At 68.8% G+C, this 57,671-nt stretch carries 43 protein-coding genes and 2 pseudogenes (1 of these 45 running past the window's edge); 27 read left to right on the top strand and 18 right to left on the bottom strand.

Annotation, left to right across the window (positions count from 1 at the left end):
- The 3 genes in view from ACFWZH_RS09440 to ACFWZH_RS09430 are tightly spaced (at most 14 nt apart) and all read right to left on the bottom strand, a layout consistent with a single transcriptional unit that may run on beyond the window.
- On the bottom strand, positions 1-858 hold the 5' portion of the coding sequence (locus ACFWZH_RS09440) for an ABC transporter permease (RefSeq protein WP_384427421.1). Its footprint begins 129 nt before the window's first position; only the first 858 of its 987 coding nucleotides appear in the window; it begins with the start codon at positions 856-858; the stop codon falls past the left edge of the window.
- Complete coding sequence (locus ACFWZH_RS09435; protein ID WP_384427419.1) at positions 855-1,796, bottom strand: ABC transporter permease; 942 nt, start codon at positions 1,794-1,796, stop codon at positions 855-857. The genes ACFWZH_RS09440 and ACFWZH_RS09435 overlap by 4 nt, the downstream gene beginning before the upstream one ends.
- A gap of 14 nt (positions 1,797-1,810) precedes the next feature.
- Positions 1,811-3,556 carry an ABC transporter substrate-binding protein gene (locus tag ACFWZH_RS09430; protein ID WP_384427417.1) on the bottom strand — a complete coding sequence of 582 codons (1,746 nt, stop codon included), beginning with the start codon at positions 3,554-3,556 and terminating at the stop codon, positions 1,811-1,813.
- A gap of 254 nt (positions 3,557-3,810) precedes the next feature.
- Here ACFWZH_RS09430 and ACFWZH_RS09425 point away from each other — a divergent pair, with 254 nt between their 5' ends.
- The 9 genes from ACFWZH_RS09425 (at position 3,811) to ACFWZH_RS09385 (ending at position 13,734) form a co-directional block, all read left to right on the top strand.
- On the top strand, positions 3,811-4,965 hold the full coding sequence (locus ACFWZH_RS09425; RefSeq protein WP_384427416.1) for an NAD(P)/FAD-dependent oxidoreductase: 1,155 nt from the start codon (positions 3,811-3,813) through the stop codon (positions 4,963-4,965).
- A 53-nt stretch (positions 4,966-5,018) separates the two neighbouring features.
- Complete coding sequence (locus ACFWZH_RS09420; RefSeq protein ID WP_384427414.1) at positions 5,019-5,333, top strand: (2Fe-2S)-binding protein; 315 nt, start codon at positions 5,019-5,021, stop codon at positions 5,331-5,333.
- Positions 5,314-6,816 (top strand): FAD-dependent oxidoreductase, encoded by a 1,503-nt coding sequence (locus ACFWZH_RS09415; RefSeq protein ID WP_384427412.1) that lies wholly within the window; start codon positions 5,314-5,316, stop codon positions 6,814-6,816. Before ACFWZH_RS09420 ends, ACFWZH_RS09415 begins: the two co-directional genes overlap by 20 nt.
- A gap of 72 nt (positions 6,817-6,888) precedes the next feature.
- Positions 6,889-7,797 (top strand): dihydrodipicolinate synthase family protein, encoded by a 909-nt coding sequence (locus ACFWZH_RS09410; protein ID WP_384427410.1) that lies wholly within the window; start codon positions 6,889-6,891, stop codon positions 7,795-7,797.
- 30 nt (positions 7,798-7,827) lie between these two features.
- On the top strand, positions 7,828-8,832 hold the full coding sequence (locus ACFWZH_RS09405) for a proline racemase family protein (protein WP_384427408.1): 1,005 nt from the start codon (positions 7,828-7,830) through the stop codon (positions 8,830-8,832).
- Complete coding sequence (locus ACFWZH_RS09400) at positions 8,829-10,211, top strand: aldehyde dehydrogenase family protein (RefSeq protein WP_384427407.1); 1,383 nt, start codon at positions 8,829-8,831, stop codon at positions 10,209-10,211. The genes ACFWZH_RS09405 and ACFWZH_RS09400 overlap by 4 nt, the downstream gene beginning before the upstream one ends.
- A gap of 47 nt (positions 10,212-10,258) precedes the next feature.
- Positions 10,259-10,984 carry a GntR family transcriptional regulator gene (locus tag ACFWZH_RS09395; protein ID WP_384427405.1) on the top strand — a complete coding sequence of 242 codons (726 nt, stop codon included), beginning with the start codon at positions 10,259-10,261 and terminating at the stop codon, positions 10,982-10,984.
- A gap of 169 nt (positions 10,985-11,153) precedes the next feature.
- On the top strand, positions 11,154-12,419 hold the full coding sequence (locus ACFWZH_RS09390) for an alpha/beta fold hydrolase (RefSeq protein ID WP_384427403.1): 1,266 nt from the start codon (positions 11,154-11,156) through the stop codon (positions 12,417-12,419).
- 52 nt (positions 12,420-12,471) lie between these two features.
- Complete coding sequence (locus ACFWZH_RS09385; RefSeq protein ID WP_384427401.1) at positions 12,472-13,734, top strand: M6 family metalloprotease domain-containing protein; 1,263 nt, start codon at positions 12,472-12,474, stop codon at positions 13,732-13,734.
- Positions 13,735-13,796: 62 nt separating this feature from the next.
- Here ACFWZH_RS09385 and ACFWZH_RS09380 read toward each other — a convergent pair whose 3' ends face one another.
- Positions 13,797-14,720, bottom strand: coding sequence for a LysR family transcriptional regulator (locus ACFWZH_RS09380; RefSeq protein WP_384427399.1), 924 nt, complete (start codon positions 14,718-14,720; stop codon positions 13,797-13,799).
- Between the two features lie 175 nt (positions 14,721-14,895).
- On the opposite strand from ACFWZH_RS09380, the gene ACFWZH_RS09375 reads away from it, so the two are divergent.
- The 6 genes from ACFWZH_RS09375 to ACFWZH_RS09350 all read left to right on the top strand — a co-directional run bounded on the left by ACFWZH_RS09375 (position 14,896) and on the right by ACFWZH_RS09350 (position 22,813).
- Entirely contained in the window at positions 14,896-16,299 is a 1,404-nt protein-coding gene (locus ACFWZH_RS09375; protein ID WP_384427398.1) for a M20 family metallopeptidase, read from the top strand.
- A gap of 96 nt (positions 16,300-16,395) precedes the next feature.
- A complete protein-coding gene (locus tag ACFWZH_RS09370; RefSeq protein WP_384427396.1) occupies positions 16,396-17,715 on the top strand; it encodes an MFS transporter in 1,320 nt (439 codons plus the stop codon).
- Between the two features lie 344 nt (positions 17,716-18,059).
- Positions 18,060-19,082: a hypothetical protein gene (locus tag ACFWZH_RS09365; RefSeq protein ID WP_384427394.1), complete on the top strand. Its 1,023-nt coding sequence runs from the start codon at positions 18,060-18,062 to the stop codon at positions 19,080-19,082.
- A gap of 280 nt (positions 19,083-19,362) precedes the next feature.
- Positions 19,363-21,093 carry a mycolysin gene (locus ACFWZH_RS09360; RefSeq protein ID WP_384427392.1) on the top strand — a complete coding sequence of 577 codons (1,731 nt, stop codon included), beginning with the start codon at positions 19,363-19,365 and terminating at the stop codon, positions 21,091-21,093.
- A 411-nt stretch (positions 21,094-21,504) separates the two neighbouring features.
- Entirely contained in the window at positions 21,505-22,152 is a 648-nt protein-coding gene (locus ACFWZH_RS09355; protein WP_384427390.1) for a hypothetical protein, read from the top strand.
- Between the two features lie 130 nt (positions 22,153-22,282).
- On the top strand, positions 22,283-22,813 hold the full coding sequence (locus ACFWZH_RS09350; protein ID WP_384427388.1) for a DinB family protein: 531 nt from the start codon (positions 22,283-22,285) through the stop codon (positions 22,811-22,813).
- Positions 22,814-22,923: 110 nt separating this feature from the next.
- On the opposite strand, the gene ACFWZH_RS09345 is transcribed toward ACFWZH_RS09350, so the two are convergent.
- Complete coding sequence (locus ACFWZH_RS09345; protein ID WP_384427386.1) at positions 22,924-23,583, bottom strand: TetR/AcrR family transcriptional regulator; 660 nt, start codon at positions 23,581-23,583, stop codon at positions 22,924-22,926.
- 187 nt (positions 23,584-23,770) lie between these two features.
- Between ACFWZH_RS09345 and ACFWZH_RS09340 the strand changes: the two genes are divergently transcribed.
- Positions 23,771-24,883: a serine hydrolase domain-containing protein gene (locus ACFWZH_RS09340; protein WP_384427384.1), complete on the top strand. Its 1,113-nt coding sequence runs from the start codon at positions 23,771-23,773 to the stop codon at positions 24,881-24,883.
- Between the two features lie 4 nt (positions 24,884-24,887).
- Here ACFWZH_RS09340 and ACFWZH_RS09335 read toward each other — a convergent pair whose 3' ends face one another.
- Positions 24,888-25,364 (bottom strand): PaaI family thioesterase, encoded by a 477-nt coding sequence (locus tag ACFWZH_RS09335; RefSeq protein WP_384427382.1) that lies wholly within the window; start codon positions 25,362-25,364, stop codon positions 24,888-24,890.
- Between the two features lie 66 nt (positions 25,365-25,430).
- Between ACFWZH_RS09335 and ACFWZH_RS09330 the strand changes: the two genes are divergently transcribed.
- Positions 25,431-26,102, top strand: coding sequence for a winged helix-turn-helix transcriptional regulator (locus tag ACFWZH_RS09330; RefSeq protein ID WP_384427380.1), 672 nt, complete (start codon positions 25,431-25,433; stop codon positions 26,100-26,102).
- A gap of 145 nt (positions 26,103-26,247) precedes the next feature.
- Here the strand turns inward: ACFWZH_RS09330 and ACFWZH_RS09325 are convergent, their stop codons facing one another.
- The 5 genes from ACFWZH_RS09325 to ACFWZH_RS09305 all read right to left on the bottom strand — a co-directional run bounded on the left by ACFWZH_RS09325 (position 26,248) and on the right by ACFWZH_RS09305 (position 35,423).
- Positions 26,248-26,868 (bottom strand): DUF6928 family protein, encoded by a 621-nt coding sequence (locus ACFWZH_RS09325; protein ID WP_384427378.1) that lies wholly within the window; start codon positions 26,866-26,868, stop codon positions 26,248-26,250.
- Between the two features lie 63 nt (positions 26,869-26,931).
- Complete coding sequence (locus ACFWZH_RS09320) at positions 26,932-31,017, bottom strand: polymorphic toxin-type HINT domain-containing protein (protein WP_384427376.1); 4,086 nt, start codon at positions 31,015-31,017, stop codon at positions 26,932-26,934.
- Between the two features lie 196 nt (positions 31,018-31,213).
- Entirely contained in the window at positions 31,214-33,094 is a 1,881-nt protein-coding gene (locus ACFWZH_RS09315; protein WP_384427375.1) for a trypsin-like serine peptidase, read from the bottom strand.
- A 125-nt stretch (positions 33,095-33,219) separates the two neighbouring features.
- Complete coding sequence (locus ACFWZH_RS09310) at positions 33,220-34,746, bottom strand: S1 family peptidase (RefSeq protein ID WP_384427373.1); 1,527 nt, start codon at positions 34,744-34,746, stop codon at positions 33,220-33,222.
- A 170-nt stretch (positions 34,747-34,916) separates the two neighbouring features.
- Positions 34,917-35,423, bottom strand: coding sequence for a hypothetical protein (locus ACFWZH_RS09305; protein ID WP_384427371.1), 507 nt, complete (start codon positions 35,421-35,423; stop codon positions 34,917-34,919).
- A 317-nt stretch (positions 35,424-35,740) separates the two neighbouring features.
- Between ACFWZH_RS09305 and ACFWZH_RS09300 the strand changes: the two genes are divergently transcribed.
- Entirely contained in the window at positions 35,741-36,796 is a 1,056-nt protein-coding gene (locus ACFWZH_RS09300) for a beta family protein (RefSeq protein WP_384427370.1), read from the top strand.
- A gap of 77 nt (positions 36,797-36,873) precedes the next feature.
- Here the strand turns inward: ACFWZH_RS09300 and ACFWZH_RS09295 are convergent, their stop codons facing one another.
- The gene (locus ACFWZH_RS09295; RefSeq protein WP_384427368.1) at positions 36,874-37,890 is read right to left on the bottom strand and encodes an aromatic ring-hydroxylating dioxygenase subunit alpha; all 1,017 of its coding nucleotides are present in this window, start codon (positions 37,888-37,890) and stop codon (positions 36,874-36,876) included.
- 304 nt (positions 37,891-38,194) lie between these two features.
- Positions 38,195-38,398, bottom strand: a complete 204-nt coding sequence (locus ACFWZH_RS09290) for a hypothetical protein (RefSeq protein ID WP_384427366.1) — start codon at positions 38,396-38,398, stop codon at positions 38,195-38,197.
- 976 nt (positions 38,399-39,374) lie between these two features.
- Here ACFWZH_RS09290 and ACFWZH_RS09285 point away from each other — a divergent pair.
- From ACFWZH_RS09285 to ACFWZH_RS09250, 8 genes are all read left to right on the top strand, one after another.
- Positions 39,375-40,793 (top strand): cytochrome P450, encoded by a 1,419-nt coding sequence (locus tag ACFWZH_RS09285; protein ID WP_384427364.1) that lies wholly within the window; start codon positions 39,375-39,377, stop codon positions 40,791-40,793.
- Positions 40,794-41,207: 414 nt separating this feature from the next.
- Positions 41,208-48,791, top strand: a complete 7,584-nt coding sequence (locus ACFWZH_RS09280) for an SDR family NAD(P)-dependent oxidoreductase (protein WP_384427362.1) — start codon at positions 41,208-41,210, stop codon at positions 48,789-48,791.
- A 195-nt stretch (positions 48,792-48,986) separates the two neighbouring features.
- Positions 48,987-49,949: a hypothetical protein gene (locus tag ACFWZH_RS09275; RefSeq protein WP_384427360.1), complete on the top strand. Its 963-nt coding sequence runs from the start codon at positions 48,987-48,989 to the stop codon at positions 49,947-49,949.
- A gap of 54 nt (positions 49,950-50,003) precedes the next feature.
- Positions 50,004-50,138, top strand: a complete 135-nt coding sequence (locus ACFWZH_RS09270) for a hypothetical protein (RefSeq protein WP_384427358.1) — start codon at positions 50,004-50,006, stop codon at positions 50,136-50,138.
- Between the two features lie 214 nt (positions 50,139-50,352).
- On the top strand, positions 50,353-50,565 hold the full coding sequence (locus tag ACFWZH_RS09265; RefSeq protein ID WP_384427356.1) for a hypothetical protein: 213 nt from the start codon (positions 50,353-50,355) through the stop codon (positions 50,563-50,565).
- Positions 50,562-52,007, top strand: coding sequence for an MFS transporter (locus ACFWZH_RS09260; RefSeq protein WP_384427354.1), 1,446 nt, complete (start codon positions 50,562-50,564; stop codon positions 52,005-52,007). Before ACFWZH_RS09265 ends, ACFWZH_RS09260 begins: the two co-directional genes overlap by 4 nt.
- 678 nt (positions 52,008-52,685) lie before the next feature.
- Positions 52,686-52,964, top strand: a complete 279-nt coding sequence (locus ACFWZH_RS09255; RefSeq protein ID WP_384427353.1) for a hypothetical protein — start codon at positions 52,686-52,688, stop codon at positions 52,962-52,964.
- A 148-nt stretch (positions 52,965-53,112) separates the two neighbouring features.
- Positions 53,113-53,682: a hypothetical protein gene (locus ACFWZH_RS09250; protein WP_384427351.1), complete on the top strand. Its 570-nt coding sequence runs from the start codon at positions 53,113-53,115 to the stop codon at positions 53,680-53,682.
- A 279-nt stretch (positions 53,683-53,961) separates the two neighbouring features.
- Here the strand turns inward: ACFWZH_RS09250 and ACFWZH_RS09245 are convergent.
- Positions 53,962-54,150, bottom strand: a pseudogene (locus ACFWZH_RS09245) (hypothetical protein); the annotation flags it as partial.
- Between the two features lie 107 nt (positions 54,151-54,257).
- Here ACFWZH_RS09245 and ACFWZH_RS09240 point away from each other — a divergent pair.
- Positions 54,258-54,698, top strand: a complete 441-nt coding sequence (locus tag ACFWZH_RS09240; protein WP_384427349.1) for a GNAT family N-acetyltransferase — start codon at positions 54,258-54,260, stop codon at positions 54,696-54,698.
- Positions 54,699-55,356: 658 nt separating this feature from the next.
- Here the strand turns inward: ACFWZH_RS09240 and ACFWZH_RS09235 are convergent.
- From ACFWZH_RS09235 to ACFWZH_RS09220, 4 genes and pseudogenes are all read right to left on the bottom strand, one after another.
- Complete coding sequence (locus tag ACFWZH_RS09235) at positions 55,357-55,602, bottom strand: hypothetical protein (protein WP_384427347.1); 246 nt, start codon at positions 55,600-55,602, stop codon at positions 55,357-55,359.
- Between the two features lie 40 nt (positions 55,603-55,642).
- Positions 55,643-56,293, bottom strand: a complete 651-nt coding sequence (locus tag ACFWZH_RS09230; RefSeq protein WP_384427345.1) for a polymorphic toxin-type HINT domain-containing protein — start codon at positions 56,291-56,293, stop codon at positions 55,643-55,645.
- A 470-nt stretch (positions 56,294-56,763) separates the two neighbouring features.
- Positions 56,764-57,015, bottom strand: a pseudogene (locus tag ACFWZH_RS09225) (transposase); the annotation flags it as partial.
- Positions 57,016-57,039: 24 nt separating this feature from the next.
- Entirely contained in the window at positions 57,040-57,507 is a 468-nt protein-coding gene (locus ACFWZH_RS09220) for a GNAT family N-acetyltransferase (RefSeq protein WP_384427343.1), read from the bottom strand.
- Positions 57,508-57,671 lie beyond the last annotated feature (164 nt).

Raw genomic sequence — 57,671 nt, 5'->3', positions numbered from 1 at the left:
GTAGAAGAGCCGCCCGATGCCGGGGATCCCGAAGATCGACTCGGTGATCACCGCACCCGCGAGCAGGCCGCCCAGGTCCATCCCGAAGATGGTGAGGATGGGCGTCATACCGGCCCGCAGCCCGTGCTTGACGACCACCGTGCGGCGCGGCAGACCCTTGGCGCGAGCGGTGCGGATGAACGGCTCCGCCATCGTCTCGATCATCGAACTGCGGCTCTGGCGCGCGTACATGGCCGCATACAGGACGGCCAGGGCCAGCCACGGCAGCAGCAGGTTGGAGGCCCAGTGGAGTGGGTCGGAGGCGAACTCCACGTACTTCGGATAGGGGAGGAGTCCCGCTGTCCGGATCAGTCCGTAGATGAGCATCACCGAGGTGAAGTAGACGGGCAGGGAGGCGGCGGCGACCGCGCCGACCATCAGGGCGCGGTCGGTGAGGGTGTCCTTGCGCAGGGCGGCGGTGACTCCCGCGGTCAGGCCGAGGACCAGCCAGATCACCGCGGCGCCCAGGGCGAGCGAGGCGGAGACCGGCAGCCGGTCCATGAGCAGGTCCCAGACGCCCTCGCTGTTCTCGTACGAGTAGCCCAGGCACGGGAAGTCGCAGTGCAGCGCGTACCGGCCGCCGCCCATGGTGCGGCCGGTGAAGATGCCGGTGGTGAAGTCCGCGAACTGGCGCCACAGCGGCCGGTCCAGGCCCATGTGGGCGCGGATCGCCGCCAGGCGCTCGGTGCTGCACGACTTGCCGCAGGCCGCGGCGGCGGGGTCGGAGGGCAGTACGTAGAAGATGAGGAAGGTGACGGCGGCGACGGCGACCAGGACACCGACGACGCCGAGCAGCCGGCGGCCGAGGTAGAGGATCACGTGCGACTGCCTCTCGGGTCGAGCACGTCGCGTAGCGCGTCGCCCAGCAGGGTGAAGGCGAGCACGGTGAGGAAGAGACAGGTGCTGGGAACGACGAAGTACATGGGGTCCGTGTCGTAGAAGGCGACGCTCTCGGCGATCATCTGCCCCCAGGAGGGGGTGGGCGGGCGGACGCCGACGCCCAGATAGCTCAGGGCCGCCTCGGTGGCGATCGTCCCGGGGATGATCAGGGTGGTGTAGGCGATGACGGGTCCGGCGGTGCCCGGAAGGATGTCGCGGGTGAGGATCCGCCAGGGGCCCGAAGCGCCGACGCGGGCGGCGTCCACATACTCGTGGTGCTTGAGCGAGAGCGTCTGACCGCGCACCACACGGGCGATGCCGGGCCAGCCGAAGAGCCCGATCACGGCGGTCATCAGCGCGATCCGGTTGACGTCCCGGGCCACCGACATCATCGCGATCATGAAGATGAGGGAGGGGAAGGACATCGTCAGGTCCATGAGCCGGGAGAGCACCGTGTCGGTGCGCCGGCCGAAGTAGCTGGCGGCGATCCCCGCCGCCGTGCCGGTGATCACGATGATCGCGGTGGCGGCGAAGGCGATGAGCAGGGACACCTGGGCACCGTGGACGACCCGGGCGAACAGGTCGCGGCCGGTGACGGGTTCGACGCCGAGCCAGTGGTCGGCGGAGACGCCGCCGAGCGGGCCGATCGGCTGCCCGCCGAGGTAGGGATCGACGGCGTTCTTGTCGAACTCCTCGGGGGACCAGCCGCCCAGCCTGCTGAGCAGCGGGGCGGCGACCGCCATGAGCGCGAAGAGCGCGACGACGACGAGGGAGACCTTCACGGAGGTACGGCGGCGCAACTCGCGGAGGGCGAGTCGCCAGGGGCCGCTGCCCGCCGGGGCGGTGGCGGCGGGCGCGGACAGGGAGGTGGTGGCCATGGTGGGGGAGCTCCTCAGCCCTTGCTCTCGGCGGGGTCCTTGAGGCCGACCGACGCGTAGTCGAGCTGACCGCCGAAGGAGGTCTGCCCGTACGCGCCCGCGATGTTGGTTCCCACCACCAGCGGCCACCGCCGGACCAGTACGGGTACGGCCGGGGCCTTGGCGAGGATCCGGCCGTCCAACTCGCGCCAGGCGGCGACGGCCTGTTTGGCATCGGTCATCGCGGCGATCTCGTCCATCCGCCTCATGGTCGCCGTGTCGCGGAAGAGGGAGTGGTTGCCGAGGTTGCCCTTGTCCTTGATGTAGCGGCCGTCGAAGACGAAGGGCAGGAAGGTCGAGCCGGACGGGTAGTCCGGGCACCAGCCGGTGTAGACCAGATCGGTGCGGTGGGCGGTGTCGCCGATGGCGGCGTAGAACGCGGACGGGTCGACCGTCTCGATGGTGACCGTGATCCCGGCCTTGGCGAGCGACTGCTGGATCGCCTCGGCCCGCCCCTTGTCACCGTTGGAGACCGTCATCGCGGTGGTGAAGCCGTTCGGCTTGCCGGCCTCCTTCAGCAGCCGCTTGGCCTTCTCCGCATCACCGGTGGCGGGGATCTTCAGGGTGTCGGGCTGCTCGCCGTCGAAGAGGGTTGCGGGCATGTAGGCCGTGGAGACGTCGTTGAAGGCGGGACCGCCGGAGGCGGTGATCACGACCTCCTTGTCGAGGGCGTACTGCACGGCCTGACGGACCTTCACGTCGTCGAACGGGGCCCGCCCGGTGTGCATCTGCACCATGTCGGTGCAGTTGGTCGACTCGGCGAGCAGCCGCTTGCGCACGTCGGCGTCGGGCAGCACCTTCGCCGCGCTCTCCGGCCGCAGCGCGTACCACGGGACGGCGGAGGCGTCCGTGCCCTGGCTGGCGATCATCCGGTCGTCGATCTGGTTGGGCTTGAGCCCCATCAGCATCACCAGCCTGTCCGGGTAGGCCTTGCGTATGCCGTCCGTCTCGGGGTTCCAGTGGGGGTTGCGGACCAGGACCAGCTTCTTGTTGCGCTGGTACGTCTCGATCTTGTACGGCCCCGAGGAGAACGGCCGGTTGTCGTACCGGGGCCCTTGGTCCTTCGCCTTCGGCACCGGGGCGAAGGTGGGCATCACCGTCGCGTTGGGGAACTCGGCGAAGGGCTTGCGCAGTTCGAAGACGATCGTCCTGTCGTCCGGCGTCGTGATGGAGTCCAGGTGCTGGTCCTTGGCCGGGCCCTGGTAGCCCTTGGCGCCCTTGAGGTAGCGGGCCGCGTAGTCGGAGCCGCCGGGCAGGTCCGGGGAGAAGGACCGCTCCACGTTGTACTTGATGTCCTGGGCGGTGACCGGCGTCCCGTCCTCGTACCTGACCCCCGGCTTGAGGTGGAAGGTCCAGGTCTTGGCGCCGTTGGAGGGTGTGCCGAGGTCGGTCGCGAGGTCGGGGACCAGCTCGGCGCCGGCGGCTCCGGGGGCGGCTCGGTACGACACCAGGGTGCGGTAGAGCAGCCGGGTCCCGAAATCCATGTCGTTCATCACCCAGTTACGGGCCGGGTCGAGGTGGGTGAAGTCCTGGTTGGACAGGACGGTGAGGGTGCCGCCCTTCGTCGGCGGGCCGCCGACCACCCGGCCGATGTTGGCCGTTGCGGGGTTCTTGCGGCCGCGGGTGCCGTCCACCGTCCGTCCGCCGGAACAGCCGGCCGTGCCGAGGGCGAGGGCCGTCACCAGCGTGGCGGCCAGGGCGGTACAGGTGCGTTTGTCCATGGGGGGTCACTCCGGGAAGCAGTCGGACAGCCAGGGGCGGGCTGACGGGAGGGAGGCTGGAATGTGACCGGTAACATAGTAATGTGAAATTGCACTGACAAGGTGTCGGAGACTTCTTTCCTCACCCGTGCCCGCGGGGGCTGCAGTTGGCGACACGGACGCGGTCGAGGTGGGGAGGGAATGGGAGAGGGGAAACCGCTCGGCAGTTGGTCGAACCTCTTGGCACTCGCAGTGCAATGTGAAATATTACTGTCGTGCTCACGAGGAACTCCGCAGACGTCATCGTCGTCGGGGCGGGCGTGATCGGCGCGGCCTGCGCCCACTACGCCGCCCGGTCCGGCCTCCGCGTCACCGTGCTCGACCGCGGCCCTGTGGCGGGCGGCACGACCGGGGCCGGCGAGGGCAACCTCCTGGTCTCCGACAAGGAGCCGGGCCCCGAACTCGAACTTGCCCTGCTGTCCACCGAGTTGTGGCGGGAGCTGGCCGACGAACTCCCGCCGGAAGTCGAGTACGAACCCAAAGGCGGACTGGTCGTCGCCTCCGATGAGGCCGGGATGGCCGCGCTGCGGAGCTTCGCGGCCCGGCAGTGCACGTCCGGTGTCACGGCGGACGAGGTCCCGGCCGACGGCCTGCACGACCTGGAACCCCATCTCGCCGACGGCCTGGCCGGTGGCTTCCACTACCCCCAGGACGCGCAGGTGATGCCGGCGCTCGCCGCCGCGCATCTGCTGCGCGCGGGCGGCGACCGGGTCCGGCTGCGCCTCGGCGAGGAGGTCACCGGCCTGCTCACGGGGGCCAGCGGCGAGATCCGGGGGGTGCGTACGGCGGCCGGGGAGCTGCACGCCCCGTATGTGGTGAACGCCGCCGGAAGCTGGAGCGGTGATCTCGCCCGCCTCGCGGGTGTCGAGCTTCCCGTACGGCCCCGCCGGGGCTTCGTCCTGGTCACCGAGCCGCTGCCGCGCGTCGTCCGCCGCAAGGTGTACGCGGCCGACTACGTCGCGGATGTGGCCAGCGGCTCCGCCGGACTGCAGAGTTCGGCGGTGGTGGAGGGCACCCCGGCGGGCCCGGTGCTGATCGGCGCCAGCCGGGAGCGGGTCGGCTTCGACCGCACGCTGTCGGTCGAGGTGCTGCGACGCCTGGCGGCCCAGGCCACCGCGCTCTTCCCGGTTCTTGCCGGGGTCCGGGCGATGCGCACCTACGTCGGCTTCCGCCCGTACCTCCCCGACCACCTGCCCGCCATCGGCCCCGACCCGCGCATCCCCGGCCTGCTGCACGCCTGCGGTCACGAGGGTGCGGGGATCGGCCTGGCCCCCGCCACCGGACTGGCCGTCGCACGATCGCTGACCGGCGGCGAACCGCCCCTCGACATCTCCCCGTTCAGGCCGGACCGCTTCGCGTCGACCGCCTGAGACCGTCTGCCACGACTGCCCTGTCTGCCACGACTGCCATGAAAGGAGGATCCGTGGCCCGTACCCCCGCCGAGCTGGTCGGCGCTCAGCCCGGTCCGCCGTTCCAGATCACGTTCGACGGGCGCGCCCTGACCGCACTGCCCGGCCAGTCCGTCGCCGCCGCGCTGTGGGGTGCCGGAATCCTCGCCTGGCGCACCACCCGCGGTGGCGGGCGCCCGCGGGGCGCGTTCTGCGGCATCGGCCAGTGCTACGACTGCCTCGCCACCATCAACGGAGAGCCCAATCGGCGGGCCTGCCTGGTTCCGGCCCGGCCGGGGGACACCATCACCACTCAGGAAGGACACGGCCGTGCCTCGCTCGGAGTCTGAACCGTACGACCTGGTGGTGATCGGTGCGGGCGCCGCCGGTCTCGCCGGAGCCGTCGCGGCGGGTGAACTCGGTCTGTCCGTCGCCCTGCTGGACACCTCCACGCAGACGGGCGGACAGTTCTACCGCACCCCGGCGCCCGTCATGGGGGCCGTCCGGCCCGAGGCGCTGCACCATGACTGGTCCGCCTACGCCGACCTGTGCCGACGGCTGGCGCGGAGCGAGGTCCGTCATCTTCCCGGACATCATGTGTGGAGTGTGACGCGGGAGGAGGATGCCGGGGCCGCCGAAGGGCCGTGGGCGGTGCACGCCGTCACCGGGGCCGACGGCGGCGGCGAGCGACCCGTGCGGGTAGCGGCCCGCGCGGTGCTCCTGGCGACCGGCGCCTATGAACGTCAACTCCCCTTCCCCGGCTGGACGTTGCCCGGCGTCGTGGGTGCCGGTGGGGCGCAGGCCATGCTCAAGTCCGGCCTGGTGCTGCCCGGGCGGCGGGTCGTGGTGGCGGGCAGCGGCCCCCTGCTGCTCGCGGTCGCCTCCTCGCTGGCCGCCGCCGGCGCGAGGGTGCCGGCCGTCGTCGAGGCATCCGGCTACCTGCGGTACGCCCGGCACCCCCGGGCGCTCGTCGGAAACCCGCACAAGGCGGCCGAGGCGCTGGTCCACGGCGCCGCGCTGCTGTGGCACCGGGTGCGGGTGCGGATGCGCAGCGCGGTCACCGAGGTGCACGGCACCGATCGGGTGGAGGCCGTCACCGTCACTCGTCTCGACGGCGACTGGCGTCCCGTACGGGGGACGGGGCGACGGATCGACTGCGACGCGCTGGCGGTCGGACACGGCCTCGTTCCCCAGATCGAACTGGCCACGGCGCTCGGCTGCGCCACCCGCCCGCTGTCCGACGGCACCAGCGCCCTGACCCTGGACGGCCTTCAGGAGACATCGGTACGCGGCCTGTGGGCGGCGGGTGAGACCGGGGGAGTGGGCGGTGCCCAACTTGCCCGCACCGAGGGTGAGTTGGCCGGAGTGTCGGTGGCCGCCCGGATCCTTGACCGCCCCGCCCATCCGGGACGGGTCCGGGAACTCCAGCGCCGGATCGGCCGGATGCGCGCCTTCGCCGACGCGATGACCGCCGCCCATGCGCCGGGTCCGGGGTGGCCGCGCTGGCTCACGGACGACACCGAGGTGTGCCGCTGCGAGGAGGTCACCGCCGGGCGCATCCGCGAGGCCGTCGAGGACCTCGGAGCGCGCGACGCGCGCACCGTCAAACTGCTGACCCGGGCCGGTATGGGCTGGTGCCAGGGCCGGATGTGCGGTCCGGGGGTGGCCTGTCTGGCCGCCCGCGACCAGGCCGCCGAACCCCCGGCCGAGCGCCGCCCTTTCGCCGCCCCCGTCCCGCTCTCGGCGCTCGCCGCCCTGGACGACCCCGTCAGGCACGAGCCGGGGGACCACACCGACACCGAAGCCGATCCCGACGCCGCCCCCGGCGGCTGACCTCGAGCCGAGCCGCCCTCGGACGGGGCACGGCTCAGTAACATGTCACACATCCTAGAGAGGTTTCGCGGCATGACCGCCACCACCTGGAACACCACCCGCCCCTGGCGCGGCATCATGGTCGCCACCGCCCTGCCCCTGCGGGACGACCTGTCCGTCGACTACGACGCCTACGCCGAGCACGTCCGCTGGCTCCTCGCGAGCGGCTGCGACGGCGTCGTGCCCAACGGCTCGCTCGGCGAATACCAGACCCTCACCGACGAGGAGCGGGCCCGCGTGGTGCGGACCGCGGTCGAGGCCGCGGGCGACGGGGCGCGCGTCATGCCCGGCGTCTCCGCCTACGGCAGCGCCGAAGCCCGGCACTGGGCGGAGCAGGCGGCCGAAGCGGGCTGCGGCTCGGTGCTCCTGCTGCCCCCGAACGCCTACCGGGCCGACGAGCGGGGCGTGCGCGCCCACTACACCGAGGTCGCCCGGGTCGGGGTGCCGGTCGTCGCGTACAACAACCCCATCGACACCAAGGTCGATCTCACCCCCGGCATGCTCGCCCGGCTGCACCAGGACGGCAGCATCGTCGCCGTGAAGGAGTTCACCGGTGACGTCCGCAGGGCGTACGAGCTCGCCGAACTCGCCCCGGAGCTCGATCTGCTGATCGGCGCCGACGACGTGCTGCTCGAACTCGCCACCGCCGGTGCCGTCGGCTGGATCGCCGGATACCCCAACGCCTTCCCCGCCGGCTGCGCCGCGCTGTACCACGCCGCCGTCGCCGGCGACCTGGCCACGGCCCTGCCGCTCTACAAGTCCCTGCACTCCTTGCTGCGGTGGGACTCCAAGACGGAGTTCGTCCAGTCCATCAAGCTGTCCATGGACGTCGTCGGGCGGCGGGGCGGGCCCACGCGTCCGCCGCGTTCCCCGCTCACGCGGGAGATCGAGGCGGCGGTGCGGGCCGCCACCGAGAAGGCCGTCGCCGACGGCCACCGCTGACCACACCACCGGACCGTCGAAAGGAAGCCCGTGCGCACCCGCAATGTCTTCCACGCCGTCGACTCGCACACCGAGGGCATGCCCACGCGAGTGATCACCGGCGGCGTCGGGGTCGTCCCCGGCGCCACGATGGCCGAGCGGCGGACGTACTTCATCGAGCACATGGACCATCTCCGGACGCTCCTGATGTACGAGCCGCGTGGCCATGCCGCCATGAGCGGCGCCATCCTCCAGCCGCCCACCCGCCCCGATGCCGACTACGGAGTCCTCTACATCGAGGTCTCCGGGCTGCTCCCGATGTGCGGGCACGGAACGATCGGGGTCGCCACCGTCCTGGTCGAGACCGGCATGGTGCCGGTCACCGAACCGGTCACCACGGTCCGGCTCGACACCCCGGCGGGGCTGGTGACCGTCGAGGTCCAGGTGGCCGACGGCGTGGCCACAGCGGTCACGCTCACCAACGTGCCGGCGTTCTGCGCCGCGCTGGACAGCAAGGTCGCCGTGCCCGGATACGGCACGGTCACCTACGACCTGGCGTTCGGCGGGAACTTCTACGCCTTCGTCGAACTCGACGCGCTGGGGCTGCCGTTCGACCGTGCGCGCAAGGACGACCTGCTGGCCGCGGGGCTCGCCATCATGGACGCGATCAACGCCTCACCGGAGCGGCCCGTCCACCCCGAGCGGCCGGAGATCGCCGGAGTCAAGCACGTCTACCTCGCCGCTCCCGGCTCCGGCCCCCGCCACTCGCGGCACGCCATGGCCATCCATCCCGGCTGGTTCGACCGCTCCCCGTGCGGTACGGGCACCTCGGCCCGGATGGCCCAGCTGTACGCCCGCGGTCAGCTGCCGCTCGGCCAGGACTTCGTCAACGAGTCCTTCATCGGTACCCGCTTCACCGGCCGTCTGGTCGAGAAGACCACCGTGGGCGCGCTGCCCGCCGTCGTGCCGACCGTCACCGGACGCGCCTGGATCACCGGCACCGCCCAGTACTTCCTCGACCCGGACGACCCCTTCCCCGGAGGTTTCCTCCTGTGACCGACGCCGTACCCCTCATCACGTCGTGCAATCCGACCGACCCGTCCGACGTGCTCGTTCGGGTTCCGGCGCCCGGTGCCTTCGCGGCGGCCGACGCGGTGGAGCGGGCCCGCGCCGCCCAGCCCGAGTGGCTGCTCGGTGGGGCGGCCGCCCGCTCGGCCGCCCTTGGTGCGGTCGCCGCCGCCCTCGACGCCGCCGCGGCCGAGCTGACCGCACTCGCCGTCCGCGAGGTGGGCAAGCCGCTCGCCGAGGCCCGGGCCGAAGTCGCACGCACCGTCGCGATCTGGCGCTACTACGCCCAGGCCCCGTACGAAGCCGTCGGCGCCGTCCACGAGACCGCCGCGGGCCCCGGCCTGCTGCTCACCCGCCGCCGCCCGCACGGGGTGGCCGGGCTGATCACGCCCTGGAACTTCCCCTTCGCCATTCCGAGCTGGAAGGCCGCCCCGGCGCTCGCGACCGGCAACGTGGTCGTCCTCAAGCCCGCCCCCGAGGCCACCGCCTGCGCGCAGCGCCTGGCCGAGATCGTCCAACGGGCCCTGCCCGCCGGGGTGTTCACCGTCCTGCCCGGCGGGGCGACGGAGGGCGACGCGCTCGTCTCCGCCGCCGACGTGGTCTCCTTCACCGGCTCGACCACCGTGGGCCGGGCCGTGGCCCGCGCTGCCACGGAACGGGGTGTTCCGGTGCAGGCCGAGATGGGCGGCCTGAACGCGGCGATCGTCCTGCCCGACGCCGACATCGAGCAGGCCGCGGCCCACACAGCCGCTGCCATCGCCGGGTACGCGGGCCAGAAGTGCACCGCCACCAGCCGTGTCATCGCGGTCGGTGCGGCCCTCGATCCGCTGCGCGAGGCGCTCTCCGAAGCGCTGCGCAGCGTCCCGGTCGGCGATCCGGCCGACGGGGCAACGGTGAGCGGGCCGCTCATCAACCAATGCGCCCGCGACCGGGTCCGTGACGCCTGGCACGGCCTGGGCGCGCTGGCCGGCGGCACCGTGCCCGACGGGCCCGGCTGGTACGCGGCGCCGACACTGGTCGAGAAGGTCCCCGCGGGGCACCGCCTGCTGTGCGAGGAGGTCTTCGGGCCCCTCGCGGTCCTGCTGCCCGCCGACGACCTGGCCCATGCGGTGCGGATCGCCAACTCCGTGCCGTACGGCCTGGTCACCTCGGTCCACACCGCCGACCTGGACGCCGCGCTGCGCGGACTGGACCTGCTCGACACCGGGATGATCCGGATCAACGCACCGTCCACCGGCGTCGACTTCCACCTGCCGTTCGGCGGCGTCAAGGCATCCAGTCACGGGCCGCGTGAACAGGGCCGGGCGGCGCTGGAGTTTTACACCTCCAGCCGGACCTACACCCTGTCGCCCGCTGGAGCAACGTGACATTGTACGGTGGTGGTCCATACCAGACCGAAGGGACCACCACCGCCATGGGGCACCTGAAGCACCGCGACCTCAACGTCGGCCGGGAGCGGCTGCGCGACCAGGTCGGCAACGCCCTGCGAGCGGCCCTGATCTCCGGCGAACTGCGTCCGGGTGTGGTGTATTCGGCGCCCACGCTCGCCGAGGACTTCGGTATCTCCGCCACCCCGGTACGTGAGGCGATGCTCGACCTGGCCCGCGAGGGTTTGGTCGAGCCCGTCCGGAACAAGGGTTTCAGGATCACCGAGGTCAGCGAGCGCGACCTCGACCAGTACACCGAGATCCGCGCGCTGATCGAGATCCCCATGATCGGCCGGGTCACCCGAAGCGTGGCGCGAGAGGATCTGGAGGCGCTGCGCCCGGTCGCCGAGGAGATCGTCCGGGCCGCCCGTGAGCACGACCTCATCGGCTACCTGGAGGCCGACCGGCAGTTCCATCTCTCGCTCCTCGCGCTCTGCGGCAACGACCGCCTCGTCGAGACCGTCGGCGACCTGCGCAAGCGTTCCCGCCTCTACGGGCTCACCGCCCTGGACGAGCGCGGTGACCTGATCCCCTCGGCCGAGGAGCACCTGGAGCTCCTCGACCTGATGCTCGCGGGGGACGCGAAGGGCGCGGAGAAGTGCATGGCCAAGCACCTGGGCCATGTCCGCTCGCTGTGGGCCGGCGGCGGCAGCCCTTCGTCGGCCGAGGCCAAGGGGGCTGCCGCGCGGCGTACGCGCAAGCGCTCCGCCTGAGGCGCGGGGGCGAGGCCGGCTCCCCATGACGGGGAGCCGTGCCCATGCGGGTGCTCCTCGAATGAGGGCGGCTGATCGATGCCGGCTATGCAATGTCACACCTCACAACCTCACCGCCACACCTCACCTGTCGTACCCCACTGCTCTCGCCGCGCCGGGAAAGGGCCCCATGAATCCTGCGTACGCCACCACCGACCACTTCTTCACCGTCCCGCTGGACCACTCCCTTCCCCACGGCCCGACCCTGCGGGTGTTCGCGCGCGAGGTCGTCGACCCTGCCCGTACCGGTGAGCGACTGCCCTGGCTGCTCTATTTGCAGGGTGGCCCCGGCGGCAAGGCGCCCCGCCCTTCGGCAGGTTCGCCGGGCTGGCTGCCCCAGGCGCTGAAGACCCACCGGGTACTGCTCCTGGACCAGCGCGGCACCGGCCGCTCCACCCCGGTCACCGCGCGGATGGCCGCACGGTTCGACTCCCCGTCGCGACTGGCCGCGCATCTGGCCCACTTCCGCGCCGACGCGATCGTGGCCGACGCCGAACTGATACGTCGTCAACTGTGCGACGAGGAACCCTGGGAGACGCTCGGCCAGAGCTACGGCGGCTTCATCACCCTCACCTATCTCTCCCGGGCCCCCGAGGGCCTGCGGGCCTGCTACGTCACCGGCGGCCTGCCCGGACTCACCGCGACCGCCGACGACGTGTACGCCCGCACCTATCCGCGGGTGCGGGACCGGGTCCTCGACTTCTACGCCCGCTACCCGGACGACGCCCCCCGGCTCCGCAAGATCGCTGACCTCCTCGCCACCGGTGACGCCCGCCTGCCCGGAGGCGACCGCCTCACCACCCGCCGCCTGCGCACCCTCGGCCTCGCCCTCGGCATGGGCGACGGCTTCGAGCGGATCCACTGGCTGCTCGACGAATCCCTCGATGCGGACGGCGAGTTGACCGACACCTTCCGCCACCAGGTGGAGGCCCTGACCGGCTTCACCGACAACCCGCTGTTCGCCGTCATGCAGGAGACGCTGTACGGGCAGGGCTCCGGCCCGACCGGCTGGGCGGCCTCCCGGGCACTCGCCGACTTCCCCGAGTTCGCGGAGGAGGCGGACCCGCTCCTGCTCACCGGGGAAATGATCTATCCCTGGATGTTCCGGGAGATCAAGGGCCTGCGCCCCTTCGAAGCGGCCGCGGACCTCCTGGCCCGGCGTACCGACTGGCCCCCGCTCTACGACCCGCACCGCCTGGCCGCCAACGAGGTCCCCCTCGCCGCGGCCGTCTACCACGACGACATGTACGTCGACGCGGGCCTCTCCCTGCGCACGGCGCGCGAAGTCGGCGCCGGTCGCGTCTGGGTCACCAACGAATGGGAGCACGACGGCATCACCGCTTCGGGCGGCAGCGTCCTTGCCCGCCTGATGGACCTGGCCGCGGGCCGCGCCTGAGCCGACCGTTCCCACGTATCCGCCTCTGGCCATCGCCTCCGACGGGAGTGACATGCCTGCCCTGCCGACCCGCCTGCGCCCCTGTGCCGCGGCCCTCACCCTCACCTCCTGCCTCATCGCCCCCACGACGGTGAACGCGGCCCCCGCCCCTGTGGCCCACCGGTCTTCGCCTCCGGCCGCCTGCGCGCTGCCCGGCAGAACCGGCTGGACCGACGAAGGCCACGGCACCGACCGCGTCCAGTTCCAGCCCGCCACCGGAACCCGGCGCGTCCTGACGCTGTTCGTGGACTTCCCCGATGCCCGGGCCACCGGCCCCACCGACGAGTACGCCGCTCAACTCGCCCCCGCCGCCGACTGGTTGCGCACGGCCAGCTACGGCCGCACACGCCTCGCCCTCACCTCGCTGCACCGCTGGATCCGCATGCCGGCGGCTGCGGACTCCTACGGCTTCGAGCGGGGCCTGACCTTCGAGGCCCACGAGAAGTACGTACGCGACGCGATCGCCGCCGCCGACCCGTACGCGGACTTCTCCCGCTACGACATGGTCTATGTCGTCCCCACCAGGGAGGCGAGTGCCGTCTCCTTCTCCCCGACCTACCTCTACGACCCGACCACGTCCGGTGTGACCGCCGACGGCACCCGCATCAAGTGGGCCGTGACCTTCGGCCAGGACCTGTGGCACTGGGGCCCCAAGGTCGCCGACCACGAGACCGGCCACACCTTCGGCCTGCCCGACCTGTACTCCTTCACCGGCGCCACCCATCAGTACGTCGGCGGCTGGGACGTCATGGGCGATATCGCCGGTCACGCACCCCAGTACCTGGGCTGGCACTCCTGGAAACTCGGTTGGACCCGGGACGCCCAGGTCGCCTGCCTGGCCGCACCCGGCCGGCGCACCGTGCGCCTGACCCCGGTGGAACGGCGCGGCGGCACCAAGATCGCCGTACTGCGCACCGGTGACACGACGGCGTACGTCGCGGAGTCCCGCCGGGCCGTGGGCAACGACCGGGACATGTGCCGGGCCGGCGTCCTCGTCTACAAGGTCGACTCCGCGGTCCCGACCGGCGAGGGACCGGTCCGGGTCATGAACGGCAACCCGGCCGCCCGCCCGTCGCCCGACCTCCACCCCCAGAAGACGGCGCCACGCGCCGACCGCTCGCATGCCACCGGCTGCACCGGGCTCGACCTGGCGGCCTACACCCCCGGCCAGACCTTCACGGACCCGGACAGCGGCGCCCGCATCGACGTCCTCGCGGGCGGCGGGGCGGGGGACACGGTGCGGCTCAGCACGGGGCGGACCGGGCAGGGGCGGTAACGGCCGCCGTCGGCGTCATGAAGGCCTGCCGGTCGGCCGGTGACAGGACGAGACCCGGACGGTCATGACACCGGTCCGGCCGGGCGCAGCAGTGCGACCAGCGACCCGGTGAACTCTGTCGCCGCCCAGGGGAGTCGACGGCCGAGCATCGTCTGCACCTGGGCTTCGCGGCGGCGGAAGACCGGGTGGTCGAGCGGCACGTAGACGACGCCCTCGGCGACCGGGTCCGGGTGCAGGCCGCCCAGGTCGCCCAGGTTGCCGACGAGTGCGATGCCGCCGCCGGAGCGGACGAACTCGTACTTCGTGGCCATGGCGTCGCAGACCAGGGCCGGCCGGACGGTCAGGCCCTCCAGTTGCACGCCGGTGTCGAAGAGGTCGCGCTGGGTGGTTCCGGCCGGGGGCAGGGCGAGGGGGTACGCGCACAGTTCGGCCAGGCCGACGCGTTCCCGGCCGGCGAGTGGGTGTCGGGGCGGGACGATGGCGGCCATCGGTACCACGACGGAGCACTCCACCCGTAGGTCGTGCTGCGGGCCCATCGCGTAGGTGACGGCGATGTCGGCGATTCCCTCGACCACCCTGCGGGTCGCCTCCTGGTGGGGCACGCGGTCGAGTTGGAACGTCACGTCCGGGTGGTCGTGCCGGAAGGCCGCCATCGCGTGCGGGACGAGACGGCGCGCGAAGCCCTCCGAGCAGGCCACGGTGACGTTGCGGGCGTCCGCGCCGCTGCCCGTGCGCAGTTCGGTCAGGAGCGCGGAGGACTCGGCCTCGCTGCGACGGGCATGGGCCAGCAGACGAGATCCGGCGTCGGTCAGGGTCATTCCGCGCGGATGTCGGATGAACAGCGGCACGCCCACCCCGGATTCGAGCTTGGCGATCTGCCGGCTGATCGCCGACGGGGCGACCCGCAGGTTCTGGGCGGCCTCGCTCACCGCCCCCGTGCGGGCGACTTCGAGAAAGTACGCCAGGCTCACCGGCATCAGCTGCATCGGACCTCCATGGGTGGGGCGGCGTGCCGTCTGACGCGTACACCGGTTTGCCGATATGAGAACGCCGGGCAGCACAAACGGCAATAGTCACGGTGAGTCAGGGACCCTACGCTGCTGAGCCAACACGGCATGTGCCGTGCAACCGTACCTGCGCCGTGCCCAGGAGCAATCGCCAGTGATCCCCGAAAATCTCGTCCAACGGGCCGAGGAGTACGTCGACTCGGGTGCCTTCTTCGCCGACCTGAGCGCCATGGTCGCGTACCCGACGGAGAGCACCCGCCCGCACAGTCACCTTGCCGTTAAGGCATACCTGGAGGAGGTGCTCGTCCCCGCGCTGACCGACCTGGGGTGCTCCGTGGCCCCCTACGCCAACCCGGACCCCTCGGGCGGCCCGTTCCTCGTCGGTACGCGCGTGGAGTCCCCGGAGCTTCCGACGCTGCTGTGTTACGGGCACGCCGACGTGGTGGACGGCCACGCAGGCAGGTGGAGCAACGGTCGCGATCCATGGACCCTGACCGCCGACGGCGACCGGTGGTACGGCCGCGGGGCGGCCGACAACAAGGGGCAGCACCTGGTCAACCTCGCGGCGCTGCGGCTGCTGCTGGCCGAGCAGGGGTCGCTCGGCTTCAACCTGACCTTCCTGTTCGAGACCGGTGAGGAGATCGGCTCGCCGGGCCTCGCCGCCTTCGCCGCCGCGCACCGCGAGGAGTTGCGGGCCGATGTGGTGATCGCCTCGGACGGGCCGCGCCTGGACGCCACGACGCCGACCCTCTTCCTCGGAGCGCGCGGTGGCGTCAGGCTCCTGCTCGACGTCGACCTGCGGCCGGACGCGTACCACTCCGGCAACTGGGGCGGCGTCCTGCGCAACCCCGCCACCACCCTGGCCGGTGCCGTCGCGAGCCTGGTCGACGGGCACGGCCGCATCCAAGTCCCGGCACTGCGGCCGCCCACCCTCCCGGACCAGGTGCGTACGGCGCTCACCGGCCTCGCGGTCGGGGGCGGCCCCGGCGATCCGGTCCCCGACGAGGGGTGGGGCGAGCCGGGCCTGACCCCTGCCGAGCGGCTCTACGGCGGGAACACCCTTGAGGTCCTGTCGCTCGGCTCGGCCGACATCGACCGCCCGGTCAACGCGATCCCCGGCCGGGCCCGCGCCGTCCTGCAACTGCGGTACGTCGCCGGCACCGACGTGAGCCGCATACGGGAGATCGTCGCCGAGCATCTCACCGCCCACGGCTACCCGATGGTCGAGGTGACCGTCCACGACGGCTTTCCCGCCGGCCGTACGCCGCTCGACGACCCCTGGGTCGACTGGGCCAGGACGACGCTGGAGCAGGTCACGGACCAGCCCGTGGCCGTCCTGCCCAACATCGGCGGCTCACTGCCCCACCACGTCTTCACCGACGTCCTCGGCCTGCCCACCCTGTGGCTGCCGCACTCCTACCCCGGCTGTCTGCAGCACGCACCCGACGAGCACCTGCTCGGCACGATCGCCCGCGAGGGCATCGTGCTGGCGGCCACGCTCTTCCACGCCCTCGGCCACGACCCGGCCGGCCTCCCGCTCCCCGCACGCAGCGGCTGACCCGTCACTTCCCGTACGCGCCCCGGCCCACCTCCGCTCCCCGTCCCCAGCTCGGCCCGACGACCGTCGGCCCGGCGCCCGCCGGAAGGACCCGCGATGACCGAAGCCTCCCCTCGACCCACCCGGCCGGGGACGTCCCCGGCCGCGCCCCCGAGACGCCGGTCCGGCCGGCGCGCGATAGCGGCGGCGACCATCGGCAACGCCCTGGAGTTCTTCGACCTCGCCCTGTACGCCCTGATGGCGACGTACATCGGCAGGACCTTCTTCCCCGACGACAACCCCGGCATCCAGCTCGTCCAGGCCTACGCCGTGTTCGGCATCACGTATCTGGTCCGCCCGATCGGTGGCCTGCTGCTCGGCTCGTACGCCGACCGGCGGGGGCGCAAGAAGTCGCTGATGCTGTCGATCCGGCTGATGGTGCTCGGCACCGCGCTGATGGCGTTCATGCCCGGCTACGCCACGCTCGGGTTCTTCGCGCCGCTGGGCATCGTGCTCGCCCGGCTGGTCCAGGGCTTCGCGGCCGGTGGCGAATTCGGCGCCGCCACCTCCTTCCTGGTCGAGCAGGACAGCCGGCGCAAGAGTCTCCTCGGCAGCTTCCAGTTCGCCAGCCAGGGGCTCGCCACGGTGCTGGCCTCCGTGTTCGCCACGGGCCTGACCGCGACGCTGTCCGATGCCCAGATGACGGCCTGGGGCTGGCGGATACCGTTCGTCTTCGGCCTCCTGGTCGGCCCGGCCGGCTATGTCATCCGCCGCTGCGTCGAGGAGCCGCCCGGGCCGGCGCGGCGACCGGCGGAGCGGGAGCGCGGGGAGACGCCTTCGCCGATCCGCTCGGTGTTCCGCCGCCACTGGGGCGGCCTGTTGCTCGCCGGCGGGGCGCTGATGGTCTCCACCGCACTCAACTACACCTTGCAGTACCTGCCCACCTTCGCGATCAAGGAACTCGGCCTGGACGACTCGCTGTCGTTCACCGCCCTGCTCATCACCGGCATCATCCTCACCTTCGGGACTCCGGTCGTGGGCCTGCTCGCCGACCGCTTCGGGCGGCTGCGGATCATGGTCCCGGCCGCGGTCCTCATCGGCCTGAGCGCCGTCCCGCTGTTCATCTGGCTGTCCGAGGCACCGTCCTTCCCGGTACTCGCGTCGTGTATGACGGTCCTCGGCCTCCTGAAGGCGGCGTACTTCGGCGCGCTGCCCTCGGTGATGTCCGACGCCTTCCCGGTGGAAGCCCGCGCGACCGGGCTCGCGTTCAGCTACAACACCACGGTCGCCCTCTTCGGCGGCTTCACCCCGACGATCGCCGCGGCACTGGTCACGGCGACCGGCTCCCGGATCTCACCGGGCTACTACCTGACGGCCGTGTCCACTCTCAGCATCGCCGCGCTGGTGAGCGGATACCGGGTCCGCGGCATCCGCTGAGAGGGCGGGTGCAGGTGCCTGAAGTGACGCCGGAGCAACGCCCGTATCACCGGCGGCTGAACGCGGCACACTGCGCGGCCGGCGCGCTCGGCGCACGGTGCGACTGAGTCACATCCGTTACAAACGTTACGGACGAACGCAATAGTAACTTTCTAGATTTTTTGCCGCGGCCACCCTCCATTCGGAGCGCCAACTCCGTTGTTCCGTCACACACATCGACAGCCTCCAACGCTTCCCGCTCCGGGGACCGAGGCCTGACGACGTGCGACACACCGGTGCGCCGCACTCCCCCCACGAATCGGCATCGGCCCCGAGCGGCCGTTGCCCCACTGATAGGAGACCGTGTGTCCACGCAACTGCAGTCCGAGCTCGCTCCGGGCCGGCGCAAGAGCAGTGTGGTGGCCGGGGCGCTCGCCACCGCGTTCCTCACCGGCATATCCCTGATCGGCACCCAGACACCCGCGTTCGCCGACGAGGGACAGACCGCGAAGGTCGCCGACGGCACCTACGAGTCCGATCAGGACGTCCTCGCCGCGATGGAGAAGACCGATCCGGTCAACTCCTCGGAATCCTCCATGGGTTACCCGGCCGGAGTGGACAAGGACAAGGACGGCAACGTCAAGGCGTTCACCCTGGCGGACGTACAGAGCACGTACGACCCCGAACAGGCCGTCAAGGACGCCCAAGCGGCGGCGACGCAGTACGCGGCCGACGAGAAGCGCTCCGCGCCGCTGCGGGAGAGCGCCAGGCACCTGGCCGACGGATGGGCCGACGCGGCCAAGCCCGGCGGCACCGAAATCCGCCAGAACACCAAGGACAGCGCGCTGTCCGGCGGGCAGAGCGCCGAGCAGTACTGCGACATGACCAACACCGACTCACAGAGCCCGTACTACGGCCAGGCGGCGCCCTGCATGTTCGTCGGGAAGGTCGACGAGAAGTACCCGCAGCGGGGCGCCAGCGACGGCCTCACGGGCGAGGGCAAGCTCACCTACAAGGTCACGGCGTCCGTCGCCGACGAGCAGAGCACGACCGAAGGCTGGCAGGTGGGCGGCAAGATCACGCCCACCATCAGCGGCGACGGCGGATCGGTAGGCGGCGAGGCCGGCTTCACGTACAGCTACAGCTCGACCTCCACCACCAAGGTGCAGAACACCCGGGAGTCGGACGTCGAGATCAACGTGCCGCAGGGCAGGAAGGGCTATCTGGAGGGCCGGGCCAACGGCGCCACCTACACCGGCTACATCGTCGTCCGCGACCTCGACAGCAACAACCAGGAGCACCTCGTGGCCATTCCGGCACGGGTCTTCATCCAGGCTCCCGGCAGCAGCAGTTCGGTCACTTGGGTCAAGCGACTCACCGCCGCGTAACAGGCCGGACCCCTTCTCCGGCGCCGCTGAGCGTGCGCCGGAACTCCGCCTTGTTCGCACCTCATTCACATTTTCCGCACTGGGCGATGACATGCGCAGGCCATAGGTATATGGTTCGGCCACTGTTACTCAGGGTGTAGCTCTGGCCAACGGTTGGGCCGGTGGTCGATCGCTGCAATGCCCGGGGCGCAGTGCCCTACCCCCCTCACAGATCTGCCCGCGTGCGCCGGACCCGGTCGTGCCAGACCGGGGCCGGCGCACGCCGCAGAAAGGCATGCCCATGTCCCGAATACGGGTCACGAAACCCGCCGCTCTGACCGCACTGGCAGGCGTCGGCGCCTGTCTGGCGATCGTCGTCGTACCGTCCGCGTTCGCGGGCACGACCACTCCGACCGGCGGCACCTGCACGATCCGCCCCGCGGCGAAGCACTCCGAGGCGCCGCTCAGCTGTCTGGGCGTCACCGCTTCTCTCGACCATCTGCCTGCCGTCGGCGAGCAGGCGACCCTCACCGTGGACGTCCAGGCGCAGGCCGACGTCGAGCGCGCCGGGCTGTCCGTCCAACTGCCGCCCGCACTCCGGATGACCGGTGAGGAATCCGGCCTCGCCGCACCCACCACGGACACCTTCGGCCAGCGCACCAGCAAGGAACTCGCCCTCACCCCCGGTACCCACACCGTCAAGCTCAAGGTCAAGGCCGTCGCCGCCGGACCCGCCCAGATCCAGGCGGACATCAGCGACATCGACCGTCCCGACCCGCGGCGCGCCGCGCACGACTCGGTGGAACTCACCGTCGGCGCCTCCGACGGATCCTCCGACAAGGGCGTCTCGGTCACCAAGGCCGACGCGGGGCCCGCCCACCGCCCCGGTTCCGGCGCCCGCAAGGCACGCCCGGTCACCCCCAAGGCCCCCGCCCCCGCCCGCCTCTCCACCCGTGCCTCGGCTGCCGCGACCCCGGACTCCGCGCGCGCCACCGCCTCGGCCAGGCCCTCCTCCCAGACCTGCGTCAGCGGCACCTTCCGCAACCGCTTCCAGTCCGCCGAGGGCGGCAGTTGGAACGGCAAGGCCAACCGGGACGAGCCCGTCAGCAACGCCAACATCACCCTGTGGGGCAAGCCCACCGCCAGCAGCGCCACGCAGAAGCTCGCCACGGGGATGACCGGCAACGGCGACGGCAAGTTCAACCTCTGCTACACCCCGAGCGCCTCCGTCACCGCCCAGGCGTGGGTGGAGTTCCGCACGCAGGCCGGTCAGATGTGGTCGGTGGTCGACGGCAGCGGCCGCCTCTACTCCACCGCCACGTACTCGCTGAACAACATCTCGGGCAGCACCAGCCTGGGCAACGTGTACGCCAACGACGGTCAGAGCCGTGCCTGGCACGCCCTCGACACCCTCAACAAGCTGTGGTGGAACCGTGGTTCCACGACCAACTGCTGGGCAAGTCGCCAGCAGGACGGCCACTGCACCCCGATCACCGTCCAGTGGTACCCCGGCTCCACCGACGGCACGTACTGGACCACCAACGACGACAAGATCCACCTCGCGGACAACGACCCCGACTCCGAGCACACCACCGTCCACGAAGCGGGCCACGCACTCATGGGCAAGCTCTACAACGGCTGGTGGCCGAACGTGAGCAACTGCTCGCCCCACTACGTCAACCGCACCTCCTCCACCAGCTGCGGCTGGACCGAGGGCTTCGCCAACGCGGTGGCGTTCCACACCTTCAACGACACCACGTACTACTGGGGCAACGGCAGCTCCCTGAACCTCGCCAACGACCGCTCCACGACCGGCATCGACGCGGGCGACGCCTGCGAGGCCCGCGTCGCCACCGCGCTCGTCGACCTGTGGTCCAAGGTCGACGGCGGCTGGACGAAGAGCAACACCATGATGTCCCGGACCTGGCAGTCCAGCTTCCGCGAGTACTTCGTCGACGACCGGCCCGATTACGGCCTGGACAGCGGCACGACGGCCCGGAACATCCTCTACAACCACACCATCCAGTACTGATACCGACTTCTGTCGGCCACACACACCGATGGACCGGGCCGACTGCCGGCCCGGTCCATCGGTGTCGACGCCCACACGAGCGCGGTCTCCTGCCGAAGCGACCAGCGGCGCCGGCCCTTCCCGAGGCGTCATTTCCCGCGCTGGTTGACATGAAAGGATCAAGATATTGATCCTTCGTGAGGAGACGCGAGCGTGACCAACCACCAGCCCCCGCCATCCGGTTACCCCGCCCCTGGCGGTCCGCCCCCTGACGGCTGGCAGCAGCCCGGCCCACAGTCTGGGCAGCAGCCCGCGTGGGGCGCCGTGCCGCAACCGGGAAGCGGGCCGGGCGGACCGAACAACTGGGGCGGCCCACCGGTCGCCCCGCCCCCGCAGCGGAAGGGCAAAGGCACGTTGATCGCCGTCATCTCCGTGGCGGCCGCGCTCGTGCTCGCGCTGGCGGTCGGTGGCGTGGTGTGGTTCCAGAGCCGGGACAGCGGGATGGTGCCGTACACCATCAGCCTTCCGAACAAGCTCCTCGGCGAGTACTACAAGAAGAAGGACATCCCCAACGTCTGCCCGCACTCCGACTGCCTGACGTCCATAGACGAGGTCAAGAAGCTGGGGATCAAGAAGGGTTTCCCCCGGGGGGCCTCCTACATGACCCCGGTCGGTGACCCCAAGGAGCAGCCGACGATGACCGTCATCGGCATCCAGGGAACGGTCACCAACCCGACCGACTCGGTGGACGCGGTCCTGACGCGCATGCACAAGGACGACAAGAAGAACGCGAAGGCGCTCGGGGCCAAGATCGAGGTCATCGAAGGGACCAAGAAAACCGCGTGGAAGGGCGACACGTTCGACGGAACCCTCATGATGTGCGAGTCCGTCATGATGCAGCCGAAGCACGGCCTCGACAATGACGTGACGATAACCCGCTGCGTGTGGGGTGACACCAGTGCTGTGGGCATCGTGCAGCAGCAGGGGGTGGGCATCGGGTCCGACGTGATGGACACCAACGAACTGACCGACGCCACGCTCAGGGTTCGGAGCCAGTTGCGGCAACCGCACCCCGCATGACACGTCTGCCAGGGGGCCAGCCCATGTCTGCGCCGCGCTAAAGCCCCGGTACGCATCCTTGACCGGGTCATCGAAGGGCGGGGCGCTTCGCGGGCGGCGTGCCTGGGGGGTCCGCTTAACATCACTTGCCATGACTGCTGAAGCCGAGCCCCCGGCGGAGCCCGATGTCACGCTCACCTGCCCGGCCGAGTTGTTGGCGGGCTATCTGGATTTCTACCGTGACGCCGTGCTGCGCAAGCTGGACGGCCTCACCGACGAGGAACTGCGGGGCAGTCGGCTGCCCTCCGGCTGGGCACCGCTGGAGCTGTTGAAGCATCTGGCCCATGTGGAGCTGCGCTGGTTGCAGTGGGGCTTCGCCGGCCGGCAGGTCGAACAGCCGTGGGGCGATATGGAAGGCCGTGGCGGCAGATGGCGTGTCGAGGCGGGGGAGACCGTCGAGGAGGTGACGGCCTTCTTCCGCGCCCAGTGCGAGCGGTCCCGCACGATCGTCGCCGGCGCACGGCTGGAGGACCGGATGGCCACGCTCGGGGGCCGGGTCCCGCCCGAGGAGGAGCGGCCGACGCTGATCTGGGTGCTGTTCCATTTGCTCCAGGAGTACGCCAGGCACGTCGGGCAACTCGACATCGTCCGGGAGCTCGCCGACGGCGTCACCGGCGAGTAGCCGGAGCCCCGCGCAACCGTGCTCGGCGATGACCGCCGCCTCCGCTTCTCCTCCGGGCCGGCGGTGGCGGTGTACCTCCGCAGGATCTCCGACACCCGCGAGCCAGTCGGCTAGCTGGGGCGGATCGAGGCCTCGATGTGGGTGAGTTGGGCGGCGAGGAGCTCTTCGAACGCGGCGCGGCGGTCCGCCCCGAGGGGACGGACGTCGCGGGCGAAGTGGGCCAGGGCGGGGAAGCGTTCGGGGTCGGCGCCGAGCACCGCGACGCGGAACAGCTCCATGCCCTGTTCGCGCTCTCCAGGGGTGACGGTACTGACCCCGGCCTCGGAGGCGATCAACGCGGCGATCAGGATCGCGATCCGGTGGTAGCGCGCCGGGATCTCCTCGTCGGGCAGTCCCGAGGCGCGCAGGGCCTGCAGCACCTCTTCCATGACCAGCCGGGAGCCGGCGCCGCTCGACGCGTAGCGTCCCCAGACCGCGGCGAGCTGGGGCTGCTGACCGAAGGCCTCCCTCAAGCGCAGGGCCAGGGCCGTGATGCGCTGCTTCCAGTCGCCCTCGGGGCGGTGGCCGTCCATGGCGGCCAGCAGGATCCGGTCGGCGACCGCGCGCAGTAGTTCGGTCTTGCTGCGGAAGTGCCGGTAGAGGCTGGAGGAATCGGTCCCGAGTGCCGCGGCGAGCTTGCGCACGCTGAACGACTCGGCGTCGCTCGTACGCAGCAGCTCCGCCGCCGCATCCAGGATCTCCTCGGTCGACCACCGTCTTCTGCCTGCCATCTCGCCCCTCTCGCCGAGGCTCAGTCTAACTTATGCACTTGGTGTTGCACGCACCGCGTGCATAATGAGGACATGAGAGTGCCGGGCGGCCCGGAAGCGGCCGGGCCGGCGTGCCACTCGTGCCCTGTTACCCGGGTCAGGCGGCCGGCGTGCGGCTCACCCCGGGGACTACGAAAGGACGCATGTCGTGAGGAACCCGCTGGATCCCGCGGAGCTGAACGCCGCCATGGAAAACGTCCACCGCGCCGGTATGCCGGGCCTGTTCGCCGAGGTGTGCGACGGCGACCAGGTCTGGCGCGGCGCCGCCGGGGTCGCCGATGTCACCACCGGTCGCCCCGTCACCGCCGACATGCGGCACCGCGTCGGCAGCATCACCAAGACCTTCACCGCCGCCGCGGTTCTGCAGCAGGTCGAGAGCGGCCAGATCGGTCTCGACCTGCCGATCGGCCGGTACCTTCCGCGGCTGGTTCCCAAAGAACGCGGTGACGCGATCACGGTCCGGATGTTGATGAACCACACCAGCGGCTTCGCCGAGTACCTCCCGTACGCCTACCCCTCCCTCAAGGCGTACCCGGTGGTCGCGGACACCCGCCCCCAGAGCCTGGAGGACCACCGGTTCACGCGGTTCGACCCCATCGAACTGATCGAGATGGGGGTCACCGCACCTCCCGTCCGCGCCCCGGGCGAGACGCCGGGGGTGTACTCCAACACCAACTACCTGCTCCTCGGCCAACTCCTGGAAGAGGTGACCGGTACCACGGCCGAGCAGTACATCACCCGGAACGTCATCGAACGTGCCGGGCTGCGGGACACCGGATTCCCTGCCGGACTGTCCGTCGACGGGCCGCACTCGCAGATCTACGAGGCGTGGTTCGGCATGATCGACCCGCCGCGCGACTACAGCGTCTACGACATGTCATGGGTGGGGCCGACGGCCTCGCTGATATCGACCGTCACGGACCTCAACCGCTTCTTCGGCAGGCTGCTCGCCGGCGAGATCGTCAGCCCGTCGTCGCTGGCGCAGATGCAACGCACCGTCCCGGTCGTCTCCCAGGAGCAAAGAACGATCGACTACGGCCTCGGCCTGCACCCGATGGAGGCTCCCGGTCGGGGCACCTACTGGGGCCATGGCGGCACGGTCTGGGGTGCTGGAGCACTGGCCATGACCAGCGCCGACGGCCATCGGCGGATGTCCGTCGCGGTGAACCTGCAGAGGTGGAACCGGCTCGACTCCTCGGGCAGGCCGCAGCCCCATCCCATCGACGACGCGCTCGCGGCTCTCTACCGGGTGGTGATGTAGGCCCTCACCCGTGGAGCCGCTCCGACTGGACGGGGAAGATCGCGCACGTGGTGGTGGCGTGTGCGTACACCTTCCCGTCGTCGACGCCGACCACCTGGGCCTCGGCGGTGCCGAGCGTGCGCCCGACGTGGACGGCGGTGCCGGTCGCCCGGAGCCTTCCGGTCCGGGCGGTCACCGGCCGGATGAGATGCACGTTGAGCTGTGCGGTCGTGTAGCCCGTACCGGCGGGCAGGCGGCTGAAGACCGCGGAGCCGAGTGCCGAGTCCAGCAGGGTGGTCAGGTAGCCGCCGTGCACGGTGCCCATCGGGTTGTACAGATGCTCGCCGGTTCCGCCCTCGAAGACCGCCCGGCCGGGCTCGGCGCCGACGAGCGTGAAGCCGAGCGTGTGCGAGATGGGTGCCTGTGGCGTACGGCCCTCGATGATCGAACGCAGGAAGTCCAGGCTGGAAGGAGCGGTGGTTGTGGTGTTTTCGCTGCTCATGGCAGTAACGCTAGAGCGCTTCCACGCCACGACAAGTACGGATTCTGGACCGCTACCGTGGGCCGCATGAGTGGATACGGGCAGTTCTGCGCGGTCGCCCGCGCGCTGGAAGTCCTGGGCGAGCGGTGGACGCTGCTGGTCGTACGGGAGCTGCTGCTGGGCGAGCGGCATTTCAACGACATCCGCCGGGGCCTGCCGCGCATCTCACGGACCATGCTGTCGACGCGCCTGAAGACCCTGGAGAAGGCCGGGATCGTGTCACGGGAGGACGGCGGCTACCGGCTCACCGAGGCAGGCGAGAATCTGGCGCCGGTGGTGCGGGAACTGGGCGGCTGGGCCATGCACTGGGACCGGCGCGGCCTGCGGCCCGAACACCTCGACCCCGATGCCCTCGTGTGGGACATCCGCCGCCGTACCGTGACCGAGCACCTGCCGGAGCGGCGGACCATCGTCGAACTGCGCTTCCGCGGAACCGAGGGCGGGCCGTACTTCCTGCACATCGCCCGGCCGCAGATCGACCTGTGCACGGACGACGGCGGCTTCGAGGTGGCCTTGCGAGTGGACGCCGACCTGGAGGCGCTGACCCGCTACTGGCTCGGTGAGACCCCATGGGCCCCGCTCCTGCGCTCAGGAGCCGTCACTCTGACCGGACCGAGCACGCTGCGACGGGCCTTCCCCACCTGGTTCTCCGGCTACCTGCTCCGCGCCACGCCTGCCGCAGGGGGCGGTTGGCGCTGAGCTGCCGAACCCGCGGCATGATGCGCCCCGCGCCGCCCGGATCACCTCCGGGCGGCGCGGCGCAACAGGGCGAACGATGCTGGGTGCGGTGCTGTCCCGCAGAGCTTCCTCGCGCCTGTAAGAGGGCAGCTGTCCGATGTGAGGATCACGCCTGCGAAGCGACCCGAAAGGCCGGAAGTTCGATCTCCTCGGGGTCGAGGCAATCGGCACTTTCGTGCCCTTCGAGAATGAAGCCGAAGAACTCCTTCAGTGCTTCATTTCCGAGGTCGATCGGATGAAAGGGAAGTGCGTAGTCTGGCGTGTGGCGTACGCGTCGCTCCCCCTCCCAGAAAGGCACCTCGAAGGCGAGTCGATCACCTATGTCCTCGATGACCCCGGAGCCAGGGCTCAGGCTTACGGCGCGAACCAGATCGCCACGCGACCACACGGCGAAGGCCGACCAGTCTTCGGCGCTGTCCATGAATACACCGTAAGCGCGTCCTCCGGTCGCCCACTTGGCGATCATTTCGGTCAGGCGGCTCGGGCTGGATTGTGCGAGTTCACGGGAACAGATGACGTCGAACCCGGGCAGGGATGCCGTGCAGACGGTACCCGAATCAGGCCAGACCGCGAGATCGAGGGGGAGAGGTTCCGTCTCGCGTACCGCGGTCCCGAGGACCCTTTCGGCCAGGGCCTTCGACCTGGAGAACCGGATTTCCGGCATGGACCGAAAAGTATCTCGCGGATCCCCCTCGGCAACCACCACCACGGCCGCTTTCGACCCCATCAGAATACCTCCCCCATCAGAATGCCTCCCGGATTCTCGTCGTCCTACCTGAGCAGATGCAGACTAGGGATCGCAGGCAGGGCACCGCCACAAGTCCACTTCCACCTTCATCTTAACCGTCGCGCCCTTCGTCAGGCCGGGTACTCGATTCGTGTTCAACACCGCGCCGGTGCGGCCAAGTTCTGCGTACCCTAGGCGCTGATTGTCGGTCAGGGAAGCTCCCTTTCCGGTCTTCACCTCGACTGCCACCCAGTTTCCCGCCGTGTCCTGCGCCACGAAGTCGGCCCTGAAGACGTCGCCGCGACTGTTCTTGAACCGGACCTCGCTTTTTATGTTGGTGTACCCGGCCTTCTGAAGCCTCTGCAAGGTGGCGGCTTCCCCCAGGGCGCCGTGGGGCAGCCCGTCGACCGGGCATTCGCCGGCGTTGTGCACGAGGATCGAAGTCGCGCCGGCGAACACATAGTACGTGTGCAGACCTTGGACGGTGAGGTTGTAGGTTCTGGCATTTTTGGAGAAGGGGCGGTTTCCCTCGACCCTGACCGCACTGCCATCGACCGTTCTGAGCGTCATGCCCGGCCGGAGGCGGGCGGCCTCGACCCAGTCGTGCTGTGAGGGGGACCAGAACGGATGCTCGTTCGTGGCGGTGAGGTGTCGTTTCCCTTGGGGAGTGGCGAGGGTCAGGTCATTGAAACGCTTGTCGTGCTGGGTGGTGATGAGCGAAGTCACCACTCGTCGGACCGTCTTGCCGCTCACCGGATCTGTGGCGATCACCGAATCCCCGATCCGCACCGCCTCGATATTCTTCTTCGAGTGGTCCGCCATCAGTACTTTGGTGCCGGCGAGGAAGCACTTGAAGCACTTCGCCGTCTTGGCGACTCGTGAACTCTCGGAGATGTCTTCAATGCCTTCGCCGAGCTTCTTGAGGAGCTTGAGCTTTCCGACGGGGAGGACGGAAATGGCGAAGGCGGTGCATGCTCCGAAGTTGGGGTTCTTGATGCACTCTTTGAGGTCGTTGAGGCCGGTGATCTCCCATACCACGGCGGTCAGCGTGGGGTCGATGACGGGAGTGACGTCGCCGCCGGAGATGACGCAGGGCAGGAGACCGGCTATCTCGTTGCCGGTGCGAGCGACGCAGTGCGGCCTCTTGGCCTTTTGCTTCTCCTGCTCCTTGCGGGCCTCCTCTGCCTTACGGCGTGCCTCGGCCACCTCGCTCTCACGCTTCTTCTTCACCGCCGTCCATGCCTGGCTGGCGAGGGTGTTGGCTTCCTTGGCGCTCTTGCCGGCGTCGAGTGCGGCAGCGCGGGCGTCGTCGGCTGCCGAAGTGGCGAGGTAGGCAGAGTTGCGCGCGTAGTTGGCGGAGAACTCCGCCTGGGCTGCGGTGGATTCGGCGGCGTCGGCGTCACGGTCGGCCGTGTTGGCGGCGCTGCGGGCGGTCTTGGCGGACTTGGCTGCCTGGGCTGCGCTGCTCTCGGCGCTGGTGGCGGCCTTGTCGGCGTCGTCGGCGTACTGTTTGGCGAGCTTGGCGGACGTCTTCGCCCCGTCCGCGGCCTTGTCGGCATCGGTCGATGCGTCGTCGGCCTTGGCGGCGGCCTCCGCCGCCTTCCAGCTGTTGTACCTGGCCTTGGCCGCTACGCCGGAGGCTTCGGCGATCAGGCGTTGCATCTGGGCGATATGGGTGCCGGCGAGCTTGTCCTTGCGGTCGGCCATGTACTGGCCGACCTGGACGAAGTCGTGCAGCTGGTCGGCGGAATCGGCCAGGGCGATCTTGGCTGCGGCCTTCATCTCCGGGCCGCCGCTGTTGACGAGCTTGGAGGCGATGACCTGCTCGTCGGAGTTCAGCGCCGCGTACTGCCCGTTGCTGATGAACGCGGCGAGCACCTTGCCCTTGCCGTTGGCCAGGGCGGCCTTGGACGCCTCCTTCACACCGGGGCCTCCGGCGTTGTTGATCTGGGAGACGCGCACGGCGTAGTCGGTGACGGCCACGTCGTACTGGCCGGTGGTGTAGAAGTCGCTGACCTGCTGGTCTGTGCCCTTGAGCGCCTCTGCAGCACCCTTGCGCACGACCTCGTAGGGGCTTTGCGTGCTGAGCTGGGAGACCTGCTCTCGGATCTCGTCCTGAGCGGCCTGCTTCCACCCGGTGCGCAGGTACTCCACGACGTCGTCGTCCAGTCCGGACAGGGCTCTGGCGGCGGCCTCCTGGTGCCAGGAGCCGCGGATTTTCAGAGCCTTGAGAGCGAGGACGCGGCCCTTCTTCGCGATTGCCTTGGTGTCGGCGTCGGGCTTGCCGGCCTCGGTGGCCAGTTCGGCTGCCGTGGTGTCCAGGGAACGGGCCTCGACCAGGTCCGCGGCGGAGGCGGAGGTGACGGTGGCGGTCTGTACCGCGTGGGAGCGGGCGCGTTCGATGGCGGCACCGGTGCGGGTGGTCAGGTCCTCCGCTTCGGCCTCACGGGCGATGGTGAAGACCTTCTTGGCGGTCGCCGCCGCCGACTCGGCCGCATCTGCCGCCCGCTTCGCCGCGGCCGCGTGCCTCTTGGCCTGTTCAGCCGCCTTGGCTGACTCACCGGCGTGCTTGGCTGCTTCTTCCGCGGCCGTCGCGGCCTTGTCGGCATGCGTGGCTGCGGACTCCGCGGCCTCGCGCGCCTCGTCGGCGGCGCCGGCGGACTTCCTGGCCAGGGCCTCGGCGGCGTTGGCCGCACGGTCGGCCTCGTGGGCATGGCGGCGGGTCTCCGCGGCCGCCGCCTTCGCCTCGCCGGAGTGGATGCCCGCGGCCTCGGCGTAGTTGTTGGCCTCATCGGCCGCGTCCGCCGCCGCGTTGGCGTTGCTGCTGGCGCTGCGGGAGGCCTTCGCGGCAGCGCCGGCGGCCAGCGAGGCCGCACCGGCCTGCTTGGCCGCCTCCACGGAGTCCCTTGCGAGGGCGGCCGCCGCCCGTGCCTTCTTCGCCATGTCCCTGGCTTCGCCCGCCCGGCCCGCGTCGGACGCGGCCGCGATCGAGGCGTTGTAGGCGTCGTTGGCCGCGTCGGCGGCGTTGGCGGCCGCCGCGGCGGTCTGCGCCGCTGCGAAGGCGGCGATCCGGGCCGAGCGGTTGGCGGCGTTGGCCGCGCTGATGGCCGTCTGCGACGCGGAGGCGGCAGCACGCGCAGCATCGGCGGCCTGCTTGGCCTTGACCGCCGCCCGCTGGGAGTCGTTCTTCGCGGCGTTGGTCTCCCGCGCCGCCTTCAGCGCGGCTTCCTTCGCGAGCTCCGACGCCTCGATCGCACGCGTGGAGGCTTCCTGCGCCTTCTCGGTCGCGTCCTTGGCCCGCTTTCCCGCCAGGGTGGCCTGCTCGGTCAGCTGGGCGATGGTGGCATGTTCCTGGTCGCGATTGCGCGCGACGAACTGCCCCACTTCGAGGAATTCGACGATGTCGTCAGGCGTGCCCTTGAGCGCGACCTTGCCGGCTGCCTTGACCGCCGGGCCGCCCGAGTTGACGAGCTGCGAGACCTCGACCTCGTTGTCCTTCTCGCGCGCCGTGTACTGCCCCTCCGCGAGGAACTTGGCACGGTCTTCGCGGGTGCCCTTCAAGGCTGCCTTGCCGGCGTCCTTGACCCCGTTTCCGCCGAAGTTGATGACCCGGGAGACCTCGACCTCCTGGTCCTCCTCCAGCGGAGCCTTCCAGCCGTCCTTCAAAAACGCCCGCAGCGGCTCGGGGTGCTCCGAGGTGCTGTTCTTCAGGGCGGCTTTGGCCGCCTCGCGTACCGCGGGACCACCGGCATTGAAGATCCGGCTCGCATCGACGTAGTCGTCGTCGAACTCGATCCTGTCCCTCTGGTCAAGGAACGTCTCGAGGTCCTCATCCGTACCAAGAAGCGCCTGCTCGGCAGCCTCCTTGACCCCGGCACCGCCATCCGTCCAGTAGTCGACCACACGTGCGCGCACGAAGCGCAGGTCGTCGTCGTTGCCGTCCGCCGCTGCCGGCCCGGCTCCCAAGAGTCCCGCCACCAGCGAGGCCGACAGCATCGTGGCCCATGTGCCACGACGCCGCGACGGTACGTTCCTTCGGGATAAGGCTCCGCTTCCGCGGATCGGCTTACCCGTGGTTGAGCCGGGTCTCAGTCTCATCAGGTTTGTCCTCTCTTGTCCTGCATGGCGATCGGTGGTAATCCCAGGCACCTGGAAAATCAGTTCGACTCAAGGGGGCACGCACGCACGGACGTGCGTCAGGGGTGGACGGGCTTCCAGGGCGCAGCGTTGAGCGGGCGGGTGCACGCCAAGGGGGCGTGAACAGCGGTGCGCACCAAAGGGGGGCGAAATGCTCGGCGCACGCCGAGGGCTCCATCACCACGTCAGCGGTGCGCAGACCCCCTGGTCACGGGCTCACGAGGACACGTTCGGCGGGCAGGGACGCGCTGGAGGTGTCGGGGTGGAGGGTGAGTTTCCCTCCGGGCCAGAGGGCGACGACGTCGTTCTGGCGGGCGGGACCTCCGAAGGAGCCGACGGTGGCCAGCAAGACGTGGCGCCATGGGGACTCGGCGGGCCGCAGTCGGTGTTCGCGCCCGAGTGCTTCGGCGGCGACGTTCTCGTACGCGGTGACCTCACCGTCGTGCCAGCGGACGAACACGTCCTGGTCTCCCGTTGGGGAGCGGAAGTCGCCCGCTGCGACGTCCCGTGCGTACGGCCAGGTGGTGTCGGGCGGTTTGACGAGCTGCTTCTCGGCGTGCAGCCCCTTGGCGTCGACGTTGGAGTAGAGCGTCACTTCACCGTCGGTCCAGGTGACCATGAGGTCGTCGCTGCGTGTGTTGCCGCCGCCGAAGCGGCCGGCGGCCATGGTGCTCGCGTGGGTCCATGTGCCGTTGGGCCCTTGCAGCTCCACCTTGTCCGTCAGCTTGGTCTTTTCGTTGACGTTCCTGTAGAGGGTCAGCCTGCCGTCGGTCCAGCGAACCAGGAGGTCGTAGTACCCGTCACCGGTGAAGTCCCCGGAGGTGATGACCGCGGCCTGCTGCCAGGCCTTGTCCTTGACGAGCTGGGTGTCCTTGCCGAATCCGTATGCGCCGTCTCCCGGGTAGAGGGAGACTTCGCCGTCGGACCAGCGCACGATCAGGTCGCTGACGTTGTTGCGGATCGAGGCGGTGAGGAAGCGGCCGGTCGTCATGCCCCGGGCGTGGGTCCACGTCTCGGCGGAGCCCATGGACGTGCCGGTGTCAGGATCCGGGTCCGACGGCTGGCCCGTGACGGCCTGCCGGTAGAGCCGGAGGACGTCGTCGTCGAACTGGGAGGAGTAGCTGGTGTGGTCGTGGAGACCGCCGGTCTGGTAGCCGCCGATGATGCCGGTGAGGTTACCGCGTCGACCGTCGAAGTCCTCCAGGAACGGGCCACCGCTGACGCCGGAGCGGAAACCCTCGCACTTGATCTCCATGAACCGGCCCTGGAAGGCGGTGGTGTCATGGGTGCACTGCAGAGGAGTCTTCTGGCCACCGGGATAGCCGACGAGCGTCACGGCTTTGCGTGCGAGCTTCGCTGTGGGGACGGAGGTCAGTTCGTTGCCGCGTCCGACGGCGTCCTCCAGGAGCTGCCCTCGGACGTTCGGGCCGACGCTCAGGAAGGCGAAGTCGACGTCGTCGTCCGGCTGTGCTCCTCGGTATCGGGCGTCGATCCAGATCTTGTCTTCCTGGACCGGGAAGATCCCGTAGGGCGCCTCCCCCGCCTGCCCGGCCGTCGATGTTCCGGTGCGGTAGCCGGGTACGAACGCGAAGTCCTGGTGGCGGTGGTCGCCTTTGAGGCAGTGAGCCGCGGTGATGACGAGGCTCTTGGTCGGCGAGGCCACCGCACCGGCGGTGCAGAACTGGTCCGGGGTGGGCGAGCCGTCGGTGGCACGGATCAAGAACACACCGACCGTGGCGACACCTTCGGGCACCTGGCGAGTCGGTTCGTTCGCCAGCGAGTGCCGCTGCCGCTGTCCAGGGGCCGGCCGCGATGGCGTATCCGTGTTACGGGACTGCGCGGCATCCACCGGAACGGCGTCGCGGATGCGCTCCGGCGTCCAGTACCGCTGTGCCTCCCGAGCCTTGTCGGACTGCTCCGCCTGCACGTCGTGGACGGGATCGTGCCCGGTGCCCGCCTGAATCGTGGTGCGGCCGACGGCACCAGGGGGAGCCGGCTTCGTATGGGGGAGGGCGGTCGCCGGGGCGGTGACGACCAGTGATGCGCACAGAACAACAAGGGTGACGCGCATCCAAGGTATGCGTCTCATGGAGCTTTCCGTGGGGTGTCGGGGTGGGGAGGGCGGGCCGATCTGACCTGGCCAGCCGGGATGTGCCGTCCGTGCCGCGTGCTGCGACGGGGAGAATCCCGCCCGTCGCAGCACGCGGCGTCGCCTCATCCGACGATCTTGATCTCCGTGTGTGTTCCCGCGGCGTCCACACCCGGGAAGAGGCTGACCGACCCGTTGGCCCACCGGACAATGGCGTCGTTGGCCCGGTCGTTGGCGACGAACGCACCGGCGCTCATCACGGTCGCATTGGTCCAGTAGGGCTTCTCCGGCCGGACATTGACCTCGCCGTGGAATCCCGCCGCGTCGACGCCCGGGTAGATGGTCGCCTCGCCATCCGACCACCGCACCAGCAGATCCATGGTCTTCTTGCCGGTGAACTCACCGGCGCTGATCTGGGTGGCGTGCGTCCAGGTGGTGTTCTTGTTGACGAGCACCTTCCGCGCCTTGTCCGCCACGCCGTTGGTGTCCAGGTCGGGGTGGAGGGTGACGCGGCCGTCGTCCCAGGTCACGAGCAGATCGTCCCGCTGCTGGTTCGCCGAGTAGCGGCCGGCGGCGATCTGTGTGACGTGCGGCCAGAGGGTGTTCTCGGCCTTGGCGAGCTGCTTCTCCCCATGGAAACCCTTGGCGTCGACATGGGTGTACTGGGTCAGCTCACCATCGCCCCAGCGCACCACCAGACCGTCCGCACCGCCGCTGAAACTGGCACCGGTGATCTGCTTGGCGTGCTGCCAGATGCTGGTCTTGCCGGGCGCCGGCGGCTTGGCCAGCTGGTACTCGGCGGCGAAGGGGTGACGGGCGTCCTTGTCGTCGGAGCCCTGGTAGAGGGTGACTTCCGCGTCGGACCAGCGCACGATCATGTCCATGTGCCGGGTGCCGCCGGCCGAGCCGCCGGTGAAGTACCCCGAGGCGATGTGGGTGGCCTTCTCCCACGGTGCGGAGGCGAAGACCGGGCGGTAGCGGACCTGCTTGATCCAGGCAGCGAGGTCGTCCACCCGGGCGTCGACGGCGCCGGTGCGGGTCTCGGCCGGGTCGGTACCGAGGCAACCGCCCTGCCAGGACGTGCTGTTGACGGCGACGAGCTCCGTCCGGCCGCCGCTCTCACGCAGCGCCGGACCGCCGGTGTCACCCGGGCACACGGCCGCGCTCCTGCCGGTGATCCCCAGCTTCCCGTCCTGCACCGCGTCCACCGTGAAGGCGGCCGTGTGCAGCTTGTCGGGCACCCACTCGGTCGCGGTCCGGCCGAAGCCGACGACCTTCAACTCCTCACCCTGCGCTGGAGGAGCCGAGGCGACGGCCACGGGCGTCACATCGCCGACCGACTTGGCCAGCTGGACCAGCGCCACATCGCGCCCCGGATAGGGCACCACCTGGGTGACGTCGGTGACGGTTCCCGCCGAACCGCTCAGGTCGGTACGGCCGACGGTCGCCACGGTCTTCCACTTCGGGGCGCCCTCGGTGACCTTCGGGCTCATGGGGTCGTCGGCGAAGCAGCTCGCGGCGGTGAGCACCCACTGCTTGTCCACCAGCGCGCCCGAGCAGCTGCGCTTGCCCTCACCGATGTCGAGTTTCACGGCGAACGTGTAGGCCCCGCCCGAGGCGGCGCCGCCTCCGGAGACTGCGTACGCCGGCATGCTCGTCATGAGGGAGGCGGCACATAATCCTGATATCCACGCGGCGCGCGAACGTCTGCCCATCACTGACACTTTCTGTTCGATCGAAGAGGTGGCGCAGTTCCGGGCACGCACGCTGAACAGCGGGCCCCTGCCCACTTGTTGCCCGGAGGTGCTGCCGCAGGACGGCGTCAGCTGGTGACGCGGAGTTCCACAAGGACCGAGCGCTTCTCGGAGCTGCCGGCCTCGCCCAACGGCTTGTAGTCGTTCTTGGGCGCGTTGATGACGGTTTCCTTACCGTCAGCGGTGATCTTGGCCTGCACCGGGTGCCCCACGGTCCATATGCCGAAGGCGTCGGCCAACTCCATCGTCAAGTAGCCCTTGGTGCCACGGACCGCGAAACAGAATTCCCCGGCGCCGGTACGGGACTTGACCATGATGTCGTAGGGGGAGTCGCAGCCGGTCAGCACGATGTGACCGTCACCCCGCTTGAGGGTGATCTTCTGATCCTGCAGGATCCGCGCGGCGTTCGGATAGCCGAAGTCCTCGACGGCGGAAGGCATCTCGGTTGCGGCCGCGGGGGCCGGATCGGCCTGCGCGGCGGCCTGCGCAATGGTCAGGCCGGCCATCACCGCCGACAGCGACATTGCGCCAACAAGGCTGGTTAACACTGCTTTTCGGGCATGAGGTATCGCCACGGCACCTTCCGTTCAAAGGTGTGGATGTCAAGATGTGTCGTTGCAGTGAAGAAGTAAAGCATATGTAAGGCATATGTGAACGTGTCGCTGTCACGTTCGCGCGGACACGAAGGCACCGGCAGCCCAGGCCCGGTCCTTCGCCACCCTCAACCACCGGAACCCCCAGGCCAGGTCGTGCGGCAGGCCCAGGCACACCGTCACCAGGTGCATGAACACATCGGCCATCCGGGCCGAAACGGCGCTCTTTTCCCGCGCTTCGCGGCGAACGGACCCTGGCGGGAAGGGATGTGCACGGACGGTGCCGAGGGGGAGCCGCGATGTCCGGACCGCTCTATGTTCCCGTTCTGCCGGCCCGGCCGCATGCGGTCGGGGCCTTCCGGCGGTTGTGGCCGGACGTTCGGGCCGCGATCAGGCCGCTGTGGAACCTGCCGCCGTTGCCCGGAGCGGCCCCGGAGACGCTCACCATGATGGTGGGCAAGTACGTCGATCCGGTGAGTGCCGTGAGCCGTCACGGCGGATGGGTCGACGCTCCTTTCGGTGAGGACGCCCAGACCGCCGCCCTCGCCGAAGCGCTGTCCGTCTACTGTGAGTTGGGTTTGCTGCGGCCGGTCACCGGGCCGGAGAGGACAAAGGCACAGCAGCTGGCAGCTGTGGAGACGGCGCGGCGCTGCCTACGCGGACTGGGCGTCCGGGTGCGGGTCACGGGGGAGTGGGACGGGCGCCACGGAGACGACGTCCGGGACCTGCTGGCCCGGACCGGCCCGGAGGTGCCCGTGGACCTGCTGCTCGACATGGGCGCGCTTCTCGCCGACCGACCCGACGCGGGCAAGGAGGCACTGCGCGCCCTCGACGCGCTGATGCCCTTGACGGTCTGGCGCAGCGCCGTTCTGCTCGGCGGGGCCTTTCCCCGGGTCACCGCCGACATGCTGGCAGCAGGATCGTGTCAGGAGCCACGGGAGGAGTGGCGCATGTGGCATGAGGTGCACGTTACGGGCCGGGCCTATGCTCCGCTGCTCGGTTACGGCGACTACGGCGTGCAACCCCCGGGTGCTCTGGCGCAAGCCCCGGCACCGGGGAGGAAGGGCGGTCCGCCCTGGGGCGTGCTCCGCTACACCACCGACAGCTCGTACCTCCTGTTCAAGACGCTGACCCGGGGGCCCGACCGGATCGCCGTCAACCGCGGTGCGGCCCGCCGGATCATCGAACTGCCCGAGTTCCGGGGAGCGGGTGCCGGACAGGGCGAGGAATGGCTGAGCGACTGCGCGCAAGGTCCGCTCTCGACCGGTGAGGGTGTGGGCGGGCCCACGGAGTGGCTGCGGGCCGGAAACCTCCAGCACATGACGTACGTCGTACGGAGCCTGCCCGGCGGCTGAGCGGGCGGCTGAAGCTTGCGCCCGTTCAGCCGCCTCGTCCGGCGATCAGCTGAACAGCGGTGCCAGGTCAGCGGCGATCACGACGTCTCGCTGGGCAACGTGTCCGGGGGGTAGAACTGACGCACCCAACGGCGGTAGTGGCCGATGGCGCTCTCCTCAGGGGTGAGCCGGGGGTCTGGTTCGTACCGCTTCCAGTTCCAGATCCTGGCATCCTGGCGCATCTGGTGGGCAATGGTCTGCACGAGCGCCTGCCCCGCCACCGTGGACAAGGACATGGAGGCGGCCTTCCGGAGCCGGGAGGGTTCCGCGCGCGAAGCGGCGTCTGTCATGACGACTACACGCAAGCGCGTCTGCCATGGCCCGACCGGGGTCGCCGTGAGCACTACCCCCAACGTCATCCCGACCTGGTGCAGCGTCACCTCCCCCGACGCCAGGCCAGGGCCGGACAGGACCACGCCCTGCTCCACCTTGATGGTCGCCAAGCGGACGGACAGCCTGATGTCCGCGCCGAAGGATATGCGCAGCAACGGCCCTTCATCTACCAGCGGAGCGACCTCACGAAGGGCGACGTTGTGCACGATCGGCTGATGCTGGTAGTCGACGAAGCTCTCCATGACCTCCTGTGGGTGCGAGGCCAGGAGCGTGCTCCAGGAGGCGGCGGGCGCGAACCTGTCATCAGGTAGCTCCGAAGGCTCCCAGGCGGGCGGTGCGGCATCATGGCCGTGCCAGACATAGATGATCTCGCCCCGCTCGCGCACGGTGTACTGCGCCAGCGTCGCCCGGGGCGGGGCTCCGCCTGGGGCCTTGGCGCAGGATCCCTCGACGTCGAAGGCGAAGCGGTGGAACGGGCACACCAGATGCTCGCCCTCAACTACCCCCCCGGCGCCGAGGTGGGCGCCCAGGTGGGGGCAGTGGGCATCCACGACCCGCAGGACGCCGCCCCTGGTGCGGTAGAGGACGAGATCGCGCCCCATGAAGCGCCGGTTCACCACCGCGCCGGCCGGCACCTCACGGGACAGCGCCAGGCAGAACCATCCCGACGGGTACGGCAGAGGCACCCGGTCTCCCTCTCCCACGGCAAGGTCGGTCCGCATCGGAACGGCTCCCGGCCGCACTCGGTGTCGGAGCCTGGCCAGCGATTGCCTGTTCAAGGTCTTCCTCCTCGTCCCTTTGCTCCGGCCGCCACCTGAGCGGCCACTGCGCTGGTAGCGACTGGACCGCTCCCGGGAACCGCGTCATGTCCGAGCCGGTCTCTGCCAGGCGTCCTGCGCGGCGCGGCGTCCCTGCCCGGCATCGAGGCCGTCGATCCGGCCTGGCACTACCTCCAGCAGGGGCCGCGTGGCGCGCGGTGAAGTACTCGGCCCCCGCCGGCGCCTCCCGGGGCAGGCTGATTTGGCGTCAGATGCCGGCTTGGTGCTGCCCGGTGGCCGGTTGGCCCGCGTCGTCGGCGGTGATGTCGCGTATCCGGTGCGCGCCGGGAACGCGGAACATGCGCGCCTCGGCGCTCGTCAGACGCTGGTAGGACCACGAGCAGGCCGCCCGGATGTCGCCCAAGGCCCGCTCGCCGCACAGCACGTTGAGCGTCAGCCAGATGTTTTTCACTGACGTGGCGCTGGCGATTAAGTAAGAGGATGCACAAGGTGCTCCGGCGGCGGGGTCTCATAATTGCCAAGGGATCGCCGTTCGCACAGCGCACCGCACCTGACCAAGGACTGCGAACTGCACTTCCGCCCCCGTCTGAGTAGCAGTTCTCGCCAACATGAAGCCATGAAGCGTCTCGGTCCCGGACGCACGACGCTATTCGATCATTACTTCGGCGGTTGCCGTCAAGACCCTGCGGCGGCTTCCGTCGAGTTCCGGGCGGGCGCCGCACCGACCGCGCGGGTCCTGCCCGGCAGCGCCCTTCGGTGCGGTCTTGCTGTCCGTGGCGGCCGGCCTGGGCGCGGCCGCCACGGAGTCGAGCACGATCGTGTCAGTGGATGCCTTGCGCGTGCCTCTGGGCTGTCATCTACCTGCCACACCGGTACACCGTGTCGCAGGAACTTCTACGGTGGGCGCCGAGGCGGCCTCAGAGGGAGTTTCCATGGACCAGTCCAACGGTGAATCGAAGGCGAACCGGAATACCGCGCTCAATGAAGAATTTGTGCTGCTGGCATTAGGGTCCCGGCCTCGGTCCACTCGCGCGACGGTCGCATGGGGCGCACATCGATTCAGCTGTGCGGCGCGGGCCTGATACGACAGCAGCGTATCCGGCCTCGGATTCCCACCGGGGCGCGATCACGGTGAACATGCTGTGACCTGGGTGATTCCGTCCGAGTGAGTGGACACGGTGCTCTCCCGCCGTGATCCGCATCGTCACCTTTCGTATGCGCATCGGCGCGAGGCGACTCTTTTGAAAGCCCTGAAAGTGAGCAAGGCGACGTTCTAGTAATTGATCCGGCCAGATGGGTGAGAATGCTGATAGCCTGACCGCCGCGAAAGCGCTCATTTGTGTCGCATCAATAAACGCTCAACCATTCATTGTCGGCCCTTTTTTCATATGGGCTTGAATGTTCCTTGACGCACCTGGGAGGATCGCATGCGCAACGTGCTTGCACGCAAGAGGACCACCGCAGATCCCAGCGAGACCGTTCCTATAGCGCCTGGAGGCCTCCCCGTCGTGGGTCATGCGGTGAAGGCACTCCGTGATCCAAGGGGATTCCTGCGTTCGCTGCCCGCGGATGGCGACATGATGCGCGTCAACGTCGGCCCGCTTAAGGCGGTGATGGTCTGTGACCCGGAGTTGATCTCACAGATATATCTCAACGATCGCACCTACGACAAGGGCGGTCTGCTGTTCGACAAGGCCAGGGAGGTATTCGGCGACGGTCTGGTGACCTGCCCGCATGCCATGCACCGACGGGAGCGCCGGCTGGTTCAGCCTGCGTTCCACCGTAGCCGGCTTCCCGGCTACGCCCGAGCCATGACCGAGGGAACAATCCTGCGGACCAGCCCGTGGCGTGATGGTCAGGTCCTGGACATGCCGGCGGAAATGCTGAGCCTGACGATGCACAACATGTTGCAGGCGATGCTCGGCGGGATGGTGTCCCCGGAGGACCTGCGTCAGACGGTCGGCGACGCCATCGAGGTACTCCACGCGACGTACCGGCAGACATTCAGCCCAGCGCTGCTGAACCGGATTCCGACCCCCGGCAACCGGCGCTATCAGCGGGCTGTGGCCGGACTCCACAACACCGTGACCGACATTATCGCCAAGGCCCAGGTGGACCCGGAGGACCGTGGAGATCTGCTCTCGGCGCTCCTGACGGCCCGCGATCCAGGCAACCCCGATGACCCGGCCGACGGCAGCCAGGGCGAGCGGCTGAGCAGCGCCGAACTCCGCAACGAGGTCCTGACGTTCCTGGTGGCAGGTTCGGAGACAACAGCGATCGCCATGTCATGGGCGCTTTACCTTATCGCCTGCAATCCGGATATCGAGAAGCGGCTGTGGGCCGAGACCGATCGCGTCCTGGACGGCAAGCCGGTTTCCCTCGACCACCTGCCCGACCTGAAAATTGCCAACCAGATCATCACCGAGACGCTGCGGCTCTACCCGCCGGCCGGGATGCTGTGGACCAGGCTGGTCACGGCAAACACCCAGCTGGGCGGCTATGACATCCCGGCCGGGACGACCATCGCGTACAGCTCTTACGCTGTGCACCGCCAGGCGCGCTACTACACGGACCCCGACGTCTTCAATCCGGACCGTTGGGACGCCGAAATGCTGCGTTCCGTACCGCGCAACAAGGCCTATCTCCCCTTCGGTGGCGGTGCACGCAAATGCATCGGCGACCAGTTCGCCATCGCTGAGGCTGTGCTGGCGCTTACGGAAATCGCTTCCCGCTGGCGCGTGGAAACCATCCCCGGACAGAAGCCTCCGGCTATCACCCCCTCAATGGGACCGCGTCACCTCAAGATGCGACTGAGGGCCAGGGCTTTACCGGAGCGCACGTCATAGCGCGAGCGCACGGATCCATTTGAGATAGTGCGGCGGGTTCCGCCGCCCAGGGAGATCGGCAAGCCGATCTCGCAAGTCGCCCGTGCCCTGGAGTGAGGACACCTCCAGGGTTTCCGGGGAATACCGACCCATTTCCGGCAACGCGGCAGCGTTCCTTTTACGTGACGCGCCAGAAGGCCCGCGAGGACATTGTGCGGTGGATCGGGCTCCGCTGAAGCCGGATCGTCTTTACTCTTCATCGGTTGCTGGTCCCCACATGGGGGCCGGTATGAGTATCTTCTGAGAATTCCTGAGAATTACAGGCAGCCGCGTAAACAACTGCGGGATCCCCTGTTCGGAAACGAAGGGGTCACGCATATGAAAAACGCGGGCGGTCACGCGTGCGGAAAAGATACGTGAAAGGCAGGCGCAGTGATGGCGAACCAGGAGCGAGGCGACATGAGTGGTGCGAGAATTGCCGAGGGGCCGGGGGAGCCTGTTGCGGTGATCGGGGTGGGGCTCCGTCTCCCCGGGGGGATCACCACCTTGGACGGGTTGTGGGATGCCTTGTCCACCGGCCAGGACCTTGTGACGTCGGTGCCCGGCGACCGGTTCAGTACCGATGATTTCGTTGTCAGTGACGGTGCCGTGCGAGCGGGGAAGGCGTATACCGGGGCGGCCGGGATCTTCGGGGACGTGTGGGGGTTCGACCCGGAGTATTTCGGCATTTCGCCGAAGGAGGCAGGCCAGATCGATCCGCAGCAACGATTGCTGCTGGAGTGCGCGGTGGAGGCCTTCGACGACGGCGGCGTGGATCCGCGGCTGCTGGCGGGTTCGGACGTGGCGGTCGTGATGGGCCTGACCGTTCAGGACTACTGGGGTCTGCTGCTGCGACGTCCCGGGGTGATGAATTCGTTCGCCCCCACCGGTACCGGGGCGTTCAGTGCGGCGAACCGCCTGTCGTACCTCTTTGATTTCCATGGGCCGTCCCACACGGTGGACACGGCGTGTTCGTCGTCCCTGACGGCACTGCATCTGGCGGCTGAGACGGTCCGTTCGGGCCGCTGCGAGGCCGCGCTGGCCGGCGGTGTGAACCTCGTGCTCGGCCCGGGCGGGCACGTCATCTCCAGCCAGGCCTCGATGCTCTCCCCGACGGGGCGTTGCCACTCGTTCTCGCAGGACGGCGATGGCTTCGTCCGGTCGGAGGGCGCGGGCGTCGTGCTCTTGAAGACGTTGAGCCGCGCGCTGGCCGACGGTGACCGGGTGCACGCGGTGATCAGGTCTTCGGTGGTCAATTCCGACGGGCGGACTCTGGGGATGTCCATGCCGGGTGCGGATGCGCAGGCGGCGATGTTGGAGCGCGCGTACGCCGAGGCCGGTGTGCGCGCCGACCAGGTGTCGTACGTGGAGGCTCACGGGACCGGGACGGCTGCGGGCGACCCGACGGAGTGCGAGGCTCTGGGGCGGGTTCTGGGACGGCGGCGCGGCGGGAAGGCGTTGCCCATCGGGTCGGTGAAGTCGAATCTGGGTCACCTGGAAGCGGCGGCCGGCATGGCGGGACTGTTCAAGGCCATGCTGGTCCTGCGCGAGCAGCGGGTGCCCGCCACCTTGCATGCGGAACCGTTGAACCAGGCGATCGATTTCGACGGGCTGGGACTGGACCCGGTGACGGCGATGAAGCCGCTGGACGGTGGGACCGACGCGCGGCGTATCGCCGGGGTCAACTCGTTCGGTATCGGCGGCTCGAACGCGCACGTGGTGCTGGAGCTGCCGGATGCGCCGCCGGCCCCGGGCGTCATCGGGGATGGTGCTGAAGGGACCGAGGGCAGGCAGCCGGGTGTGGCCGTGCCGGTCGTGGTCACCGGCCGGACGGACGCGGCGTTGCGGGAGTCGACGCTGGCGATGGCCTCCTACCTGGAAGGCCTTGACGAATCCGCCCTGGTGGACGTCGGGTTCACCACGACGCGGCGTCGCGAGCGCCGTGAGTTGTGCACGGCCGTGCTGGCCTCCAGCGGCGCAGCGGCCGCGCAGGCACTGCGGGAGACGGCGGAGAAGGGCGCGTCGGACGAGGCGGCATCGGCCGCCAGCATGGCCCGCGGACGTGTCGGGTTCGTTTTCAGCGGAAACGGTACCCAGTGGCCGAGGATGGGTGCGGAGTTGCTGGGGAAGGACGCTGCCTTCACCGCCGAGGTCCGGGCCGTCAGCCGCGAACTGGAACCGCTGCTGGGCTGGTCGGTCGAGGCGGAGATGGCGACGCCGGACACCGGGCGGTGGGCGCTGACCGAGGTGGCGCAGCCGATGCTGTTCGCCCTGCAGGCCGGACTGATCATGTCGCTGCGCGAGCGGGGGGTGCGACCGCACGGGATCGTCGGTCACAGCGTCGGTGAGGTCGCGGCCGCCTACTGCGCCGGAATCCTGGATCGTTCCCAGGCATGTCGCGTGATCGCGCACCGCAGCCTCGCCCAGGCGCCCACCTTCGGGACCGGGCGGATGGCGGCGTTGGCGCTGTCGCCTGCGCAGGCTCAGCAGTTGCTCGATGAGATGGGGGCGAGCGACCGTGTGGTGATCGCGGCTGTGAACTCCGGCAACGACGTCACCCTGGCCGGTGACAGCCAGACACTGGAGGCCGTTGAGGAACGCTGTGTTCGCGACAGCGTGTCCTTGCGGTTCCTGCGCCTGGACTACCCCTTCCACAGCCCGGCCATGGATGCTGTCCGCGGCCCGCTGCTGGACGGCCTCGGAGAGCTCGAGGTCGGTCGGGGCGAGATCCCGATGGTCTCCACCGTCACCGGCCGCGCGCTCGCAGATCACGAGATGGACGCCGACTACTGGTGGCGCAACGTGCGCGAACCGGTCCAGTTCGCCGCGGGCGTCGCGGCGCTCATCGGGGACGAGCACGGCTGTGACGTTCTGATCGAAGTCGGCCCCCACCCGGCGCTCAGCGGCTACCTGCGCCGTATCGCCGTCGATGAGGGAGCGTCGGTGGAGGTGGCGTCGACGCTGACCCGGATCAACGCCGGCCCGCAGGCGCTGAGCGGCACCGTGCTGCACGCGGTCGCGGCCGGGGCGCAGCTGGACTGGGATCGGTTCTTCCCCCAGGGCGGTCGCGTCGTGGACGTCCCGGCCTACTCGTGGCAACGCCAGCGCTATCAGTTGGGAGACCCCTCGTGGTGGTCCGACCACGAGATGGCGCCGGTGACACAGCCGGCCCCGTCCAATCCGCTGCTGGGCCGGCGCCTGCTCGCGGGCGACCCGACGTGGGGGCGCGAGCAGAGCGCAGCCTGGATCGCTGATCACAAGATCGGCGACGCGGTCGTCATGCCTGGCACGGGCTTCCTCGACATGGCGCTGTCGGCGGCCCGCGAGGTGTCCGGCGGACCCGTGGAACTGCTCGACGTCTCCCTGGCCAGGTCGCTGGTCCTGCCCAGCGATCCCGGATCGGCTCCAGTACGCACCACCACCACCGTCCGTCCCGATGGGACCTTCGTCGTCGCCGGGCACACCGGTGAGGACATCGAGGCCGTCCAGCATGTGACCGGGCGGTGGCGCGGCCTGGCCGATGTCAGGCCTGCTCCGGTGGACGTGGCTGCTCTCGCCGGCCGCATCAGCGAACCCTTGGACATGTCCGACCACTACCGGGCCTGCGCCGCGGTATCGCTCAACTACGGGCCGGCATTCCGTACGCTGGCAACGCTGACTGTCGAAGACAGCGAAGGGCTGGCGAGGCTTCATACAGACCAGTTCGCCGACGCTGAGCATCAGGCCCGTGTCGTTCTCCTCGACGGCTGCCTCCAGGCGATGCTGCCGCTGTCCGCTCGCGCCGTCTCCGGTTCCGCGCAATCGTACGTACCGCACCTCCCGGTGTCGGTGGGGAGCGTCCGCGTCTGGGGTCCCCTGCCCGCCACCGTCATGGCGTACATGCGGCTGACGTCCGTCACCGAGACCGGCCTCATGGCTGACATCACCGTCTGTGACACCGACGGAACGGTCCTGCTCGACCTGGGGGACGTATACGCGCGGCGCATCGAGAACAGCGGTTCTCCCGCGCCCGAGCTCTACAACGAGGTGCTCAGGGCACGCCCGCGGATGACCGCGCTGCCCGGCACCCCCTGTCCGCTCCCTGCGCCCTCACGCGTCATCGATGAGTGCGGCCCGGTCATCACCCGGCTCGATGACGCGTTCCGGGACCGTGGCTATGACGGCCACATGGAACGGGCTCGGCAGCTGAGCGCGCACTACATGGCGGCTGCGGTGAGCAGCATCCTGGAGTCCGCGGTGGCACGAGGTGCGATCAAGGTCGACGGACCGGTCGGTGGACAGGTCTTCAGCCTCGACGACCTGAGGAGTGCCGGCGTCAGGGAGAGCCTGTGCCCGCTGGTGGAGATGATGTTGGCGATCGCGGCCCGGCACGGGCTGCTGACCGCTCGTGCCGACGGGGGCTGGTGCCAGAGCGGAACACCGGTGCCTGAGCAGCTTTTGCAGGACAGGCTGAACGAATTCCCAGAGCTCGTCGTGATGTGGCAGGCCGCTGCGTGGGTCGGGCGCAGCCTGCCCAGCGTCCTCACCGGTGAGATGGAGGGGCTGGAGGTGCTGTTCGGCGAATCCGGTCCCATCGCGGCGCAGGTGTACAACCACGACCCAGGGCTCACGTACCTGTCCGATGCCGCGGTGGCCTACATCCGCGCCGTCCTGGCCGACTGGCCGGCCGACCGGCCGTTGCGGATCCTGGAGATCGGCGCCGGCACCGGCGGCTTCACCGCGCGCATCCTGCCCCACCTGCCGCCCGAGCGTACGCACTACGTGTACACCGACGTCTCCTCGGCGTTCTTCCCCAAGGCCGAGGCCCGGTTCGCCGCCTTCAACTTCCTCGAGTACCAAGCCCTCGACCTGAGCGTTGATCCGACCGAGCAAGGGTTCGCAGCGGGATCCTTCGATCTCGTCGTCGCGAGCAATGCCCTGCACACCACGACCGACATCACTCAGGGCATGCGTAACGCCGCCACGCTCCTGGACGACAACGGCCAGCTCGTCGCCCTCGAACTGCACACCAACTCCTACGTCGCGACGCTGTTCGGCATCCTGGACTCCTTCTGGGATTCCTCCGACACCGATCTGCGGCCGGCCGGCGCGGCGCTGACGCGCAGTCAGTGGACGTCGGTGCTGGAGCAAGCAGGGTTCTCCGCCAGCGAATTCCTGAGCGCCCAGCCGGAATACGAGGGCATTCCTGCCTCGGTGATCGCGGCGGTCCGCGCCACGGGCGCTCAGCCTGACAGCACGCCGCAGGACCAGGACGCAGACGGCGCAACTGCCCCGTGCCTGCTGATCACTGAGAGCGGGGACAGCTCTGCCGAGCGCCTGGGCGACTTCGTGGCAGCCGCCGTGACCGCCACGGGAGCACGCGAGGTGGTGCTCTCGGATCTCCAACCGCAGACGGACTGGGCGGCTCTGCTGCCGGCCGCGGGGCCGGTCGATATCGTCTTGATCGCCGACGACACCGAGCAGACGACGGTCGAGCAGACGACCGCGCGCGCCGCCCATGCCTGCGCGCAGCTGAGTGCCCTGGCAGCCGCCTGTGCGCAGGCCGGCGGAGATCTCGAGCCCACCCTGTGGCTGGTCGCGGGCACGACCGCGGACAGCCTGGACGCCCCGATGACGCATACTGGCGCGGCCCTGTGGGGTGCTACCCGCACCCTGGCCAACGAACAGGCGCTGCTGACCGTCCGCAGGATCCGTGTCGTCAGCGGGACCGCGGAGTCGGCACAGCAGGCGGCCGGCCACGTCGCGTACGAGATCACCCACCCCGATGCCGAAGACGAATGCGTGATCACTCCTCGTGGGCGCTTCGCTGTGCGGGTGCAGGCGCTGCCGGAAACCCGGCAGACACGCGCCCACGGCGCCACCGAGCAGTTTGCGCTGGCCGTCTACGGCGAAGCCGGCACCCCCCACAGGCTGGTCTGGCAGGACAGCAGCGTCCCCGCCCCAGGGCCGGGTGAGATCACCGTCCGCGTGCAGGCCGCGGCCCTCAACGGCCGTGACGCTCTCTTCGCCACCGGGCGCCTGCTCCCGCCCCGTGGCGCACGTCCGGGCGACGTCCACCTCGGCTGCGAAGGCGCGGGGATCGTGACCGCCGTCGGAGACGACGTCACCGACATCCTCCCGGGAGACCGGGTTGCCGGGATCACGCACGGCGGCTGGCTGGCCTCGCACATCAACCTGCGCGCCGACCGGGTGGTGAAGCTCCCCGAGCAGGTCACCTCCGCCGCGGCGGCATCCCTTCTCATAGCTCAGCTGACCACGCATCATGTCCTGGGACACCTGGCCGGTTTGGGCCCTGGCGACAGCGTTCTCATCCTGGGTGGATCTGACGGGACGGGGCTGGCGGCCATCGATTTCGCCCGGCGGGCCGGGAGCCGCGTCATCGTCGGCGCCCCCACGCCGGCTCTGCGCGCCCTGCTGCACCTTCCGGGGGTCGACCATGTGGTGGACTCGGGTGCTCCCGGCTTCGCCGAGGAGGTCCGGCACGTTGCCCAAGGCGGCGTCGATGTCGTCCTCAATCTCAGCTCCCTCACGGCGGACCTGCGCCAGCGTGCGCTGGACCTCCTGGCGCCAGGGGGGCACTTCTTCGACGTCGGACCGCTCGTCGCGCCCTCACCGGCGGCGCTGCACATGCCGCCCCTGGACCGCGACGCCACCGTTCACGCCATCGATGTCGTCGGCTGGTTCGAGGAGCCCTCACTCACGATAGATCGCTGCCTGCAGGACCTGCAGAAGGTGATCGACAGCGGCGAATACCGCCCGGTGCCCCACATGGTCTACTCGGCCGACAAGATCTACGAAGCCATGGACGGCGTCCTGGCCGGTCACGAGGCCGGGAAGACCGTCATCGTCCTCGACGACGGGGTCCTGCTCGATCGCGCCCCCGAGGCGCCGGTGCTGGATCCCACGGCAACCTATCTGGTCGTCGGAGGCCTTGACGGCTTCGGAGCCGAGACCGCCCGGCACCTGGTCCGCCGGGGAGCGCGTCACCTCACGCTCGTCAGCCGACGTGGCACCGCACACAACCCCAACGCCGCCGCCCTGGTCAGCAGCTTGAACGACCAGGGAGTCCAGGTGGACGCGCGCGCCGTCGACATCTCCGACCCGAAAACCGTCGACCAGCTCTTCCATGACCTCGACGCAAGCGGACGCCGGCTCGCCGGGGTGATCCACGCTGCCATGGTCCTCGATGACGACGAGGTCACCGACCTGACCGTCGAGCGCTACCTCACCGTCCTGAACCCCAAACTCACCGGAGCGCTCCTCCTCGACTCCCACACCCGCCGGCGCAACGTCGACTTCTTCGCCCTGTACTCATCGTTCGCTGCGTTGCTGGGCAACAGGAGGCAAGCCTCGTACGCCGCGGCCAGCCTCACCCTGGAAAACATCGCGCGCCAGCGCAGGCGCGACGGCCTGCCCGTCTCCGTCCTGCAGTTGGGCGCCATCTCCGACGCCGGATACGTGCTCCGCACCGGAATCACCTCGGTGATGAGCGATTACGGCATCCTTCCCATGACCTCATCCCAAGCACTGGACCGCTTGGACACGCTGCTTCTCCACCCGGACGCCACGGTCACCGCGGTCGTCGCCGAATCCCGGGGCCGTGAGCAGGCGCTCATGGCCTTCCTCCCCACGGTTACCGCACCCCGGACCGCCACGCTGGTCCACACTCCGGATGCCGGCGCCGACGACAGCCTCCTGCCGCGCCTGCGGGCCGCTGCCACCGCGGAGGAAGCCCGCCCGATACTGCTCGAGGCTCTCACTGCGTGGCTGGCCTCGGGTCTGCACACCACACCCGATCGCGTCGACGTCAGCCGCCGCATCGATCAACTCGGCGCCGACTCCCTGACCGCCACCGAACTCATCGGCCACATCCGCCGCCACACCGGTTGCGCGATCCCCGCGCCCGAAGTCATGACCGCACCTCTCACCAGCATCGCCACCACCGTCCTCCACCACCTGCGCCCCGACAGCCAGTCCTGACAAACCCCGCGTCGGGGTGCGTGAGAAACGGCCGCGATCCAGCAAGTGATCAAAGCCGATAGCTAAACCGCATGCCAGTCATCCAGAAAACGGATTCGGCAGTGAGACAGGCCGAATCCGTTTTCTGGATAACCTGTGGGAGCAGCCCCTACTTCCTAGTGACTACGAACGGGCAGATATCCCGGGAGAGAACAGATGCCGCTCACGACAGCCCTCGCTTTTCCGCCGTTCAGCAACCCTTACCCTCCGGGGATCCTGCGCACGCTGGCTCATACGAACGCGAGCGTGGCCGCTGCCCTTGAGATAACCGACCAGAAGCTCGCGGAACTCGGCCAGCCACCCGTAACACGCAGACTCACCGCCGAAGATCCCGGGCCGGCCCCCAGCCTGGAAGCGGAGTACGTCTACAACCTGGTTGCGGCCACGCTTGTCCCGTACTCCGTATATGCGTCACTGGATCTGAAAGTTCAGCCGGCCATCCTTCTCGGACATGGCGCAGGATTCAATGTCGGGAGTGCGATCACGGACCTCATGTCCGTGGAAGAAACGATCGATGTTCTCATCACGGGCTACCTCGAAGCCAAAAGCCTTTCACTGCGGGGTGGAATGCTCGCCCTCGCGGTGAACCAGCAGACCGCTCGGGCGATGTGTCGGCAGATCTCAGAAGACGGCCTCCACGTCGGCATGATCAATACCCCGAATCAAACCGTTGTGTGCGGCCGATTCGACGACCTGGACCTTCTGGAGAGTCACGCGGAACGTCAAGGAGTCTCCTGTAGACGTCTCGCTGCCCTCCTCCCCATCCACACCCCTCTGTTCAGGCCGGCAGCCCTCCAGGCGATCCTTCGGCAAGAAGAACGAACCGTGGAGCCCGTACTCCCCCCGCTGTACTTCACTACCGAATGCCGACCCATCGTCGAATCCGACACGGTCAGAAACGCGTCACTCGCCATCTGGACCAAACCCGCGAACCTGATCGAGTCCATCATGGACCTTCAAGAGAACTTCGGTATCAACCACTTCATCGAAGTCAACACCACCCCGACACTCACACCAATGATCATCCAAAACGCGCTACCGGGCACACGAGTCGACGGCCCGCCACCCGGCATAACGGATGCCGCGGACGTACTCCCGTTCCTCAACGGCGCTTACTGACCTCGATCTCGCATAACGGCTCGTCAGTCTCTCTGACGAGCCGTTTCTGCGTTCGTGCGCAGTGTTCGCCTTGACGCGGGCGGCGCGACCGCCCGGACGACAGACGCCACCGAGCGGATGCTCGTCTTCGACGAACGGCATCTCGGGTCGGCCCTGGCCGAGTGCGAGAGCCATGACAACGGACGGTGATCCCACCGCAGTTGCCGGCTCGGTTCGCCCCATCCCGCTCACCCGGTCGCGGACCTTCCGCCCATAGCCGACGCCGCACGTGTGAAGTGCCTCACACCGCAACGGTCATGAAGCAACGAGCCGCTGTATCTCCACAGTTGATAGCCTACGGCTATCGAGATCAGTACGATCAAAGATTGGATGGCGGCTTGCTCCGGGACATAAAGTCCTGTACATGACCACCCAATCCGCATTAACGGCCCTGCCGCGTCCGGCTCCCCGGCAGGTGACGGTGCCCTCACGGCCCCGCGTAAGCCCTCAGTTGATGCCGCTCAACAACGGCGCCGCGCTCCAGGTCGCCGAGCTGGACGAGCCGTGGGCGGAAGGGGTCCAAACTGGCCTCCGTCCCGGCCTGTTCGACCACATCACGACCGGGATCAGCCGATGAGCACCACCCGAGAGCACTCCGAGACGCGGCTGCTGGTCCCCTCCCTGATATTCATCGCCCTGGTCGTGGCGGCGGTCGCCAGCCTCGGGGCACCGCTCATCACCAGCGTGGCGACCACGTTCCACGTCTCACTCGACAGCGCGCAGTGGACGCTGACCATCGCGCTGCTGAGCGGCGCGGTCGCCACCCCTGTCCTCGGCCGGTTCGGAGCCGGCCCACACCGACGAGCCACGATTCTCGTCACGCTGGTGGTCGTCGTCGCCGGCAGTGCGCTCACCGTGCTACCGCTGCCGTTCGCGTGGCTGCTCGTCGGTAGGGCCGCACAAGGCATCGGGCTCGGCCTGACGGCGCTGATGATGGGCGTGGCCCGCGACCATCTCCCCGAGGAGCGCAGCGCGCCCACCATCGCCCTGGTCTCGGTGGTCTCCATCATGGGGATCGGTGTCGGCTACCCCCTCGCCGGCCTGCTCACCGAGTTCGGCGGGGTGCGCGCCGCCTATGGCCTCGGTCTGCTCGTCACCGTCATTGCCCTCCTGGCCGCCTGGCGCTCCGTACCCACAGCCCCTGAAGGCCGCTCCGCCCACGTGGACATAGCGGGCGCGCTCCTCTTGTCGGGTGGACTGTTCCTCGTCCTGTTCCTTGTCGGCCAGAAGAGCCTGTGGAGCGAACACTTCACCGTGGCGGTGGTCCTGGCCGTCGTCGCCGTGCTCTTGCTCTGCGTCTGGACCGTCTCCGGGCTGCGCGGTAAGGCGCCCTTGGTCGATCTCCGGGCGCTCCGGCACCCGGCGGTTGCCGGAGCGAATCTCGCGATGTTCGTCGGTGCGATCGGCATGTACATCCTCCTCACGCTCATCACCCGGTACGCGCAGACGCCGCACAGCGCCGGCTACGGCTTCGGGATCACCACCTTCGTCGCCGGGCTGGTCCTCATCCCGTTCTCCGTGCTGGGGTTCATTGCCGGCAAGCTCACGCCTCCGATGCTCAAGCGGATCGACGCCCCCTTGCTCTTGGCCGGCAGCGCTGTCGTCATCGGTGGCGGGTTCATCCTCTTTGCCGCGGCCCGGTCGAACCTGACCGAGCTGTTCCTGGCCATGAGTGTGCTGGGCTTCGGTGTCGGCAGCTTCTCGGCCGCCATGCCCGGCGCCATCCTGGTCGTCACCCCCAAGAGCGAGACGTCCAGTGCCATGAGCTTCAACTACGTCGTGCGCAGCGTCGGATACTCGCTCGGCAGTGCCATCGGTGGTCTGGTCCTCGCCGCCGGCACCGACACCGGCCGTATCTTCCCGAACGACAGCGCCTACACCACGGCAGCGTGGGTCGGCCTCGTCGCGATGGCGATCACGACGGCGGCCAGCCTCGTCCTGGCCCGCCAACGCTCGCCCGAGGCCGAACCGACCGTCTCCCCGGCCGGCGAGCCGAGCCCGAGCCGGTCGAACCAATGAGAGGGTGTCGATACTGATAGTGGCTTTGTCTGCTCTGAGCGGGCCGAGCGAAAGGCGCCTGACGGGCAAAAGCCCAGGTCAGGCGCCTTTTCTCGTGGCTCTGGAAGAACCGGGCTTCGTCGACGAGTGCGACACCGGCAGCAGATTCTTCGCCTGCTGCCGGTGCAGCGCTCGTAGCGGCCCTGACGTGCCGATATGGCGACTGACGCCGCCGACACCCAGCGCGGCGTAGGGCTGGCGCGGGCGCGGGACGCGAGGGCCCAGGGCCCCGGGACGCACGGTCGAGATCTATGGCGGCACAACCGTGCGTCACCCCACAGCAACCCTGTCCCATATAAACCAGTTTGCGCCTTTTGTCGCCTGGGTATCTTCACGTTCGCCTCATATGTTTCTTGGGTGGTTCATGCGTTTTGAGGGATTTCCGAGTTGCCAGTTCTTGGGGCGGGGGCGTGCAGAAGGCGTCCGCGTACGCATACGCAATCTGTGCTGCCGCCAACGGCGGTTGCCGTCAGATGCTCACCCGCCGGCAGAGGCAGCCGAGTTGAGGCCCGTGAGCGGACTCAGCAGTACGGCCGGAACCCGGGCGCTCCCTCTTCGCAGGCGCCGGCCATACGTGTCACGAGGCCCTCCAGGCCGTGACGCTCTATTCAGTAGTCCCAGAAATTCAGGAGTTCATGTATGAGATGGCACGGCACGCTCGGGCGGCCAGTGGCCATGACGCTGACGGTCGCGTTCGGCGTCTCCCTCTGGTGCACCGGCCCGCTGGCTGGTGCGGCGCACGCGTCCGGCGCGTCCGATGACGGACTGGATTCGGTGGTCGAGGACTTCTCGTATCCGGACCGGGACAAGGTGCTGGCTGAGAAGGCACTGAAGCTCCTCTCGGGGGACGGCCACATCACCGTGGCGGACTCCAAGTCCGGCGGTGATCCGATCCGGATCAACTGGATGATGTTCTGACCAACCCGAAGACGACTACGTCGCCTGTGACCTCCGGCAACTTCCCTGGCGGGACGCGGTACATCATGCCGGACCCGGCTGGTGGACGCGGGATCGGGGCGACCTTCGATGCCAACGGCCAGTTCCAGTACTTTGGGCGGTATTAGAGATGTTGGTGATCAACCCGTGGGTCGCTCTGGCTCATGGCGGTGCTGAGCTCGCCGAACTCCGGAACGCTGTCGTGGGTGAGGCCGTGAGAACGGTCCGCTACGTGGCGCTGCGGGGGGAGGGCTGGCCCGAAGGGCACAGGGAAGATCGCGCTCACGAAGTCGACATGGCCGTTGAGCTAGGCATGGAGAGCGGGGCCACACTGGTTCTGTCCTGGGCGATGGACGGTGTCAACGAAGGCATGGCGATTGAATTCAGGAGTTCCGGAGAAGGGGCCGAAAGCCTTCCCGGAGATCCCATCGATGTGACCGACCACGTCGATTGGAAGGGGCTCCTGGGTGCGTCGATCGTGAGCATCGGCATCACTTGGCACATCCCTGACGAGAGATGCCCAGAGATGCCTTGGGCCTACAGCTTCAAGTTCTCCAACGAGTCGGATCTAGTAATTGCACTGAGTGAGGATGATGGCGAGGGATTCACATACGTGCCCGACGCTCTACTCGTGATCTTCGATAAGAGCCTTGCGGCTGAATATAAGATCCCGGCGAGCACCACTCCATCGTGCGGATAGATGGCGTCGGGGCGCGCAGTTCGATGCATCCAGGAATCGCAGAGTTCGGCCCTTCCCATTCCTTGGTAACGTAATTTCCAGAGAAAAGGTTGAGGAAGGGGCCCCGCCGGAGTGATCTCCGGCGGGGCCCCTCCCGGCCGTTTGACCGCAACGGTGACGGCAATGTCAGCGGACGCTCCGTCGATGTCGAGGTCTTTTCCAGTGGAGGCCGAGCATGCACTGTCACCTCCAGAGCTTGAGACCAGTCAGCGTTCGCGGCATGAACAAGGCCTTCCGGCCGGCGCCCAGTCGCGCAGCGGCCCGCAGATACGGAACGGGAGAAGGCTTGCCCTCCTCAACAGCGGCTGCATCCACGATCAGGTCGTGGGCTGCGGCGACCTGCGCGAAGGATTCCGTGGGCCTGGTCCGCAGGGCTGCCCAGTAGACCTCGTCCGGGTCCAGCCCGTAGCGCTCCGCACACGCAGCCAGTTACGAGACAGCTCTGGAAGCGTGTCCATTGGCTGCGTGCCACCTTGATGACGTTGGCTCGGTAGAAGGGGGTTGACGTCCGAGGTGTACTCGGGTCTTCTGCTGCGATGTCTGATCTTCGCATCCAACAGCCGGACGATGACGTCACGCTCAGGGACTGGCAGTACGTCCACAACGCGATCATCCCCACGCACCTCCTGTCCCTGGAAGAGGTACGGGAGCGCGCACAGCGCCATCACTTGGAGGTCGCGTACCTCGGTGACGTTCTGGTGGGCTGCAGCACGGTGCGTCCTCCGTCGGACGACACGCTGACGGCCACGGTGATCGCCCGTGTGCTCGCTCCTCATCGTGGGCAGGGGCTCGGTGAGGATCTTTATGCGCGGGGGCTCAACCGGGCGCGGGAGTTGGGCGCCAAGGTGATCGAAACGGTGGTCCTGTCCTCCAACGAGGACGGTCTGCGGTTCGCGTACAAGCACGGGTTCGCCGAGATCGAGCGGTACCTGCTGCCGGGGGAGACCATTCCTTGGATCGATCTGCGCCTTTCCTGACTGGAGTGGCCCGGGAGTCCTTGCTCTGGGCACGGCGATCGTCCAGCGACTGGCCCGGACGGCTTACGGGCGCTGTTCCAGTGTGGGGGGACCTGCCCGTGCCCAGATTCACAGCCGAACTCCATTGTTGGGCCTTCCTGGCCGCAGCTCGACCTCTGCGCGTGGACCCAGCCGGATGCGTCTCGCCTCTGGCATGGCCAAGCGGCCCTACGACCTTCGCCATGCCGGAGCGGGCCGAGCGAAAGGCGCCTGACGGGCAAAAGCCCAGGGCAGGCGCCGATTCTCGTGGCTCTAGAAGCATCCGAGCTTTTTCGGCGAGTAGGCCACCAGCAGGTTCTTCGTCTGCTGGTGGCACAGCCCTCGCAGTGGTGCTGGCCTGCTGAAATGGCTGCTGTAACGGCCGTATGTGTAGCGTTGGTCCGTGGATGGTCGGGAGCTTGGTGTCAACTTCCTTGATTGCCGGGTCAGGGATGTCGATAGAGCTCAGGGGGCCACCAGCCACCAGGCCGCCGGCACATGCGCAGGTAGGTGCAACGGCTCGAGTGAACCAGGCCGGCCTGCTGATGGACTGCCGGCAGGCCGGCCTGGGTTTCTTGTGCCGCCGTAGCGTCAAGGTCCGCTGGGAGTAAAGAGTTCCATGGCGGTGCGATGTAGGTCGTCAGGGTGTTGACTTTCCGAAATCTCCGAGTTCCGAAATCAGGCGCTCGCGTGCTGCTTCCAATTGGTCGGAGTAGTTGGAGTCGAAGATCTGGGGTAGTCCAGTCTCCAGTGTCCCACTGATCTTGAGAAGAGCGGACCAGACGGCGCGGTCATCCACCAAATTAGAGAAATCCTCCCTATGCATGACGCGGGCCAGCCAGTCCGACAGGACAAGGGCCTGGTCGCCCGTCAACTCAATGTTCATTCGAAGCCTCCCCATGGATCTGCACAACCGTGACCCGACATCATAGGATGCCGTCCCGAAGCAGGTAGGTAAGCTGGTCCCCCTGAGATCGCCAGCCTCCGAGGTACTCCCCAACGTTAGGTCCGCTGGCGGCAAACGAGACGTGCAGCCCGGTTGCGTCCACATAATGGATCGCCGGCTGCCGTCTGAAGGTTCCCTCGATTTTCCGCGTTCCGGGGTTCTTCACCAGACGTTCAATGGCTTCCACGAACTTGGCGCCGTTCTGCCGGTTGAACGGCCCGTCTATCCTAAATTCCTTTGCGTGCACGACTCCCTGATCATTCTCCCGCATGTAATGATGCGTGAGGCGACCGGGAGACATCCAGTGCGAACCGCATCCGGGTCCGCTGTTATGGAGCAGTAGGGAAGCATCACCAGCCATCACATAATAGGTGTGGACGCCTTCCATGGTGAGGTTGTAGGTGCGTGCTTGCTTGTCAAAGGAACGGTTGGCAAGAACCCGTACGGAACTTCCGTTGTCGCTCAAGAGGCTTACGCCAGGCTTGATTTCGTATGTCTTGACCCAGCGTTGCGCCGAGGGCATCCAGAAAGGATGTTCGTAAGTGGCCGTCACCTTAGTGGGGCCATTCTTTGTGGCGACTTCTAATTCGTTGAAGTGCTTGTCGTCTTCGGTGACGATTGCGCGAGTCACTCTGCGGGCGGACGTCTTGCCTGTTTGGGGTCGGTCGCCCTTACACGCTCGCCGGCCTGGATGTCCTCGATGGGACGCGTGGTGGCATCCCCCATGAGGACCTTGGTGCCGGCGAGGAAGCATTGTGTGTATCCCCGGTTGAGGTGGCGCAGGGCTTCGTAGGCCCTGGAGAGCAGTTTGAGCTTGGAGCAGAAGGCCGCGTCCCGTGCGAGTTGCGTGCACGAGTCGAAGTCTCCCGTGTGGACGCACTCCTGGAGCATGCCGATTCCGAGGAGGTCCTTCTCGAATTTCCAGATCTTCTCGAGACCCGGTTCGAGTTTCGTTCCCGCGGCGAGGATGGTGCAGTAGCCCTCGTTACGTATGCACCAACTGGGGAAGTTGTGGGCGGCGTCGCAGCCCATCACTCCGCACATGTACTGCTCCCGGGCGATCTTCCCCGGGATCCTTGGACGCCTTCTTCTTGGCTTCGGCCTCGGCAGCTTGGCCCCCACCCGGGCTTTGGACCAGTACGTGAAGTGGCGGTGGACCGTCTGCCAGGAGGCACCGAAGACCGGCAGCAGTTGCCGCCAGGTGCAGCCCGAGGTCGCCACGAAGAGGATCGCCGCCAAGACGGCACGGTCGTCGGCCCGCCGACGACCACCGCCTTGTGGTCGAACCGGCGGCTCGGGGGCGACCAACTGGAACAGACGCCACAGGTGATCAGGTACGAGTCCGTCGACTATGCCTGTGCAATGAATGACTGGCCATCAGGCCACCGTGGCGCTGGTCCGTTCCTGTTGGAGGTAGCGACGGAAGCCCTGCGCCAGGGGCTTGAAGCCACAGGCCCCGTAGAAGGTGTGCACGTATTCGTCGTCGGCTGCCAGCAACTGTGCCTTGTAGCAACCCGCCGACTCACCCAGGTGTACGGCAGCCTCCATCAGTCGCCGTCCGATGCCCTGCCGCTGAACGGAGTCGGCAACGGCAACGTTCTCCACGAACAGAATCGCCCGACCGCCACGAGTGAGGTTCGGCAGGACCATGCAGTCCGCAGTACCGACAACGACACCGCCGGCTTCGGCAACCAGCACCGTGCGGCCCTGTTGCCTGCAGATATCCGCCCAGGTGCCATCAGCAGATTCCTGGGGCAGGGGTGCATCGTCAGGGTTCAACTCGCCATAGAGAGCCAACAGCGACGGCGGGTCCGCTTCGATCGCCGAGCGCACGATGATGTTCATGCACTGGAGCCTAGAACGAGCGAAGCTGCTGAGCTCAGGCAGGTAGGGCGCCAATCAAGACGACGTCTAAGTGAGCGTTTGATTCGCTTGTCAGGTGGTTCATGGTGATTACCGGAGGCCAGACACGAGCACCGACCCGAGCGATCCACCGGAAAAATGGCTTC

This window comes from Streptomyces sp. NPDC059008, from assembly GCF_042749045.1.
GTDB lineage: Bacteria > Actinomycetota > Actinomycetes > Streptomycetales > Streptomycetaceae > Streptomyces.
This window is presented reverse-complemented; position numbering and strand designations above follow the sequence as displayed.

What these genes read in the sequence shown, in the direction of transcription:
- ACFWZH_RS09435 (WP_384427419.1), bottom strand. Translation starts at nt 1,796, where the DNA reads ATGGCCACCACCTCCCTGTCCGCGCCCGCCGCCACCGCCCCGGCGGGC.
- ACFWZH_RS09430 (WP_384427417.1), bottom strand. Translation starts at nt 3,556, where the DNA reads ATGGACAAACGCACCTGTACCGCCCTGGCCGCCACGCTGGTGACGGCC.
- ACFWZH_RS09410 (WP_384427410.1), top strand. Translation starts at nt 6,889, where the DNA reads ATGACCGCCACCACCTGGAACACCACCCGCCCCTGGCGCGGCATCATG.
- ACFWZH_RS09395 (WP_384427405.1), top strand. Translation starts at nt 10,259, where the DNA reads ATGGGGCACCTGAAGCACCGCGACCTCAACGTCGGCCGGGAGCGGCTG.
- ACFWZH_RS09390 (WP_384427403.1), top strand. Translation starts at nt 11,154, where the DNA reads ATGAATCCTGCGTACGCCACCACCGACCACTTCTTCACCGTCCCGCTG.
- ACFWZH_RS09385 (WP_384427401.1), top strand. Translation starts at nt 12,472, where the DNA reads ATGCCTGCCCTGCCGACCCGCCTGCGCCCCTGTGCCGCGGCCCTCACC.
- ACFWZH_RS09380 (WP_384427399.1), bottom strand. Translation starts at nt 14,720, where the DNA reads ATGCAGCTGATGCCGGTGAGCCTGGCGTACTTTCTCGAAGTCGCCCGC.
- ACFWZH_RS09370 (WP_384427396.1), top strand. Translation starts at nt 16,396, where the DNA reads ATGACCGAAGCCTCCCCTCGACCCACCCGGCCGGGGACGTCCCCGGCC.
- ACFWZH_RS09360 (WP_384427392.1), top strand. Translation starts at nt 19,363, where the DNA reads ATGTCCCGAATACGGGTCACGAAACCCGCCGCTCTGACCGCACTGGCA.
- ACFWZH_RS09350 (WP_384427388.1), top strand. Translation starts at nt 22,283, where the DNA reads ATGACTGCTGAAGCCGAGCCCCCGGCGGAGCCCGATGTCACGCTCACC.
- ACFWZH_RS09345 (WP_384427386.1), bottom strand. Translation starts at nt 23,583, where the DNA reads ATGGCAGGCAGAAGACGGTGGTCGACCGAGGAGATCCTGGATGCGGCG.
- ACFWZH_RS09335 (WP_384427382.1), bottom strand. Translation starts at nt 25,364, where the DNA reads ATGAGCAGCGAAAACACCACAACCACCGCTCCTTCCAGCCTGGACTTC.
- ACFWZH_RS09330 (WP_384427380.1), top strand. Translation starts at nt 25,431, where the DNA reads ATGAGTGGATACGGGCAGTTCTGCGCGGTCGCCCGCGCGCTGGAAGTC.
- ACFWZH_RS09325 (WP_384427378.1), bottom strand. Translation starts at nt 26,868, where the DNA reads ATGGGGTCGAAAGCGGCCGTGGTGGTGGTTGCCGAGGGGGATCCGCGA.
- ACFWZH_RS09315 (WP_384427375.1), bottom strand. Translation starts at nt 33,094, where the DNA reads ATGAGACGCATACCTTGGATGCGCGTCACCCTTGTTGTTCTGTGCGCA.
- ACFWZH_RS09310 (WP_384427373.1), bottom strand. Translation starts at nt 34,746, where the DNA reads ATGCCGGCGTACGCAGTCTCCGGAGGCGGCGCCGCCTCGGGCGGGGCC.
- ACFWZH_RS09300 (WP_384427370.1), top strand. Translation starts at nt 35,741, where the DNA reads ATGTCCGGACCGCTCTATGTTCCCGTTCTGCCGGCCCGGCCGCATGCG.
- ACFWZH_RS09295 (WP_384427368.1), bottom strand. Translation starts at nt 37,890, where the DNA reads ATGCGGACCGACCTTGCCGTGGGAGAGGGAGACCGGGTGCCTCTGCCG.
- ACFWZH_RS09285 (WP_384427364.1), top strand. Translation starts at nt 39,375, where the DNA reads ATGCGCAACGTGCTTGCACGCAAGAGGACCACCGCAGATCCCAGCGAG.
- ACFWZH_RS09280 (WP_384427362.1), top strand. Translation starts at nt 41,208, where the DNA reads ATGGCGAACCAGGAGCGAGGCGACATGAGTGGTGCGAGAATTGCCGAG.
- ACFWZH_RS09275 (WP_384427360.1), top strand. Translation starts at nt 48,987, where the DNA reads ATGCCGCTCACGACAGCCCTCGCTTTTCCGCCGTTCAGCAACCCTTAC.
- ACFWZH_RS09265 (WP_384427356.1), top strand. Translation starts at nt 50,353, where the DNA reads ATGACCACCCAATCCGCATTAACGGCCCTGCCGCGTCCGGCTCCCCGG.
- ACFWZH_RS09260 (WP_384427354.1), top strand. Translation starts at nt 50,562, where the DNA reads ATGAGCACCACCCGAGAGCACTCCGAGACGCGGCTGCTGGTCCCCTCC.
- ACFWZH_RS09255 (WP_384427353.1), top strand. Translation starts at nt 52,686, where the DNA reads ATGAGATGGCACGGCACGCTCGGGCGGCCAGTGGCCATGACGCTGACG.
- ACFWZH_RS09250 (WP_384427351.1), top strand. Translation starts at nt 53,113, where the DNA reads ATGTTGGTGATCAACCCGTGGGTCGCTCTGGCTCATGGCGGTGCTGAG.
- ACFWZH_RS09240 (WP_384427349.1), top strand. Translation starts at nt 54,258, where the DNA reads ATGTCTGATCTTCGCATCCAACAGCCGGACGATGACGTCACGCTCAGG.
- ACFWZH_RS09235 (WP_384427347.1), bottom strand. Translation starts at nt 55,602, where the DNA reads ATGAACATTGAGTTGACGGGCGACCAGGCCCTTGTCCTGTCGGACTGG.
- ACFWZH_RS09220 (WP_384427343.1), bottom strand. Translation starts at nt 57,507, where the DNA reads ATGAACATCATCGTGCGCTCGGCGATCGAAGCGGACCCGCCGTCGCTG.